Origin of the sequence: Demequina pilifera (assembly GCF_048814985.1) — a bacterium.
GTDB lineage: Bacteria > Actinomycetota > Actinomycetes > Actinomycetales > Demequinaceae > Demequina.
Window position 1 is genome coordinate 525269 of the sequence record NZ_JBMDTW010000001.1, and the last position, 57671, is coordinate 582939.

The 57671-nt window shown below is 66.7% G+C and carries 46 protein-coding genes, 1 tRNA gene and 1 riboswitch (1 of these 48 cut by a window edge); of the genes, 17 read left to right on the forward strand and 30 right to left on the reverse strand.

The window, feature by feature from the left end:
• Positions 1-264: 264 nt before the first annotated feature.
• A complete protein-coding gene (locus tag ACNI14_RS02345; protein ID WP_420518322.1) occupies positions 265-474 on the reverse strand; it encodes a hypothetical protein in 210 nt (69 codons plus the stop codon).
• A 765-nt stretch (positions 475-1239) separates the two neighbouring features.
• Between ACNI14_RS02345 and ACNI14_RS02350 the strand changes: the two genes are divergently transcribed.
• The 4 genes from ACNI14_RS02350 (at position 1240) to ACNI14_RS02365 (ending at position 7792) form a co-directional block, all read left to right on the forward strand.
• Positions 1240-2589 carry a bifunctional o-acetylhomoserine/o-acetylserine sulfhydrylase gene (locus tag ACNI14_RS02350; RefSeq protein ID WP_420518323.1) on the forward strand — a complete coding sequence of 450 codons (1350 nt, stop codon included), beginning with the start codon at positions 1240-1242 and terminating at the stop codon, positions 2587-2589.
• A gap of 3 nt (positions 2590-2592) precedes the next feature.
• Positions 2593-3768 (forward strand): homoserine O-acetyltransferase MetX, encoded by a 1176-nt coding sequence (metX, locus tag ACNI14_RS02355; protein ID WP_420518324.1) that lies wholly within the window; start codon positions 2593-2595, stop codon positions 3766-3768.
• 1993 nt (positions 3769-5761) lie between these two features.
• Positions 5762-7135, forward strand: coding sequence for a hypothetical protein (locus ACNI14_RS02360; RefSeq protein WP_420518325.1), 1374 nt, complete (start codon positions 5762-5764; stop codon positions 7133-7135).
• 225 nt (positions 7136-7360) lie between these two features.
• Complete coding sequence (locus ACNI14_RS02365) at positions 7361-7792, forward strand: hypothetical protein (RefSeq protein WP_420518326.1); 432 nt, start codon at positions 7361-7363, stop codon at positions 7790-7792.
• Between the two features lie 739 nt (positions 7793-8531).
• On the opposite strand, the gene ACNI14_RS02370 is transcribed toward ACNI14_RS02365, so the two are convergent.
• The 4 genes from ACNI14_RS02370 to ACNI14_RS02385 all read right to left on the reverse strand — a co-directional run bounded on the left by ACNI14_RS02370 (position 8532) and on the right by ACNI14_RS02385 (position 13485).
• Complete coding sequence (locus ACNI14_RS02370) at positions 8532-9794, reverse strand: glycosyltransferase (protein ID WP_420518327.1); 1263 nt, start codon at positions 9792-9794, stop codon at positions 8532-8534.
• A gap of 385 nt (positions 9795-10179) precedes the next feature.
• Positions 10180-11295: a polysaccharide pyruvyl transferase family protein gene (locus tag ACNI14_RS02375; RefSeq protein WP_420518328.1), complete on the reverse strand. Its 1116-nt coding sequence runs from the start codon at positions 11293-11295 to the stop codon at positions 10180-10182.
• A gap of 12 nt (positions 11296-11307) precedes the next feature.
• Positions 11308-12513 (reverse strand): lipopolysaccharide biosynthesis protein, encoded by a 1206-nt coding sequence (locus ACNI14_RS02380; protein WP_420518330.1) that lies wholly within the window; start codon positions 12511-12513, stop codon positions 11308-11310.
• Between the two features lie 99 nt (positions 12514-12612).
• Positions 12613-13485: a nitroreductase family protein gene (locus ACNI14_RS02385; protein ID WP_420518331.1), complete on the reverse strand. Its 873-nt coding sequence runs from the start codon at positions 13483-13485 to the stop codon at positions 12613-12615.
• Positions 13486-15064: 1579 nt separating this feature from the next.
• On the opposite strand from ACNI14_RS02385, the gene ACNI14_RS02390 reads away from it, so the two are divergent.
• From ACNI14_RS02390 to ACNI14_RS02400, 3 genes are read left to right on the forward strand one after another with little or no spacing between them, the layout of a single operon-like run.
• Complete coding sequence (locus tag ACNI14_RS02390) at positions 15065-16276, forward strand: glycosyltransferase family 4 protein (RefSeq protein ID WP_420518332.1); 1212 nt, start codon at positions 15065-15067, stop codon at positions 16274-16276.
• Positions 16277-16328: 52 nt separating this feature from the next.
• Positions 16329-17360: a GDP-mannose 4,6-dehydratase gene (gene gmd, locus ACNI14_RS02395; RefSeq protein ID WP_420518333.1), complete on the forward strand. Its 1032-nt coding sequence runs from the start codon at positions 16329-16331 to the stop codon at positions 17358-17360.
• Positions 17357-18340 carry a GDP-L-fucose synthase family protein gene (locus tag ACNI14_RS02400; protein WP_420518334.1) on the forward strand — a complete coding sequence of 328 codons (984 nt, stop codon included), beginning with the start codon at positions 17357-17359 and terminating at the stop codon, positions 18338-18340. The genes gmd and ACNI14_RS02400 overlap by 4 nt, the downstream gene beginning before the upstream one ends.
• Here the strand turns inward: ACNI14_RS02400 and ACNI14_RS02405 are convergent.
• Positions 18337-19815: a sugar transferase gene (locus tag ACNI14_RS02405; RefSeq protein ID WP_420518335.1), complete on the reverse strand. Its 1479-nt coding sequence runs from the start codon at positions 19813-19815 to the stop codon at positions 18337-18339. The two genes, ACNI14_RS02400 and ACNI14_RS02405, sit on opposite strands and share 4 nt — an antisense overlap.
• A 103-nt stretch (positions 19816-19918) precedes the next feature.
• Between ACNI14_RS02405 and ACNI14_RS02410 the strand changes: the two genes are divergently transcribed.
• The gene (locus ACNI14_RS02410; protein WP_420518337.1) at positions 19919-21295 is read left to right on the forward strand and encodes a tyrosine-protein kinase domain-containing protein; all 1377 of its coding nucleotides are present in this window, start codon (positions 19919-19921) and stop codon (positions 21293-21295) included.
• A 60-nt stretch (positions 21296-21355) separates the two neighbouring features.
• On the opposite strand, the gene ACNI14_RS02415 is transcribed toward ACNI14_RS02410, so the two are convergent.
• A complete protein-coding gene (locus tag ACNI14_RS02415; protein ID WP_420518338.1) occupies positions 21356-21880 on the reverse strand; it encodes a hypothetical protein in 525 nt (174 codons plus the stop codon).
• Positions 21881-22097: 217 nt separating this feature from the next.
• Here ACNI14_RS02415 and ACNI14_RS02420 point away from each other — a divergent pair, with 217 nt between their 5' ends.
• Complete coding sequence (locus tag ACNI14_RS02420; RefSeq protein ID WP_420518339.1) at positions 22098-22649, forward strand: arsenate reductase/protein-tyrosine-phosphatase family protein; 552 nt, start codon at positions 22098-22100, stop codon at positions 22647-22649.
• 56 nt (positions 22650-22705) lie between these two features.
• On the opposite strand, the gene ACNI14_RS02425 is transcribed toward ACNI14_RS02420, so the two are convergent.
• From ACNI14_RS02425 to ACNI14_RS02440, 4 genes are all read right to left on the reverse strand, one after another.
• The gene (locus tag ACNI14_RS02425; RefSeq protein ID WP_420518340.1) at positions 22706-23281 is read right to left on the reverse strand and encodes a hypothetical protein; all 576 of its coding nucleotides are present in this window, start codon (positions 23279-23281) and stop codon (positions 22706-22708) included.
• 53 nt (positions 23282-23334) lie between these two features.
• Positions 23335-25104: a DUF4012 domain-containing protein gene (locus ACNI14_RS02430; RefSeq protein ID WP_420518341.1), complete on the reverse strand. Its 1770-nt coding sequence runs from the start codon at positions 25102-25104 to the stop codon at positions 23335-23337.
• 131 nt (positions 25105-25235) lie between these two features.
• Complete coding sequence (locus tag ACNI14_RS02435; RefSeq protein WP_420518342.1) at positions 25236-25739, reverse strand: CAP domain-containing protein; 504 nt, start codon at positions 25737-25739, stop codon at positions 25236-25238.
• Positions 25736-26167, reverse strand: coding sequence for a CAP domain-containing protein (locus tag ACNI14_RS02440; RefSeq protein ID WP_420518343.1), 432 nt, complete (start codon positions 26165-26167; stop codon positions 25736-25738). The genes ACNI14_RS02435 and ACNI14_RS02440 overlap by 4 nt, the downstream gene beginning before the upstream one ends.
• A 253-nt stretch (positions 26168-26420) precedes the next feature.
• On the opposite strand from ACNI14_RS02440, the gene ACNI14_RS02445 reads away from it, so the two are divergent.
• A complete protein-coding gene (locus ACNI14_RS02445) occupies positions 26421-27959 on the forward strand; it encodes an HNH endonuclease (protein ID WP_420518344.1) in 1539 nt (512 codons plus the stop codon).
• Between the two features lie 25 nt (positions 27960-27984).
• Here ACNI14_RS02445 and ACNI14_RS02450 read toward each other — a convergent pair whose 3' ends face one another.
• Genes ACNI14_RS02450 through ACNI14_RS02465 form a run of 4 tightly spaced genes read right to left on the reverse strand, consistent with a single transcriptional unit; the run spans position 27985 to position 33346 of the window.
• Positions 27985-28572 (reverse strand): YdcF family protein, encoded by a 588-nt coding sequence (locus tag ACNI14_RS02450; RefSeq protein ID WP_420518345.1) that lies wholly within the window; start codon positions 28570-28572, stop codon positions 27985-27987.
• A gap of 6 nt (positions 28573-28578) precedes the next feature.
• On the reverse strand, positions 28579-31887 hold the full coding sequence (locus tag ACNI14_RS02455; RefSeq protein ID WP_420518346.1) for an FAD-linked oxidase C-terminal domain-containing protein: 3309 nt from the start codon (positions 31885-31887) through the stop codon (positions 28579-28581).
• Positions 31888-31931: 44 nt separating this feature from the next.
• Complete coding sequence (locus tag ACNI14_RS02460) at positions 31932-32618, reverse strand: arsenate reductase ArsC (RefSeq protein ID WP_420518347.1); 687 nt, start codon at positions 32616-32618, stop codon at positions 31932-31934.
• Positions 32615-33346 (reverse strand): arsenate reductase/protein-tyrosine-phosphatase family protein, encoded by a 732-nt coding sequence (locus tag ACNI14_RS02465; protein WP_420518348.1) that lies wholly within the window; start codon positions 33344-33346, stop codon positions 32615-32617. Before ACNI14_RS02465 ends, ACNI14_RS02460 begins: the two co-directional genes overlap by 4 nt.
• 351 nt (positions 33347-33697) lie before the next feature.
• On the opposite strand from ACNI14_RS02465, the gene ACNI14_RS02470 reads away from it, so the two are divergent.
• Positions 33698-35899, forward strand: a complete 2202-nt coding sequence (locus tag ACNI14_RS02470; RefSeq protein WP_420518349.1) for a hypothetical protein — start codon at positions 33698-33700, stop codon at positions 35897-35899.
• 121 nt (positions 35900-36020) lie between these two features.
• Here ACNI14_RS02470 and ACNI14_RS02475 read toward each other — a convergent pair whose 3' ends face one another.
• Together ACNI14_RS02475 and ACNI14_RS02480 are read right to left on the reverse strand one after the other, a co-directional pair.
• A complete protein-coding gene (locus ACNI14_RS02475) occupies positions 36021-36194 on the reverse strand; it encodes a hypothetical protein (RefSeq protein WP_420518350.1) in 174 nt (57 codons plus the stop codon).
• Between the two features lie 185 nt (positions 36195-36379).
• Positions 36380-37198 (reverse strand): L,D-transpeptidase, encoded by an 819-nt coding sequence (locus tag ACNI14_RS02480; protein ID WP_420518351.1) that lies wholly within the window; start codon positions 37196-37198, stop codon positions 36380-36382.
• A 319-nt stretch (positions 37199-37517) separates the two neighbouring features.
• On the opposite strand from ACNI14_RS02480, the gene ACNI14_RS02485 reads away from it, so the two are divergent.
• The gene (locus ACNI14_RS02485) at positions 37518-38987 is read left to right on the forward strand and encodes an NAD-dependent succinate-semialdehyde dehydrogenase (protein ID WP_420518352.1); all 1470 of its coding nucleotides are present in this window, start codon (positions 37518-37520) and stop codon (positions 38985-38987) included.
• Between the two features lie 109 nt (positions 38988-39096).
• Here ACNI14_RS02485 and ACNI14_RS02490 read toward each other — a convergent pair whose 3' ends face one another.
• Complete coding sequence (locus tag ACNI14_RS02490) at positions 39097-40086, reverse strand: hypothetical protein (RefSeq protein ID WP_420518353.1); 990 nt, start codon at positions 40084-40086, stop codon at positions 39097-39099.
• Between the two features lie 26 nt (positions 40087-40112).
• The gene (locus tag ACNI14_RS02495) at positions 40113-40643 is read right to left on the reverse strand and encodes a hypothetical protein (RefSeq protein ID WP_420518354.1); all 531 of its coding nucleotides are present in this window, start codon (positions 40641-40643) and stop codon (positions 40113-40115) included.
• 14 nt (positions 40644-40657) lie between these two features.
• A riboswitch (cyclic di-GMP riboswitch) is annotated at positions 40658-40733 on the reverse strand.
• Between the two features lie 534 nt (positions 40734-41267).
• Here ACNI14_RS02495 and ACNI14_RS02500 point away from each other — a divergent pair.
• A complete protein-coding gene (locus tag ACNI14_RS02500) occupies positions 41268-42170 on the forward strand; it encodes a hypothetical protein (protein WP_420518355.1) in 903 nt (300 codons plus the stop codon).
• 113 nt (positions 42171-42283) lie between these two features.
• Here ACNI14_RS02500 and ACNI14_RS02505 read toward each other — a convergent pair.
• The 4 genes from ACNI14_RS02505 to tmk form a co-directional block, all read right to left on the reverse strand.
• Positions 42284-42356, reverse strand: a tRNA-Thr gene (locus ACNI14_RS02505).
• Positions 42357-42391: 35 nt separating this feature from the next.
• On the reverse strand, positions 42392-43945 hold the full coding sequence (locus tag ACNI14_RS02510; RefSeq protein WP_420518356.1) for an alpha/beta hydrolase: 1554 nt from the start codon (positions 43943-43945) through the stop codon (positions 42392-42394).
• A 123-nt stretch (positions 43946-44068) separates the two neighbouring features.
• Entirely contained in the window at positions 44069-45211 is a 1143-nt protein-coding gene (locus ACNI14_RS02515; protein WP_420518357.1) for a DNA polymerase III subunit delta', read from the reverse strand.
• Positions 45212-45221: 10 nt separating this feature from the next.
• A complete protein-coding gene (tmk, locus tag ACNI14_RS02520; RefSeq protein WP_420518358.1) occupies positions 45222-45911 on the reverse strand; it encodes a dTMP kinase in 690 nt (229 codons plus the stop codon).
• Positions 45912-46085: 174 nt separating this feature from the next.
• On the opposite strand from tmk, the gene ACNI14_RS02525 reads away from it, so the two are divergent.
• Together ACNI14_RS02525 and ACNI14_RS02530 are read left to right on the forward strand one after the other, a co-directional pair.
• The gene (locus ACNI14_RS02525; RefSeq protein WP_420518359.1) at positions 46086-47234 is read left to right on the forward strand and encodes an S-layer homology domain-containing protein; all 1149 of its coding nucleotides are present in this window, start codon (positions 46086-46088) and stop codon (positions 47232-47234) included.
• A 229-nt stretch (positions 47235-47463) separates the two neighbouring features.
• On the forward strand, positions 47464-48636 hold the full coding sequence (locus tag ACNI14_RS02530; protein WP_420518360.1) for an S-layer homology domain-containing protein: 1173 nt from the start codon (positions 47464-47466) through the stop codon (positions 48634-48636).
• 120 nt (positions 48637-48756) lie between these two features.
• On the opposite strand, the gene ACNI14_RS02535 is transcribed toward ACNI14_RS02530, so the two are convergent.
• Positions 48757-49797 carry a Gfo/Idh/MocA family protein gene (locus tag ACNI14_RS02535; protein ID WP_420518361.1) on the reverse strand — a complete coding sequence of 347 codons (1041 nt, stop codon included), beginning with the start codon at positions 49795-49797 and terminating at the stop codon, positions 48757-48759.
• 176 nt (positions 49798-49973) lie between these two features.
• Here ACNI14_RS02535 and ACNI14_RS02540 point away from each other — a divergent pair, with 176 nt between their 5' ends.
• Positions 49974-50660: a DUF998 domain-containing protein gene (locus tag ACNI14_RS02540; RefSeq protein WP_420518362.1), complete on the forward strand. Its 687-nt coding sequence runs from the start codon at positions 49974-49976 to the stop codon at positions 50658-50660.
• 187 nt (positions 50661-50847) lie between these two features.
• The gene (locus tag ACNI14_RS02545; protein WP_420518363.1) at positions 50848-51546 is read left to right on the forward strand and encodes a DUF998 domain-containing protein; all 699 of its coding nucleotides are present in this window, start codon (positions 50848-50850) and stop codon (positions 51544-51546) included.
• 98 nt (positions 51547-51644) lie between these two features.
• On the opposite strand, the gene ACNI14_RS02550 is transcribed toward ACNI14_RS02545, so the two are convergent.
• From ACNI14_RS02550 to topA, 6 genes are all read right to left on the reverse strand, one after another.
• The gene (locus ACNI14_RS02550; RefSeq protein ID WP_420518365.1) at positions 51645-53099 is read right to left on the reverse strand and encodes a hypothetical protein; all 1455 of its coding nucleotides are present in this window, start codon (positions 53097-53099) and stop codon (positions 51645-51647) included.
• On the reverse strand, positions 53096-53632 hold the full coding sequence (locus ACNI14_RS02555) for an RNA polymerase sigma factor (protein WP_420518366.1): 537 nt from the start codon (positions 53630-53632) through the stop codon (positions 53096-53098). Before ACNI14_RS02555 ends, ACNI14_RS02550 begins: the two co-directional genes overlap by 4 nt.
• 112 nt (positions 53633-53744) lie before the next feature.
• Positions 53745-53915 carry a hypothetical protein gene (locus ACNI14_RS02560; RefSeq protein ID WP_420518368.1) on the reverse strand — a complete coding sequence of 57 codons (171 nt, stop codon included), beginning with the start codon at positions 53913-53915 and terminating at the stop codon, positions 53745-53747.
• Between the two features lie 132 nt (positions 53916-54047).
• The gene (locus ACNI14_RS02565) at positions 54048-55439 is read right to left on the reverse strand and encodes a hypothetical protein (protein ID WP_420518369.1); all 1392 of its coding nucleotides are present in this window, start codon (positions 55437-55439) and stop codon (positions 54048-54050) included.
• Entirely contained in the window at positions 55436-55975 is a 540-nt protein-coding gene (locus ACNI14_RS02570) for a sigma-70 family RNA polymerase sigma factor (RefSeq protein ID WP_420518370.1), read from the reverse strand. The genes ACNI14_RS02565 and ACNI14_RS02570 overlap by 4 nt, the downstream gene beginning before the upstream one ends.
• A 163-nt stretch (positions 55976-56138) precedes the next feature.
• Positions 56139-57671 carry the 3' portion of a type I DNA topoisomerase gene (gene topA / locus ACNI14_RS02575; RefSeq protein ID WP_420518371.1) on the reverse strand. The gene runs 1128 nt beyond the window's last position, so the window shows 1533 of its 2661 coding nt (coding positions 1129-2661); its start codon lies off the right edge, out of view; its stop codon occupies positions 56139-56141.

Sequence of the window (57671 nt, forward strand, 5' to 3'; positions counted from 1 at the left end):
CCACAGGCCGCCGTAGTCGACATCGTGGCTCGTAGCTTGGTAACTGAAGGTGCACTCGCCCACAAGTCCCGGAGAAATAACCGTCGGCAACGCAAGGGTCCACAAGCCGACGGCGCGGTTGATCTCAAAATCCCACAGGACGTCGGGTTCGAAGTTGCAGGCGCGCCTTGCCGGGTGAGCCGAGTACTCAGAGTCGAAGGCGAAAAGAATGTCGACGAACGCGCCGGGATCGACGGTCAGCGGCGCACCGGTGTCGTTGCGGACCTAGTAAGTGAATTCGTACCACTCGCCCGCGACCACCTCGCGGTCGTCGTCGGGAGACGAGGTCGTGATCGTCAGGAACCCCTGCTCGTCGTCGGCCGCGGCCGGCGCGGCGGGAATCAGCATCACCGCCAGCAGCGCCGCCGTCGCAGCAAGGGCCGCTACGAACTTCGAACGGTGAGAGTCAGTCGAGCCCAGAACGCTGGAGCGCATGCAATTCCCCTCAGAATCGTGGCGCCCATCCGCGATGCGCGCGCGACCATGGTTTCGGCGGCGTCACCCCATGTCAACAACCATGACTCGCAATGGGACCGGGTCGGCGTCCGCGTCGCCCGGCCTCGCTCGCGCCTCCCTGCGGGAGGACGGAGGGCCTTGGCACTACGGCCGATGCGCGTGCCCGGCTTCACGCCGGCCGCGCGGGACGGGGAGGGTGGGGTTTCGCTACAGCCACTTGATCATGTGCGCCTACTCTGCATCGTCGCTGGCGGCGAGGCCCGGTGGCTGCGGAACTGGTTCCGCCGCATACCCGGCGCCCCCTGATTCGTCACGTCTCGTGTGAGGTACGTCACTATCGTGTCGGCCGCCTGGGCCGCGGGTCAATCCCCCAGTTATGGGGGTAGCCAAAGGCCTCGAACCGCGATAACGGGCGCATATCACCTCGTATCGCCCACGATGGCGAGCACTCGTTTGGTCGCTCGCGCAACTCTGTCCTAGACTCACCAGCATGTTCCGTCGAATGTGTCGCTGACCAGCGCACGTTCGGCGTGCGCCCGCTCGGGCGCGCCTTTCCAAGGCGAACCGCGACCGGCCCCATCAGGGCCGGCTGCCGCCCCTCGGGCACACGCCACGTGACACCAGGCCCGTTCATGGGCCGTGGGCCGGCGGCGATCCCGTGACGGTCGACGGGTGATGACGGGCCAGCCCGATCCATCACCACTGAGTAACCGACCACGCAACCGAGAACCCGAGGAGCACACCATGACCCGCGACAGCTGGGCCTTCGAAACCAAGCAGATCCATGCCGGCCAGGTCCCGGACCCCGCGACCGGCGCCCGCGCGCTGCCGATCCACCAGACCACGTCCTATGTCTTCGAGGACACGGAGCAGGCCGCCGCCCGCTTCGCTCTCGCGGAGCTCGGCCCCATCTACACGCGCATCGGCAACCCCACGCAGCAGGCCGTCGAGGACCGCATCGCGGCGCTCGAGGGCGGCGTGGGCGCGCTGCTGCTCGCGTCGGGATCCGCGGCGAACACCATCGCGATCCAGAACCTGGCCGAGGCCGGCGACCACATCGTCTCCTCCCCCTCGCTCTACGGCGGCACGTACAACCTGTTCCACTACACGCTGCCCAAGTTCGGCATCGAGGTCTCGTTCGTCGAGAACCCGGATGACCCGGAGTCGTGGCGCGCGGCCGCCAAGCCCAACACCAAGGCGTTCTTTGGCGAGTCGATCTCCAACCCCAAACAGGACGTGCTCGACATCGAGGCCGTCGCCGGCGTCGCCCACGAGATCGGCGTGCCGCTCATCATCGACAACACGGTCGCGACGCCGTACCTGGTCGAGCCCCTCAAGTGGGGCGCGGACATCGTCACGCACTCCGCCACCAAGTACTTGGGCGGCCACGGCACCACCATCGGCGGCGCGATCGTCGACGGCGGCTCCTTCGACTACGCCCAGTACCCGGAGCGGTTCCCCAACTACAACACCCCGGACCCGAGCTACCACGGCCTGGTCTACGCCCGTGACCTGGGAGTCGGCTCGGCGTTCGGCGCCAACCTGTCCTACATCCTCAAGGCACGCGTGCAGCTGCTGCGTGACACCGGACCGGCTATCTCGCCGTTCAACGCGTTCCTGATCGCCCAGGGCATCGAGACGCTGTCGCTGCGCCTTGAGCGCCACGTCGAGAACGCCGGCAAGGTCGCGCACTACCTCGAGGCTCGCGACGACGTTCACTCGGTCGCCTACTCGGGCCTCAAGTCCTCGCCGTGGCACGCGCTGCAGCAGAAGTACGCCCCGCGCGGCGGTGGCGCCGTGCTGGCCTTTGAGATCGCGGGCGGCAAGGACGCGGGCCAGGCCTTCGTCGACGCCCTCGACCTGCACTCGCTGGTCGCCAACATCGGCGACGTGCGGTCGCTGGTGATCCACCCCGCGACCACCACGCACTCGCAGCTCACCGAGGAGGAGCAGGCAGCCGCCGGCGTCACGCCAGGTCTGGTGCGCCTGGCCGTGGGCCTCGAGCACATCGATGACATCCTCGCGGACCTCGAGCTGGGCTTCGCGGCGGCCAAGGCCGTGCGCGAGGGCGCCGGACAGGCAGCGACGGTCTGACCCATGACTGAAACCGGAGCGTCGGTGGCGCCAGGCAGCATCAACCGTGGTGAGAAGCCGCGCGCGACCGCGGCCTGGCGCCCCGGCGACCCGGTGGGTCACCGCCGGTTCCTCGAGATCGAGGCACTCCCCCTCGAGGCCGATCCTCTCGGCAGCATTGATGTCTCCCTCGCCTACGAGACGTGGGGCGAGCTGAACGAGGCCAAGGACAACGCCGTCTACGTGGCCCACGCCTTCACGGGCGACAGCCACGTCATGGGCGATGCCGAACCGGGCCACCCCAGCCCCGGCTGGTGGCCCGGCATCGTGGGCCCCGGCAAGGCCATCGACCCCGATCGCCACTTCATCGTCTGCGCCAACGTGGTGGGCGGGTGCCAGGGCACCACCGGCCCGGCACACCCCCACCCCGAGGACGGCAAACCGTGGGGATCTCGCTTCCCCTGGGTGACCGTGCGCGACATGGTCGCAGCAGAGGTCCGGCTAGCCGATGCGCTCGGCATCGATCGCTGGCGCATGGTCCTTGGTCCATCGCTGGGAGGGCTGCGCGCACTTGAGTGGGCGGCCTCGTACCCCGAGCGCGTGCAGAGCATAGGGGTGATCGGCGCCACGGCCGCCACCACCGCCGACCAGATCGCGTGGGGCTCCGCCCAGGCACAGGCCATCCGCCTGGACCCAGACTTCAACGACGGCGACTACTACGACACCGAGCGAGGGCCGCACAGAGGCCTCGCCCTGGCGCGGGAGATCGCGCACACGACCTATCGAACGTCAGCGGAGCTCGAGGCAAGGTTCGGCCGCGACGTCCAGCACGGCGACCCGCTGACCCCGGACGGCCAGTTCGCGGTGCAAAGCTACTTGGCTCATCACGGCAACAAGCTCGTCGACCGCTTTGACGCGAACTCTTACCTGCGCATGATTCACGCCGTGGACACTCACGACGTGGGTAGAGAACGGGGTGGAGCAAAACAGGCGCTCTCACATTTTGAGGGCCAAGCGCTCGTGGTGGCAGTTGACTCAGATCGGCTTTACACGGTCGAGGACGCCCACCTCACCGCGGCCGCGCTGCCCCGCAACCCCGAAGCAACCGTGCTGCACGCAACAAGCGGTCACGATAGCTTCTTGGCGAACTGGCCTGCGCTCGACGATGAGGTACGGCGAGCGGAACACATACTGGTCTAGGCGTTCCGAGTATGAGCGCGCGCACTGCCCATGGGTCGGAGCACGAGCTTGGTGACAGGGTCGGCACCTAGCATTAGGGTGGCATCGACCCGCTGCGCAAAGACGGGGTGGTCGCGGCGCAGAACTACCTGCAGCACCGCATGCACAGGATCGCACAACGGTTTGACGCGAGCACGTGTGCACGTCGCACCCAAGCGATCCAGACCCACGACAGCGGCCGCGTCGAAACCGCCGTAGCCCGCCACACCAAACCGCGGACTGATGATCGCAATCGATTCCAACGGTCTATACCCGCTCCAGAACTCATAGCGGCTAGACCAGGCGATGTCAGGCTCTGAAGGCGTCAACTCAGTCCACCACCCCGTGGGACACGACGGATTCCTGGTGGAATCGGACCGGTTTAGGGCGTTCATGCAGGAGAACGAACGCCTGCTCTAACAGCGATTAAGCGACCGATGCGCGAGGTCGGCCCAGTGCTAAGTTACAGGGGCAAGTGCATCCCGTTAGCAGCCAAGGAGTGCAGCTTAGGAATCCTGTTGACGGGCGCATCGAACGGTTCAGCCTCGACCCACGGGACCGTGGCGAGTCCGTCTCGGTGTTCTGCGGCATGCCAGTTGAAGGCCAAAGGATGGTCGGCATGGCAGGGATTCAACGGGCAACGCCACTACTGCAATCCCGACCAAGTACGAGTCCGTGGATCTCTGGTTCCAGAGCCTCACCGTCTCCGATCCAGCGATGTGCATCGCGGCTCGCACGGCAGTCCTGGCAAGCCCTTGCTCGCTTGGCGCTTGATTCGCCTTACACGAATGCGGCAAGCGTGGAGACGTTGCGGACAAGTTTAAACCAATGGTTAGGTTAACAGGTAGACTCAACCGCCGACCCGGTAGATGTGCGGACGACCGAAGTCTCGACGACCGAAAGCAATTGGGAAACCGACGGCTCGGCAGTGGTTCACACCGCCAACAAATCGTCGCGCGAGTTGGCGCTCCCAACCGCCGCTCGCAGCGAAGTCACCGTCGCCCGACAATGCGCTGGGGCACTCCCGCAGCAACCAATGATCGCCCCTGACCTAGTCGCCTAAGTTGGCGCATCGAACTACCTGTGGCTAAGCATCGCCACGGCGACGAACAACGGCTCGTGCGGTCGCCGAACCGACGAATCGAAGGTGCCGAAACGACACCGGCTACCGGAGCATTAAGCGACCTGAACACCCATTGAGCCCGCGAAATCCGACCCTGGAGGCCCCATTCCACGTCGACACAAGTGCATTCTCGGGCACCCTAGGGACACCAACAGTCAGCGAACCCCTCGCAGCGACAGATCTCGCCGCCATGCAAGGCGCAACCAGCATCGGAGTCTTCGACTCATCCCCCTGCACGGGCGAGAGAATCGAGTCACCCGTATGGTACATAACGAAGGCCTCAGCCAACTGGGTGCTTTGCGCTCAAAGCGGCTCAATCTCAAGTTCGCGAATCGCGGCGCCAATGCCGATCAATGCAGACCTGTACCCGCATACGCGTGACTCACATATCGTAAACTCAACGGACAACTACATCGCACGATATCTAGATAATAGCTACGGGGCACCCCCTCTCCCGATGCCTTTGCGCGAAAATTGTGCCGACGCGGGCATTGTGGAGACGTCGCAAAAACGGCGAGCCCCTCCGTGTTTGGAATTTCGGGTCCGGCTACACGTTGAACAATGCACGGCCATACTGGTCTCTGACGGCACGTACGGTGTCGCTTGCGTGCCAGCAACCAAAGCATTCATGGCCGAGCCACACTACAATATTCCTTCAGCGCAGCAGGTGGTGCCCATGCCTGCCCCGGCGAGGAAGTCGGCGGTGCCTAAGAGCAGATCGTCGGTCCACACAAACGCGCTCGAGGCCTACCTCACCTCGCTCTGGCCTGCCCTGAACCCCCGCACAACGGCACGGGTATGATCGTACCCGTGCGGACTGGAGCGATAAACATAGCGGCTGTCGCACTTGTCGTGGTTGCCGTTGTCTTTGCGGTCGGACACCACGCCTACGCCGCGCTCGCGGCAGCGGGCATTTTTGGCCTCACCCTCATGCGTTTTCCCGTAGGGCGTCTGGCGGTATTTATCCTCGGGGGCTTGGCGCTAATGGGGGGCACTTCCGGCCTTGGGCCGACAAAGATCCTATACGCAGGGATCGTTGTGACTTGCTTCGTGATCTCCTGGTGGCGAGTATCGCGCAGCAGTGATGAGGACTACCGGCGCCCCGCGAAGTTGGCCCAACGCGCATCGGGTGCAATGTTCTTGGCGATGGCCCTCGCGGTGGCGGTCGGCTACTCCAGCGGCCACGACCTCTCTCTAATCGGGCAGGACGCGTTCACCTATTTTCTGATCGCCGTCTCGCCTGTAATCGGCCTCGACGCGGGCATGAAGGGCAGCATGCGCGCGGTGCGTACGCTGACAGTGGCGGCCGGTTCGGTCGCTGCGATCAGTTGGGCTGTGTGGTGGCTCGCACGTCGAGGAAGCTCGATCGCCGGGCTCGAGCGGCTCACGATGGTGACGTCTTTCCTCGGGTTCGCCGTGTTTGCGATCGCGCTTACTCTCGCGGTCAATGCGTCCTCGCGCATGGGTAGTGCAGCCTGGATTGCCTTCGCCGCTGCAATCCCGATCATTTACATTGCCGCAGGCAGTCGGAGCATGGTGGTATTCGCCGCGGGTCTTCTAGGAGTAGTCGGCGCATCCCGCTACGGACGCCTGGCTCCCGGGCGCTTCGCGCTACTAGCGGCGGCAATCGGTAGCGCTGCAGTCGCGGTGCTACCCATCGTGATCCTTGCTGTTCCGGATGGCGATCGCATCCTCCAACGCTTCACAAGGACACTTGAGTTACTGGAGAATGACAGTATCGGGCGAGACGGCAGCGTGATCGAGCGCAGCAGAGCATACGAGTTCACCGCCGCTCTGTTCCAACAGTCGCCAGGTGTCGGGCAGGGCTTTGGCCACGTGTATCCATCAGTCAGCGGCGAGGCGTCCGGCGACCTAAAGGTCGACAGTCCCTTGCTGATCTTCTCGAAGTTCGGCATCCTTGGAGCCGTCGCCGTGATCGGCTTTCTCGCCCTTGTCTGGCTAGTCGTCCGCGCACTCGATGGCCCGGGCGAGCTTCGCATGGGTCAGACCGTGCTGCGCGTGTTTGTGTGGATCACCGTCTTCCGCATGGCGTTCGTCGCCCCAACTGAGGACAAGGGTTTCGCCTATGCAATCGCGCTGATGATCTGCTTCGCGGCTACCGCCTCGAGGTTTCCTGACCAATTTCTGAGATCCAAGCCCCGTGGCGCACGGGCGGGAACAACTACCAGTGCCACACGGCAACGGTTGCTAGCGCGAACACGCTAGCTGGGTCCGGCCACTTGGCAATGTGCATGTCGACACCACTTCCGCCGAAGAGATGGCAGGCCGCACCCAACGCAATAGAGCCAGCGACATAGCCGCGGTCCACCCGCCGTCCGAGTCATGGAAAAGTGTGAGCTGTACCCCGGCTTGAGGCCGCTTCCTTCCGAGTCCGGAAGGGAGATAGACACCCTGCCAAATAGGATCCTGGGGGACACCAAGCAGCGTATCGTGCGGTTCGCCCTCGACCACCTTGCTGAGTCTCCAAATCTCACCGTCGCGTGGAAACTGGCCGCTGGTCGGGTCGGGTTCGGGGCCGACTCCTTGCGCCGTTGGGTCCGCCAGGCGCAGGTCCACGCGGGCAACCGGCTTGGCGTCAGCCTGAGTGGGTCGGAGCGGATCCGTGCCCTCCACCGCAAGAAGCGCTCAATGTGTGAAGCCAACGCGATCCTGAAGGACGCCGGGGTACAATCGAGTCAATGGGACTCGACCCCCGACAAGGCCGGAAAAGCCGCGTTCATCGACGAGCAGCGGGCCACGGGTCGTGCGGTCGATCCGATCTGCAACGTTGCGAGTCAGCAGGCGCGCGTCGCGAGCCACGAGCATACCGAGTCATCACGAGCCGCCCGACGTCGCTGCGCGATCGCGGCGGCGCGGTCGTGATCGACGCGCTGCTCGAAGTCACTGGAACCCCTGAAGGCACGTACGGGCGGCGCGAGTTTCTCTCCCACGTGAGCCAATGCGGGCTCGACGTCAGTGCACGGCAAATCGATCGACTCATGCGTGATCTCGGCATGAACGGTCGGGCCGAGGACGCGGTTGGTTGCGGACGTCACCGATGCTAGGACCTGAGCAAGATTCGCGTATATGCCGTGCGTGATCGACTGCTACCCGCGTAACATTGTCGGCTGGCATGCGTCGATGACGGAGACGACGGCGTTGGTGACGACGGCGCTGCGGATGAACATCTGGCGACGCGACCAAACGGGCCGCCCCTCGGGCGAAGCCCTCGTGCGCCGCTATGATACGTGCAGACATTTTGGGTTGGTGTCCCTCACCGAGACCCCTGCTCTCGAGCGCATCGCGGCATCCATTGGGCCAATTGGCGCCGCTACGAAAACGCACTGGCAAAGCCCACCGCCGGGGGCTGTTTGAGAACAAGGCCGTCCCCGACTACTCACCGCCCAAAGACGGTCTGCTAAAGCGTCGCCTTCAGGACTTTGAGCGGATCACGATGGCCGGGGTCAATTTGTAAAACCAGCACCGCCTACAGGCCCACGTCGGACACGTCCAACCAGACGAGTTCGAAGGCATCCCTACATCAACACTCCGACACGACCGGTGCTGGCACACGCATAGGACCGGTAAGAACCCCGAGACGGTTCACTGCAATCCAATTCAGCTAGTCCTTCCCAAATCTTCGAGCAAGGGCCGCCAAATGCGTTCGAGCGCTCTCGCCTTCAAACCTCATCGCCAGTTGCCGCGCGGGATTTCCAGCCACCACGGCGAAATCCGGCACATCTCTAGTAACTACGCTACCTGCCGCGACAACAGCACCGTCACCAATCCGAATACCCGTCAGGACGACGGCGCCATAACCGAGCCAAACATCCGAACCAATTACAGTATTGTCTCTGGGGGTAACCTCGCGATCGCCAATCCACGACGCATCCAGTATCGGTACGCCAACCTCACTAATCGAGTGATCATCACGACCAACGATGGCAACATTAGCGGCCATAAGAACGTGGTGCCCAATGGACCCGCTAGCCTCGATCGTACAATTTCTTCCAACATGCGTCGATTCTCCGATACTTAGACCATGGATCGAACGCACAACGCTGCCCTGCCCAATAAACACATTTCTCTCAAGAGTGACACGACCGTGCAAAGCAGTACGTCTCTGAATCGCCTGATGGAAAGCGCGCAGATAGCGGCCGCCGGGAATTGTTGAAGAACGGCCTCGTTCCGGGGGCGATGCCATCGTCTGAGAGGCTATTGCTTCCACGAAGCCTGTGGCCATCGAGTCCGCCGAATATCGCTCTGCGACAAGGGAAACAAGCATCTCCCGCCGTCCCTCCCATATGTGAACTTCCTTGAGGAACTTCTGCATGGTGTCACACAGCTCTGCTGCAGAGTCACTCTCAAAACTCGCACCAGTGTTTTCATCAAAGAGCTCGTACTCGGGAGCGTGTGGCTCCCGATCCGCAACAATCATCGGCACCCCGAAGCCGAGAGACTGAGTGAGACTAAGTCCCACATAACCTGGCGATACTGCTGCGATCGCCTTTGAGTACAGGGTCCGCAGACGCTCGAAGTCCGCCACGTGACCCAGGAATGACACTCGATCCGACACACCCAACTGATCTGCCAAACGGACCAAGTGATCGCGCTCAGGCCCTGTTCCTGCGATCACGAGACGAGCCTGCGGTGAGAGTTCGACAAGCTGCGCGAAAGCCGAGATGAGAAGGGCGGGCTTCTTTTCCCTGACTAGACGCCCAACATACAGAAATGAGTCGCGAACCGATTCCGAACTGTACCCAAGCAAATTCGCGGGATAGAGCCCATTTGCGGCCACCCACACCGGCGTTCTTGGGTCCTCGCGCGCCACAATATCTTTGTCGCCCCAGGTGTAACAAACAACGCCGTCTGCAAGCCTCCTCATGAAGCGACGCAGTGGAACCGTCTTCGAGTTGGCGCCCGCTCGGGGAAGCACGTGGCCCCAAACCAGGGTCCGCCTGCGAGGGCTGACGCGCCTTGAAAGTAAGAGCGCCCATGCAGACAATGACCGGGGGTTGAGATCAGTTACGACTACCTGTTGTCTGCGGGCGACGGCCAGGGCTCCGCTTTGCCAGAGAAGTCTCGCCCCAAGAAGGGAACGGTTCTTTAGTTGCCTTCGGTCAAAATCGCTAATGTCGGCGGACTGCACAGTAGAGACTAAATGAGCATCACCAGACGCGAATATGACTCCGTCGCCCAGTTGACGTCGTACTCCCTCTATGAAATGGCTTCGATACTGAGGGAGCACTGCTACGATGACGGCCGCGGTCCTAGACATTTCGCGATTTCCCGTTGTCACCGACAGTGACCCTAAGCCGAGTTGCCTGGCTAGATAGCTCCATATTCGCCCTCCTGATAGCGTCAAGCAATTCTGGACGGCTAGAGAGCAGGCTGTGCGCCTTCGCCTGCAAGTTCGAACTCGTGGCAGTCGCGTCGACAGAGACCCCTTCCACCCCAATATTCGAAAAGGTCACGCGTACTTTTGGTTTCGGAGAGTCCACATACTCTATCGGCACAGCGCCCTCCATCGCGGCAAGGATCAGGACATGAAGCCGGTCACTCAGCACGAAGCGGGCGCGGCCATACAGAGCGCGCAAAGCAGTCTCATGTCGTATGTCATCGCCGACCACCCAGTCGAGATGAGTGGCGCCCATCTCTGCTAGCTCGGTGGCTAGTGCCGCGTTCCTATCGCGATCGGAAGACACTTGACTCACACAAACCAACTTCAGGTCGTGCAGTTGCGCTAATCCACGGATGGCATCCAGGACTGCGCGGCGGGGGTACGGACGGGCACCCCTGTAACTAATGACGAGCACATCGCGCTCTTCAGGCGATTGCCCCGCTTTCCATTCTCCTGAGAAGGCCGCATCAGGTGCCTTCTCACCGAATCGGATGAGGGCGAGACTATCGGAGTTGCGCCACATGGATACCGTAGAGAGCTTAACGGCGAGCCTGTGAATCCAGACCCCCGCGGACGATGTCCTACCGACTCCCCGTGGTGGTCGAATAACAACGGACTTGCGAATGCGAAGGCATGCAGTGAGAGCGAGTAGCACAATCTCACTAGGGACATCCCGGTGAGCCAGGGGCACCTCGCCAGGGTCCAGCGCCAAGAATCGCGGTCCACGGCCAAGAGCCGCCTTGCGTAGCCACCGCCACTTGCTGTCACTGCGATAGATACGTGTGCTGTCCGGAAGCCTCAACTGTCGAATCCACTCATCGGGCGCGGATCCGACATATACGTGAGCACCTGCCCGGGACTCTTCAGAAAACCACTCGAGAACTTGCCGTCTAATCACGGCGTCGCCAATATTTCCATAGGCCCCGGTCGCCACAGCGAACATTGTGGGAATCTGCATATTCATCGCTCCTAGCTCGATATTCATTTTGGCCGCAAGTTAGGTGATACTTTTCCGACCACCGAATGCGTAACCGATAGCCATCATCAGAGTCTGTATGAAGAATGCCGATACAAGTCCAACTGCGGCCCCAATCGCTCCATGGATACTCGCTAGAGCTGCAATAGCGATAACGCAATAGACTGAAGTCACCGTGGATGAGATGCCGACAAGGCGTTGGCGGCCCTGAGCCTGGAGTACCCCTGCCAGTATGGAGGCTGTGACGCCAAAGATGAGGCCTACACAGACAATTTGGACGGGCACCACCGAGGGCAAGTACTCCGGGCCGAGTGCCCAAGGAATGGCAGTGGGTGCAACGTAGGCCAGCGCGAGGTAAATGGTCGCCATCGCAAGTAGCATCGCCACGAGCAGTGCCCTAGTAGTTCGTGCTATCAGACCCTGATCCCGGACGATTTGCGGAATCAGAACGGCCACCAAAGAAGACGGGAGTATACGCAAAGGGTTCGTTAGGCGGCTCGCGACTGCATATAGTCCCGCTTGGTATGGACCGACAACGAATGCTGTAATCGCAGTGTCTAGGCTGCGAACCTGTGTAGCGACCGTGTGGAGCCAGTACGCTCTCGTAAGCCCTAGTAGTCCGCCAAGTCCGATGTTCTCTAACTTGGGAAGCCTGGGTGCCAACAGCCGGCGAACTACCAACAGCGCTCCCAGGGAAGTCACTGCCTGAGAGACGGTGAATGCCCAGATCGGATCGGTGCCGAGTAGTAGTAGGGGAACCAAGGCGACGAAGGCCGCTGCTCGTCTGCCCAGAAGCACTGACGCATTAAGTCTGGCGTCCCTATCCGCGACCGCTACTGCCATCGAGACCTCACAACTCTTCTCCCCTGCGAGCCAAACGGCCAACGGCAGGAGCGCGAGAAGTGACCAATCTACGAAAAGGGCGAAGACAAGCACGCCCGCTGAGTACAGAGCGGCGCCGATACTAGTGGCCACCGCGTTCACGTGGATTGCATATGTGATTCGACCGTCTTCGCGGCGGTCTGGACGCGTCCTCAAGATGAAGGTCGTTAGGCCCAAGTCCGAAAGCGTTTGTGGCACCACCGTGAGCGCAATGGCAGCAGTCAGTACGCCAAAATTGGACGGGCCCAGCCTCTCTGCCATGAGCAAAAGCACGGCCGCCTGCAGTAGCGCTGCTGCGACTCTTCCGCCTGAGACCCAGGAGAACTGGCGTGTCAGGCTACTCATCGGGCCACTTCACTAGCGGACTCCCCAATCCTGCCTCAAGTCGCTCGGCCCATCACTGATGATTGCTAGCGGTGATCGTGCGTAGACACGGGTGTCGTGTCAGTTCCTGGTCGTCGCTGATGTCGAACCAATGGTGTTTCGATGCCTGGTAGCACCATGCACCTCGAGCACCTCTGTCTCGTCTCGTCTGGTGGACCTAGCAACTCGGTAGCCGTTTCGCGGACGCCCGACGGCAATAAGCACGATGATGTCCTCTTCTTCAGGGATGTCCGCCGCCGCACGCAACTTGTTAGAAGAAGAATTGTCACGAGACCAGTTCAGAAAGCAGTTAGCTGCTCCTCGCGAATGCAAGGCCCAGACAACACTCATAGCGAACATGCCGCCATCGATCCACCGCTGGTTGCGTTCTCCTGTGCCGCTGAACAAGCCGGTACGGGAAGTGACAACAAGGACCGCTGGGATTTGACTAGCGAAAGCGGCGCTGCCGCTATGGTGTCGGAGTACCTCCTGCGCGAACTCTCCCTCGTAGTAATGGGTTCGCCAAGGCTGTCGATTACAGACTGATGGAGTGTTTTGTGCGTCTGCGATAGCGGCCCTGATTGTTTCCAACGGAATCGCGGAACGAGGCTCAAAATCACGAACGCTGCGCCTCGTGGAAAATAGCGCTCCGTACGATTCTTGATCGCTTTGGCTTGGTTGCCAAGCGCGAACCCGCGGTGCAACGAGGTCGGTAATATCACCAGTCTCGTTCCAAACCTCCAACGCAGCCAATGCGTCAGTTGCGTAATCAATGTACGGTGCCTTGCCGCCACCAGCATCCCAGGCCCGAGGAATCAGCGAGGCCAACCTCATCGCTGGCTCAGAGCCAAACGGCCGACGCGGGTTGCTAAGGGAGAGACCCTTCTCGATACGATGGTACTCCTTCGTCACCTGGCACTCGAAGTTGTCATTCGAGAGCCCCACAAAGTTCATGTCGCCGGTCGGAGCACTGATGCGTTGATATCGGAACGAGTCTCTTATGGACTCCCGAGTGCTACGAACACGCGCGGCAAAATTGCGTGTAGCACGCCACACCCTCACCTGCACTCCGATCTGTTGACGCCTGAGGTCATCCTTCGCACCGAAAGTCGTGTCAGTGAAACCCCCGCCGAAACATTATCGCACGCCCCAATCTTCGCCAAGGCAAACCGCTCCTATTGAGCTCAGCCTGGTGACCGTCCCGCGAACACGCTCGCTGCACCCGCGAGGAAGCGCTGTATGGCGGGGTTGTTCGGCTAGCGCCAGCAGCCCCGTACTGCAATCAAGGCCTCGAAGTTGACGCTCAGTCAGTTCTGGCTTGGTTGCCGGAACTCATTTGCAGAGACCAGCAGATGCCGGGCAGGGTTCCGTCCGATATGCCGAACGTGGCGTGCACTTGCTCGTTGAGCTGCGTGTCTCACAGGCGCCACCGATATCCCGTCCACGCAGCGAATCACCGCTTGGCTCACCGCCGCGCCCGAGGCACTGCGACTTCAGCTTCGGCAGGAACTGATTGACGTGACTACATCGGGCGGTCTAAGGCGACAGTACGGCCAGTGACTATTGGCTTCATCGGCGACTATTCGGCGACCCGGGCCGAGAGTGGCAGGTCTGCCGCTACCTTGCAGTCGTCAACTGCACGCTTGTGCGGGGCGCCCGTGGGGTCGCTACTCGCGGATTGATCCGCAATGATGGATGATGCAGTCGCGTGACGTGCATTTCGGAGCTGTTTGTCGCACTTTGGCCGTGACGGAGTGCCAGCCCGTAGCTACCCCACACGACAGGTCACGGTGTCGAGGCAGACATCAAAGCCTGGCGGCAACTGCCCCACCACGACCCTCCGCGTCCCCGAGTTCGGACAGCCAATCTCGTTCGCTTTGGAAGCCATTTTCCGCCGAGTGCGCATACGGGCTGGGTTGCAGAGTCGCCCGCCCCCCAAAGAATCGGGCGAACCGAGCGTGAACTAGTGCAGATGGTACTGAGGCGGACCAGCTCGAAGTGGAAGCCAGCGTCCGTGCAGGACTCGCGTATCGGCTCAACTCACGCCTCCCATACAACACCTCGCCCCAAGCCTGGCGTGAAGGTAGCCATCCCAATCTTCACTGCTTCGGAAACCCAACGAGACTGCTGCCGCTCTTTGTTGACGGCGTCGGCGTGGTCACCTCCCACACTGGTCTCGTCGCCCGGGCAGCGTCGCGACATCCCCGTCTCATATCCGTCAGTTCACTATTCCGAAGTGCGTGCCACTCGACATGGCCGAACGCTCGTTCTCGCCAGGCTTGGACGTGAGCCCTTGCTGCAACTACATGGCAATGCTCCTCACGCTCAAGCTAAACACACGGGCCACTTCGATTCGGCGCCTACATATCTCAATTTCCATGGAAGTAGGACTTGAGTCGAACCCAAGACGAATTTCTACTCGAGGCTTTTCACACGCGCGACCGAGATGCGGCATGATTGTCGTACTGAGCCTGTTCGAAGACCTAGACTCAACCCCAATTTTGTCCCAATTCTGAGCACACTGAGGAGTCTTATGTCATCTGAAGCTCTAAGGGTCACGGTCGTGGGACTCAACTACGCGCCAGAACCCACGGGCATTGCGCCCTACACCGCGAGCCTCGCGAGATCGACAGTCGCCGGTGGCCACGAAGTGACGGTGATCTGCTCGCATCCCCACTACCCCCAATGGCGCCGAGACGACTCCGCACTCACCGACTTTGAAACGGCAGGCGTTCGAGTGGAGCGACGGACGCACTACATACCGTCTTCTCCCCGCGGCTTGCGCCGGCTATGGTCCGAAGTCTCGTTCGGTATGACCAGCACTCTCGCGCGCTGGCGATCCCCCGAAGTGCTCGTGATCGTCTCGCCGGCTCTCTTCGCGTCTGTGATTGCCATGGTGCGCGCGCGGCTCGTGAGTCGTGTGCGCACCATAGTCTGGGTGCAGGATCTCTACTCGCAAGGCTTGGCCGAAACTGGAGAGGGTCGCGGACCAATACTCAAGATCGCGCATGTGCTCGAGTCGTGGACGCTACGCGGAGCCGACGGCATCGTCGCCATACACCCCGCCATGGCGGACCGCATGGTTTCGGATCTCAAAGTCGACCGCGACCTCATCGACATAATCCCAAATTGGACTCACATCACCCCAGCAGACGTGTCGCGCGCCGAGGCACGCCGCAGGCTAGGTTGGGATCCGCACGGCTTCATCGCACTCCACGCGGGCAATATGGGGGCGAAGCAGGGCCTCGACAACGTCGTTGCCGCCGCGCGCGAGGCTTCAGATCAAGGCGTTGAGGTGTCCTTCGTGCTATTGGGCGACGGGAGCGACCGGGCCCGGCTCGAGGAACTAGGTCACGGAATCGAGTCGCTAACGTTCGTCGCCCCCCTTTCTGGCGACGACTTCCCGTTCGCGTTGGCCGCTGCGGATGCACTGATAGTGAACGAGGCCCCCGGGGTCAAGGAGATGGCAGCCCCTAGCAAACTCACCAGCTATTTCGCAGCTGGACGCCCCGTTGCAGCCGCTGTCGCGTCCGATGGCGTGGTGGCCTCTATCATGGCGGAGTCCCAGGCCGGGCTCGTGGTGGGTAACGAGGATCCGAAGGAATTGCTAGTCGCCCTCGATGGGCTTCGTGCAGATCTACGCCTCCAAGAGCAATACGGAGACGCAGCGCGTTCCTACTGGACCAATCGCCTCTCGGCATCAGCAGCACTCACTGCGTGGAAGACTATAATCGAGAAATGCTAAAAATCGATGCACCTTTGGATAGAGAGAACAAATTGCGTAGAGTGGAGCAAGTGTGACCAAGAAGGCATTCATCACCGGAATCACTGGTCAAGATGGCAGCTACCTGGCTGAACTGCTCTTGGGCAAGGGCTACGAGGTTCACGGGCTCATTCGAAGGGCCTCTACCTTCAACACTTCACGTATTGAGCACCTTTACATTGACCCGCATGACCCTGAAGCGAAGCTCTTTCTTCATTACGGGGATCTCAGCGACGGTTCCCGCCTCGTGTCTCTCCTAGCCCAGGTCGACCCTGACGAGGTCTACAACCTAGCCGCTCAGTCACACGTCAGGGTCAGTTTTGATGAGCCCGAGCACACGGGAGACGTGACCGGCGTGGGTTCAATGCGCATGCTGGAGGCTGTCCGCATGGCCGGCATCGACTGTCGCTTCTATCAGGCGTCCTCCTCGGAGATGTTCGGAGCCTCACCACCGCCGCAGGACGAACGCACACCTTTCTACCCCCGCAGCCCCTACGGTGCCGCGAAGGTGTACTCGTACTGGGTGACGAAGAACTACCGCGAGGCCTACGACATGTTTGCCGTAAACGGCATTCTCTTCAACCACGAGTCTCCGCGGCGCGGCGAGACCTTCGTGACACGCAAGATTACCCGGGCGGCCGCGCGCATCAAAGCTGGTCTGCAGGATGAATTGTGGCTTGGGAACCTGGACTCGGTGCGTGACTGGGGCTACGCCGCCGAGTACGTTGAGGGCATGTGGCGCATGTTGCAGGCCGACGAGCCCGACGACTTCGTACTCGCAACGGGCGGCGGCATTAGCGTCCGGGATTTCCTCGAAGAGTCATTTGCCCACGCAGGCCTCGATTGGGAAGATCACGTAAAGTTCGACGAGCGCTATCTTCGCCCCACGGAGGTCGACGCGCTCATCGGCGATGCTTCCAAGGCCGAGGAGAAGCTCAGTTGGAAGGCGACCGTGGACGGCCGGGCCCTTGCGCGGCTCATGGTTGACGCTGATCGTGAGGCACTCAATCACGACGGCACCCACTGGCACGACGAGGTCAAACTCGCCTCGTGGGGAGCGGAGTGACCACCGCAATCAACGGGGCCAAGTTCTCACCGAAAGAACTAGATCGCGATTCGAGATTCTACGTGGCTGGGCATCGGGGACTCGTGGGCTCGGCAATCTGGCGAAGGCTCGAGCGGGGAGGCTTCGTCAACTTAGTCGGTCGGTCATCCGCGGAACTGGACCTGATGGATCGCGATGCGACGTTCGCATTCTTCGCTGAGACGAAGCCGAGATACGTTGTGCTCGCCGCCGCCAAGGTCGGCGGGATTATGGCCAACAGCACACACCCCGTGGACTTCTTGAGCGATAACGTCAGGATCCAGACCAACGTTATCGACGCCGCGTTGGCGCACGGAGTGGAGCGTCTGCTCTTCTTGGGTTCGAGTTGCATCTACCCGAAGCTCGCCCCGCAGCCGATTCGGGAGGACTCGCTTCTGACGGGCCATCTGGAGCCCACCAACGATGCCTACGCCATCGCCAAGATCGCCGGCATTCTTCACATTCAGGCAGTTCGACGTCAGTACGGACTGCCGTGGATCTCGGCGATGCCAACGAATCTATACGGGCCGAACGACAACTTCTCACCGCAAGGTTCGCACGTTCTGCCGGCACTCATCCGTCGCTACGACGAAGCCGCGCAATCCGGTGCGTCCACGGTCACCAACTGGGGCACGGGCACACCGCGCCGAGAGTTCCTGCATGTCGAGGACATGGCAGATGCCTGCCTTCACCTGATGGAGCGATACGACGGCCCGCAGCAGGTCAACGTCGGCACGGGCAGCGACGTTACGATCCGTGAGATCGCCGAGACGATCGCCCGGGTCACCGGATACGAGGGCAGAACCGAGTGGGACACCACCAAACCCGACGGCACACCCCAGAAGCTACTTGACGTGTCTATGCTTAGGGCCACCGGATGGAGGCCATCCATTAGTCTCGAAGACGGCCTCGCAAGCACTGTTGAGTGGTACCGCGAGAACCGAGACGGGTTGCGAGGCTAGTACGCCCCACGCCTTGCGAACACCGCCAGGAACGTGCGCAGAAGTATGACAACATCGCCGCCGAGGCTCCAGTTTTCTGTGTAGTAGAGGTCAAGCAACACTGCCTGATCCCACGGCAGGTCAGAACGTCCACTGACCTGCCAAAGGCCGGTAATGCCAGGCTTTACCAGCTGACGGCGGCCGACACGCTCGTCCCACTCCGCTATCTCGCGCGGCAACGGCGGCCTGGGCCCCACCATCGACATGTCGCCCTTGAGGACATTGATCAGTTGCGGCAGCTCGTCGAGGGAGAACCGGCGCAAGAACCTACCCGGGCCCGTCACCCTTGGGTCGTCCCTCATCTTGAACAGCGCACCATCGCCGTCGTTTGCGTCGATCAAATCCTCAAGCCTCTGCTCCGCATCTGCGTGCATCGAGCGGAATTTGAGCATGAGAAATGGGTGCATGTTCTGGCCGATGCGCTGCTGTCGGAAAAGTACAGGCCCCGGCGAACTGAACTTGACGACGAGTCCGATTATGGCCATTGGGATGGCCGAAGCGATCAACAGCGCCGCCGCAACCGCACGATCAAACACCGCCTTCACCCAGTATTTGAATCCGGCGAATATTGGCGTCTCCACATACATAAGCGGTAGACCTTCGACGGGGCTCATTTGCACCCTGGGTCCCGCCACGTCCACCAATGACGGCGCGACGATTAGGCCGATCTCAGTGTCCTCAAGTGACCAACCAAGCCGTCTGGATTCTGCGAGGGACATCGCGTCACTACCTGCGAGCAGAATGTACTCTGCGCCAACCGCACGAGCTTGGTCCACTGCATTGTCGACTGAACCAACGTACGGCACCCCCACCACCGTCTCGGCCCCGCTGAGACTCAGACCTGGCGGTGTAGCAACCCCAACAACATGCAGTCCCGCCCGCCGGGCTCGATTGAGCCGACGCACCATCTGCTCGACGGTGCGGACCGGCCCCACCACAAGCACCTGCGCTTGCAACTCACCATTGTCACGCTGCGCATGTACCCAATGACGCCATGCCGCACGGTAGAGAACGAGAACGGCGGTACCGAGTGGAATAGCAAACAATAGGTACCCACGGCTGATCTGCCATTGTGTCAAGAAACCGACGATGGCGATAATCGCGAACGTCAACCAGGATGCATTAACGACTCGTTGAAATTCCTGCGGCCCGTGGCCCAGGATCCGCGCCTCGCGCGATCGCGTCCAGCCGAGCTGAAGGATCCACAACAGCGCTATCGCAAGAGACACCAACCAGTAGGTGGGCGCCGAGGTTCCCACGACCGGAGCGATAGGATCCCACCCAAAGCGCACTGCATGAGCGAGCACCATCGTCACTGACACGACAAATGCGTCGGTCAGGAAGAGACGGCGCTGATATTTAAGCGACCAACCGTCTTTGCCTCCCATGCGCTCTGAGGACGTCTCATCACTAATAGAAGGGCGTATGAATGTCACAGTGCACACCCTAGCGAGAGTGAGGAGGTTCACACTACTTACGCTCAAGCACGTGACAAGATAGAGGCGGCACCTGAGAGACAGGCGCGGACGGGACGCTCACGTGGAACTGCAGGACTACCTGCTCATTCTCAGGAAGAACTGGTGGCTCATTCTGCTGGCGACCATGGTGGGCGCGACGGCCGCAGTCGCATATAGCGTCACCGCCACTCCCTCCTATACGGCCTCGGCCAAGGTGTTCGTCTCTACCTCTGGTGGAGACAGCGTCTCTGAGCTCCAACAGGGCAATACCTTCACGCAGCAGCGCGTGACCACCTACGCACAATTGGTCAAGACCGCGGCGGTGTTGCAGCCCACGATTGAGGCGTTGGGCATCGACACATCTGTCGTGAGTCTCCGGGAAGCCGTATCCGCAAGCGCTCCGTTAAATACGACCGTCCTCGATATCACGGTCACTAACGCGGACCCTGTGTTCGCCGCGAGTCTGGCTACGACGACCGCAAACGCGCTCATCGACGTCGTCGAGGACATCGAGACCACCGAGGCGAACACAGAGTCACCCGTCAGCCTGTCCATAGTCCAAGAGGCCGAGGTGCCATTCGAGCCCACGAGCCCTCGGCTTCCCTTGAACGTCGCACTTGGGCTGCTGCTAGGCCTCGCGATTGGTATGGGCACTGCATTGCTGCGCCACGCACTTGATACGCGGGTCCGGGGGGAACGCGAGGTCGAGCTGATTACCGAGAAGCCCGTCATCGGCGGCATCGTGTTTGACCCCAAGGCCAAGGAACGTCCGCTCGTGCTGCACTCGGATCCGCGCAGTCCCCTTGCCGAGTCTTTCCGCACGCTCCGCACCAATCTTCAGTTCCTTGACGCCGGGAAGCGGCACAGGAGTTTTGTCGTCACCAGCTCGCTCCCGGGAGAGGGAAAGAGCACCACGGCGGCCAACCTGGCAATCGCGCTCTCCGACGCTGGGGCCCGCGTGCTGCTCGTAGGTGCCGACCTGCGCCGGCCCAAGACGGCGCAGTACATGGGTATCGAGGGTGGGGTGGGCCTCACCGATGTTCTCGTCGGCCGGGCGCCACTCGCCGACGCTACCCAGCAATGGGGCCGGACGAGCCTCTACCTGCTACCAGCCGGAACGATTCCTCCGAATCCTTCCGAACTTCTCGGCTCCACCACTATGGCGGACCTCATCGAGCGGCTGCGCGGAGAGTACGACGTGGTTCTCTACGACTCTCCCCCGCTCCTCCCGGTGACCGACGCCGCAGTACTCGCGCGCCTGGTGGGCGGGAGCCTGCTGGTGGTCGCCACCGGGCGCACTCGCCGTCCTCAGCTCGAGGCCGCGGTGGACGCGCTCGAGAACGTGGAGGCGCCCGTGTCGGGCGTGGTGCTCACCATGCTCCAGACCAAGGGCGCAGATGCATACGGATACGGGCGCTACGGGTACACCTACGAAGAGCCTTCAGCTAAGAAGAAGTAGTTCTACGCAGGAATGCCCCCGCCACGTGGCGGGGGCATTCTTGTCGGCTACTTGAGCGGTTCAGAAGTCCTGGTTCGCGCGGCGTCGCACGGCGAATGCTGCGGCGCCTCCACCGACAACTACCAGCGCACCGGCGCCGATCAGCAGCCCCGTGTTGTCGAAGCCGGTGGCAGCGAGGCCGTCTTCAGTTCCGTCCGCTGCGCCGGTGCCAGAGTCGCCGTCCTCGGCGACCACCACGGTGGCGGTATCAGTGGCCACGCCGTTGACGATGAGCGAGAGGCCTACCGTGCCCTGGTCGTTGGGCGGGGTCACGGTCCACGAGACCGAGCCGCTGTCGACGACCTTGACGTCGGACGTCACGGTGCCGGCAATCGAGGCGTCTTCACCTGACGTCGTTGCCTGCAGTTGGTGCTCGTCGCCATCGGCACCCGTGCTGGTGCAGGCGAACGCGTCACCGGGAGCGGTTTGGCTAGTCGCGCACGTGAGCTCGGACTCGGGTGCGGGGTAGGTGGCCATCGCGGCCGTGGGTGCGGCCAGCGAGAGTCCGGCAATTGCGCCGATCGCGAGCGTACGTCGAATGATCATGTGTGCCTCCAAGGAAGTGGCTACCCTCAATAGGCTCCAACATGCATGGTAACCCGCCAAATGGTAGGCATCGACCCCAATGCGTAGATTGTGATCTTCTCCACTCGACTCGTGAACCGGTTGGCTGACCCAGTGTCACGACCGCACGGGTACGGTGGCGCCATGGGAGCCTTCGGGCTCGCCCCACTCTCCACCAACGCGACTGCAAGGAACACTCATGGCGAACGTCCTCACCGTGTGCACGGGAAACATCTGCAGGTCGCCCGCCGCCGAGGCGCTGCTGAGGCACCATTTGGGAGACCTCGCCGAGGTCTCGAGCGCGGGCACCTACGCCATGACAGACACCGGGATCCCGGCTCAGATGCTGATGGGTCTGGACGCGTCCGGTATCGACGCTCGTTCACACCGGTCTCGTCAGCTCACGGGACCGATGGCCCGCGAGGCGGACCTCATCATCGCCATGACCGCAGAGCACCGCACCCGCATAGTCCAAGAGGCGCCCGCGGTGCTGCGCCGCACGTTCCTGCTGGACGAGCTCGCGAAGGCCGCGCGGGCGCAGGCCCCGCTGGAGGGCGCGACGGCCGCTGAGAGGCTGAGCAATGTCCCCGACGCTATCCAGGGCTTCCGGCCGGAGCTCGTGGGGCTGGGGGTGGAGGATGTGCCTGACCCCTACGGCCGCAGCCAAGAGAGCTACGACCGCGCCTACTCGATGATCGAGGCCGCGGTGCGCGACATCAGCGCATGGGTCCGGGGCGAACCCGTCACCTGAGACACAAAGAAGGCCACGCGGTGAACCGCGTGGCCTTCTTCTCGTGAAGTGGTGAGTTAGACGGAGACCGTCTCGCGCGACTGCGCGTTGTTCGATCCAGCCTTACGGCGGGCACCGATGGCGAGCACCGCTGCACCGCCGATCAGGAGTCCGCCTGCGGCGATCGCGAGTCCGGTGCTCTCGAAGCCAGTAGCGGCCAGATTGTCGTCAGTGCCAGCTCCCGCATTCGCGCCGTCGGTGGCGCCGTCGCCGCCCGAGCTGCCGTCCTCAGACACAGCCACGGCTGCGGCGTCGACGGGCACGCCGTCGATCGCGGCAGCGATCGCAAGTGCACCGTCAGCGTCGGCAGGAAGAGTGATGGTGAACACGGCAGTGTTGTTGGTGATCGTCTTGGTCAGCGACACCGTGCCCGCAATGGAGACGTCGTAGCCCTCGGTCGTGACGGACAGGGTGGCGTCCGAACCGTTGGGGCCGGAGATGGTGCAATCGAAGACGGCACCGGGCTCGACGACTGCGTCCTCGCACGAGAGGGAGTCCTCGGGAGCCGGATAGGTGGCATTGGCGCCGGTTGCGGTGCCGAGCGCCAGGACGGCGGCGGTGGCCGCTCCGGCCAGAAGTGCGCGAACTCTCATGAAGATCCCCAGACATACTCAGTAATGCGAAAAATACGGATTCAGATGACAGGCTAGCAACGTTCCGATGATTCGTGAACCCGGGCGGCGTTAACAACAGGTTTCGCGCTAGGCGTGAGGCTGGCGGATGACCATTGTGCGGTCGCGTCGTAGATCTCCAGGTCCCACGTCAGATTCTGTGTCTGCCCTGGCACAAGCTCCACTCGTACGGTTGCTGCGGGCCTGCCGTGGTGAATCACGGGCCTCATCATGGCTCGTTCGCCGTCGAGTGACAGGTTTGTCACTGATGTGCCTGACGGCGGGTAGATCACTACATTTGCGTGAAACTCGCCCGCGGGAACGAAGTTATCCGCTCCCGAGACATAGCCAGGAAGGTCATTCACATCGCCTTCGAATGTGTGAGTGAGTGCCAGATTCGCACTGCCACCTATCGATCCATCGGCTGCCTCACACATCGACGACTCGGCCTCCAGGGTCGCGTCCACGTAGTAGCCGATCTTCGACCCGGAGCCGTCGTTGATGAAGACGCCTAACGTCTCGTCCTGCTCCAGGATGTTGCCGCCGGCCACGGTGGTCTCGAGGACGGCCTGCTCGGATTCGCTGGCGGACCACACCAGCAGGCGCTCCTCGTCGAGGGCCCGCTGCGCTCCGTCCATCACGCCGGCGCCGCCACTCACGAGCTCACCGAACAGTTCGCGGGCCGCGAGGGCGAAGAACGCGTCCTGCATGGAGGGGTCCTCATAGCGCAGGTAGATCTCGTTGAGCAGCACCTGTGCAAGGTTGTCACCGCTGATGGTGAGCCCGTCCACCTCGCGTTCGGCGGAGCCGGCCATCATGTACTGGAGCGCCACCGGGTCCACGGCGATGACACCGTCGGGCGCGCTGCCACGCTCGCGCTCCCAGAAAGCCGAGGCGACCTGGGCGGCGCGCGGGAACTCGGGGGTGAAGGTGACGTTCTGCAGGTACAGCGACATGCGGCGGGTGAAGATCTGGTACTCGTCGTCGGTCAGCTCGGTGACTTCTTCACCATTGTTGAGATCTCCGGCGGTGTAGTACTCGCCGAGTTCGAACCGGCCGTCGTCGATGGTGACCTCGAGGGCGGCGCCCACGATGCCGCCCAGCGCGCGGGGCTCCGCGTTGTTCTGCATCAACACCATGTACTCGCGCGGTCCCTCGCCGCCGAGCATGCCCGGCAGCACCTGTGCGGTCGCGTAGGCGTCGGCCACGACCACGCTGAGCTGCTCGATCTCCCCGCGCAACCGCTCGAAGGGCTCGCGCACCTGCGCGATGGCCGCGTCCGCATCGGCCGCCTGCAATGCCGTGTTCTGGCTGGCGAGCGCGGCGTCCGCGCTGGCCAGCGCGGGGACAAACGGCTCGAGGAAGAACGGGTCGATTCTCCCGTCCTCGAACGGGGGCGCCTCAAGAGCGCTGAGGTCGTCGAGCTCCGCGAGCGGGCCCAGGGCGTCCTCGGCGAGCACGCCCATCGCGGTGCCGGCTGCCTGCAGCGGCCGCACCTGGTCACCCACCCACGGCATGCGGGCGGCCAGCCACCAGTGCGGGCCGTCGCTATGGGCGGTGAAGCTCTGGGCGGATGCTGCGAGCTCGTCGACGGTGGCGGAGAGCGCCGCGGCGTCGCGGTCGGTCAGCGCCTGCTGCGCGCGGCTGGCGCCGGCGTCGAGGGCCTCGGCGTCCTCCATGAGCTGCATGCCGTCCCACGCGAGCCACCCGGCCCAGCCGATGACGGCGAGCACGGGCACCAGCACCCACGGCCACACGCGGCGCTTGCGCGTGCGCGGCGCCGCGTGAGTGGGCTGCTGAGCCATGGACGACCTCGCTGAAGAAACTGGGATGGGGGCGGGGTCGGGTGCCCGTCGCCCTGCTGGGCAACCCTACCTAAGGCGCGCTGGCGGACTGCGCCGCCCGCGCATCGGCCGTCGTGGGGTGTGTGGGGCGTCTAGCTGATGGCGCCGCCGCCACTGCTGTCGGGCTCGCCGTGGGCCAGCCACGAGCACGTCATGAGGCCGTCGTCCGCGACGCACCCGACCGCGCCCACCACGAAGCCCTCGTTGACGATGTTCGCCCGGTGCCCCGCCGAATCCATCCAGCGGTTCACGATCTCCTGCGCCTCGACGTCCGCGCGCGACAGGTTCTCGCCGGCGATCGCGCCCTCGGCGCAGTCGAGCGACAGGACCTGGTGCTCGAGGGAGTCGTTGTCCGCGGCCACCTGCGCGCGCTCGGTGGCGGGCTCGACCAGGCAGTCGCTCCACTCGAGAGGGGTGAGACCTTGGGCGGTGCGCTCCTCGTTGGCGCCTTCGAAGAGCTGCTGGGCGTATTCGTCCGGGCCGGGGAGGTCCGCGAGGCCTGGCTCGTCCTGGCCGGCGCAGCCCGCGAGCGCGAGGGTGGCCGCTACGAAGGCGAGCGCGCGCGCTGTGGTGCGAGCGCATCGGCCGGTGGTCATTCGGTGTACCCCTGGAAGATGACCGAGCACGCCATTCCCGCGATCTCCTCGCCCGGCTCCGCGGCGAAGTTGGTGTTGTCGAACGAGACGCCCACGCAGCCCACGCCCGCGCGCTCGAACAGCGGGTCGATGAGGTTGGGCAGCTGCATGTCGTCCGCGGCCCAGGTGTCGACCACCTCCGCGGCGCTCTGGTCCGATCGCGACACGTTCTCGCCCGCGTAGTCGAAGTCGCCGCAATCGGCCGGGAGGTCCTCGCGCGGGGCTTGCTCGGCGCCTGGGAGGGCGGCGGCGCGGGCGCGGGCGTGGTCGGTCATGCAGTCGCTGGTGGCGAGCCTTCCCGCTCCCCGCTCGATGCGCAGGGCGTTGATCTGGTCGAGTAGCTGCGCTTCGAAGTCCGCCGGGGCGGGCATGTCGACGGGCTGGCGCATGGCGCAGCCTCCCAGCGCCGATGCGGTTGCGGCTATGGCGAGGGCGGCGGCTATTGCTTTGGTTCTGGTTTTGCGGGGTCGCTGCTTCACGGGTTCAGGGTAGTCAGCCGATGCGGGGGTGGGGTCCGGGTTCGCTGTCTCGCTCCTGCGTCGGCTGTCCTGGCCGCCGTCCCCAGGGTGCGCCGGACTTGTCCTATCCACAGATATCTGCCAGGCCCGATGCAATGTCAGAGGCGAGTGCTTGACTGGTTTCATGACCACGACCACCGAGTCTGCGCCGCCGGTCCAGGACGACTGGGCGGATCTCGTCGGCGCGCTCCGCGAGGCGCACTCGCTGATGGACAGGGCGCGCGGGCCGCTCACCAGCTCCAGCCTGCGCGACGTCGACGAGGGCGTGGTCATGGAGCTCCACGGACTGCTCGCGGACGTGAAGAGGTCGTGGGACCTGTGCATGGCGTCCACGAGCGCGGAGATCGGGCGGCGGTCCGCGCCGGACCTGGGCTCGACCGGGCTCGCGCGCAAGCGTGGGTTCACGGACCCGGCGACCATGCTCGCCAATGAGACGGGCAGCTCGCGACGGGAGGCGCGCACGCTCATCGAGGCGGGGCGGGCGATCGCCGAGGCCGAAGCCCATGAGCGCAAGGAGCTCGAGGCTCTGGCCACGGGTGCGCCGCCCCCGGAGCCCGAGGAGCCGGTATACCCGGAGGTCGCGCGGGCCCTGGCGGAGCGGCGCATCGGCGTGGATGCCGCGAGCGCCATCACCGGGATGCTCGACTCCGTGCGGGCGCTGGTGACGCGAGAGGTGGTCGCGGAGACCGAGCGGCAGCTGGTGCGCAAGGCGCCGGGGCTGTCCGCGGAGAAGTTCCGGGTGATCGTGCGCCGGCACCTCGCGTGGCTGCGGGCCGATGCCGCCGAGGAACGCCAGAAGACCATGGCCGCCGACCGCTACCTCGTGCTCAAGGAGGACAGCGACGGGATGGTGGAGATCCGCGGCCGGCTCGATCCCGTGAGCGCAGCACCGCTGCGTGCCGCGATCGACGGCATGGTCAAGCGGGCGTTCCGGATGCGCCGTGACGATCCCGACCCGTTGGCGCCCGACAACCGCACTGCGGGACAGATTCGGGCCGATGCGCTCAGCACCTTCGCACGCCACATGCTCGGGTGCAAGAAGGCTCCGATTTCGAAAGCGTCCACCACGGTGGTCGTGTGGACCGGGCTCGAGGACTTGAAGCGTGGCGTGGGTGCGGCCGAGGTCGAGGGCGGCGACGGCGTGATCCCCGTCTCGGAGCTGCGGAAGTTGGCCGTCGACGCCCAGTACATCCCGGTGGTGCTCGGCGGCAAGGGTCAGGTGCTGGACGTCGGCCGAAAGTGGCGGATGTTCTCCCGGGCACAGCGCGTGGCGCTGCTCGAGAGGGACGGCGGGTGCGCGATGTGCGGGGCGCCGCCCAGTCACTGCGAGGCCCACCACATCGAGTGGTGGAGCTGGGGCGGCAAGTCGGACCTGTCGAACGGCGTGATGTTGTGCGTCGCGTGTCATCACACGGTGCACAACAACGGATGGGGCATTCAGGCGTCGCATGACGAGGTGTGGTTCATCCCTCCCGCGGAGGTGGATCCAACGCGGACTCGAAGACTCGGGGGACGAGCGCGGTTCGGGCTCACGCGAAAGGAACGAGAACGGCTGATGGCCGCGGGGTCGCCACGGAGTTCGGGTGGAGACCGTGGTCCTGACGACGGCGGCGGACCGAGCGGTGAACTGACACTGAATCTTGACTCTGCCGATGCTGGGTGAACTCTGCCCAATTCCGGGAGGGCGATCAGCAGCCTTGGAGGATCGCCGCCTTGGTGAAGCCGGCGGCCTGGTAGGCGTACATGTAGGCCCAGTACCAAGCAGCGAGGGATTCGCCCGGGTCGACCATGGCGATGTCGCCGGTCTCGCAGCGCTCCATGATCATGCGGGCCCGGGAGATGTGGGGCGTGAGGGTGATGACCGCGGCCGAATCCCAGCCGTGCTCGGCCATCTCGTCCTCGAGCCAGCGGGCCTCCCCGCGGGTGGTGAATGGCTCGGGCTTGTGGCAGAGGACCTCGACGTCAGAAAGCGCGGTGTCGTCCGCCAGGCGCCCATCGCGCAGGCCCCCGTTCTGGCAAGCGGCCGCGGCCTCGGTCCAGCGGTCGCCCTCCTCGGGGTCGAGGGAGACCATGAGCGCCTCGGCGCGGCCGTCCGCGATGAGCTCGTGGGCCGCGTCCATGCGGGCCTCCGTGGGCGGGCCGATCACGTAGGCGACGTCAACGTCGATCGTCTGGGCGTCGTCGGTGGCGGGCGTGACAAGGACAGGGATACCGATGAGGACCACGGCGATCGCCAGACCCGCGGCGCCGATCGCCGCCTTGCCCCGCCGGCGCATCGCCGTCTAGAGCCGCTCGGCGAGCAGTTGGGCGAGGTGGCGGCCGCGGATGCCGGCGAGGTCGTCGGCCTGGGTGCGGCAGCTGACGCCGTCGGCGAGGTAGATGCTCCCCTCCGGCGCGTTGCGCAGCGCAGGGAGCAGGGAGTTCTCGGCGACCTTGACCGAGGTCTCGTAGTGGCCCTTCTCGGTGCCCCAGTTGCCGGCGAGCCCGCAGCAGCCCGAGGCCTCCATAGTGGTCGCGCCCAGGTCGCGCATGAGCTCCCGGTCCGCCCCAAAGCCCACCACCGAGTACTGGTGGCAGTGCGGCTGCACCACGGCCGTGACGTCGGCGAGGCTCGGGGCCTCCCAGTCGTCGGCGGGCTTGACGGGCGCGTGGCCGGTGAGCACCTCGGCGAGCGTGAAGGTGTGGGCCGCGACCGCGATGGCTCGCGGGTCGTCGGGCAGCAGCTCGACCAGGTCGGAGCGCAGCGTCGCGATGCAGCTCGGCTCGACGCCGATGATCGGGATGCCGTTGATCGCGAACGGCCCCAGCACCTTGAGGAGGTCGCTCATCCGGCGACGGGCGCCGTCGAGCTGACCCGTGCTGATCCAGGTGACGCCGCAGCAGGCCTGCTGGCGGGGCACGATGACGTCCAGGCCGGCCGCCTCGAGCACACGGATGATGGCGGTGGGCACGTCGGGGTCGAGCCCGTCGGTGAAGCTGTCGGCCCACAGCACTACGCGCTGCCGAGCGGGAGCCTTGCCGGCGCCGCTCGCGCCCGAGTCGGCCGGCGCGACCGACGATCCGCCCCCGCCCTCCTGGGCCGGGTCGAATGCCTCGTCGCCGGAATGCTCTGCGCTATCGACCTGGGCAGTGTCGAAGGCGGGCGAGCCGGGCCGCACCCCACTGAGTGCCTCAGCCTCGGTGCCGGCCGATGCCCCGGGGACATCCCTCGCCGACGAAGCCGAGCCTTCCGCGCCCAGCTCAACCCCGCGCCCACCGTCCGGAGCCGCAGTGTTCCCAGCCGAACCGGACTGAACCGCCCCGCCTCGCTGCGTGCCCGAGCCGAGACCAACTGCGCGCTGGGCACCCGACCCCGCTCCGCTGCCACCGTCCGGAGCCGTGGTGCTCCCCGCCGAACTGGATTGCGCAGCGCTCGGTGAACCCGGGTACTCGCCGCCGGCCGGGCCAGCCTCGTAGCCAGCCCCCGCCGCCGAAGCCCCTGGCCCCACCGGCCGCCGGGACTTCGCCGCCTCGCTCCGCCGGAAGGGCGTCGCCGCGAACTCCGGAAGACGCCGCCGCGTGTCCATGCCCGCCGCGCCCACCGCGAACTTCTGAATCCAAGCCGGACGCAGCAGCGCATTGACGAGCCGCGGCGCGACTCCCACCACCTTCAGCCAGCGGGGCAGCCAGCCGATGCTGTAGTGAGTCATCGGCCTCACTTTGTTCTTGTACGACCGGTGCAGCACCTCGGCCTTGTAGGCCGCCATGTCCACGCCCGAAGGGCAGTCCGAGCTGCACGCCTTGCAGCTGAGGCACAGGTCCAGGCTCTCCCGCACCTCCGGCGCCGTGAGGCCGCCAATCAAAGTCCCGTTGATCGCGTCCTGCAGCACCCTGGCCCGCCCGCGCGTGACGTCCTTCTCGTCCCCCGTCGCCGCGTAGCTGGGGCACATGAAACCGGACCCGGAGCCGATCGCATCGGCCCGGCACTTGCCCACCCCCGTGCAGCGGTGAACCGCCTCGGTCAGGTCGCCGTGATCATGAGCGAAGGCCAGGCCACCGCTGCTCGGCTTGGTGCGCGGCGCCGCCGGCCGGCGCAGGTCCTGATCCAGCGGCGCCGGGTCGACGATGATGCCCGGATTGAGGTGTCCGCGCGGGTCGAACAGCGCCTTGACCTGGCCGAAGAGAGCGATGGCCTCGGGCGAGTACATGGCCTTGAGTAGTTCGCCCCGGGCCCGCCCGTCGCCGTGCTCCCCCGACAGCGAGCCGCCGTGGCTGGCCACCAGAGCTGCGGCGTCCTCCATGAACACGCGCAGCGGCCGGCCGTCGTCCTGCAACGGAATGTCGAGCCGCACGTGAATGCAGCCGTCCCCAAAATGCCCGAACGGCTGACCCGTGACCCCGTGGCTCTCCATCAGCGAATCGAACTCGCGCAGGTACGTCCCCAGGTGCTCCGGCGGGACCGCGGCGTCCTCCCAGCCCGGCCAGCACTCCTTGTTGTCGGCGCTTCGACCCGCCAGGCCCGCGCCATCCGCGCGGATCGCCCACAGCCGGGCCGCCTCGCGCGGGTCCTCGATCACGCGCACCGAGTCGGTGCCGCAGTCGGCGGTCAGCCCCGCAAGGATCGACCGCGCCGCGGCCTCGGTGTCGGCGCCCACCTCGATGAACAGCCATCCGCCGCCCGGCGGAAGGTCGGGGATCGCCTGCGCGCCCTTCGCGAGCCGGATCCGGTCCACGAGCCGCGCGTCGAGGCCCTCGACCGCGTGGGGTCCGTGCTTCATGATCGGCACCACCGCGTCGGCAGCCGACGGCATGTCCGGGTAGCCCAGCGCCGCCGTCAGCCGCACCGGCGCGATCGGCACCAGCCGGACGGTCGCCTCGAGGGTCGTCGCGAGTGTGCCCTCCGTGCCCACCAGGAACCTGGCCAGGTCGGCGCCGTTCTCCGTCAGCAGGTGCTCGAGGCTGTAGCCGCTCACCTGGCGGTCGAACCGCCCGAACTCCGTGCGGATCAAAGCCATGTTCGCGCGAACGAGGTCTGCCAAGCCCGCGACCGCATCGGCCGTCCGCGGGCCGGCGTTGAGCACGCGCCCGTCGCCCGTGATCGCGCTGAGCCCCAGGACGTTCTGCGCCGTCTTGCCGTGCGCGACCGCGTGAGGACCGCACGCGTTGTTGCCGATCATCCCGCCCAGCGTGGCGCGGTTGGTGGTCGACGGGTCCGGGCCGAACCGCAGCCCGTGCGGCGCCGCGACCTTCTGCAGCTCGGAGAGCACCACGCCCGGCTGGACCCGCGCCGAGCCAGCCTCAGCGTCGACCTCAAGAATCTTGTTCAGGTGGCGGCTGACGTCGATGACCACGCCCGGACCAATGCTGTTGCCCGCGACCGAGGTGCCGCCCCCGCGCATGGTGACGGGCGCATCGGCCGTACGGGCGGCGTCGAGCGCCGCAGCCAGGTCGTCCCCGTCCCGCGGGAACACCACCACGGCCGGAGGCACGCGGTAGTTGGAGGCGTCGGACGAGAACTCGGCGCGGCGGCGGGTGGAGTCGTCCACCTCGCCGTCGATGGATGCGCGCAGGTGAGCCGCCAGATCGATGGTCGCGGGCGCTGGGGCAGTCACGCCGTCATTGTTCCACGCAGGTCAGGCGTCCCAGAGCCGCGCGGTCAGGAGGTCGCGACCTTGTCCTCGACCCCCGCGTCATTGACCTCCACGCCGAGCTCGGCGAGCAGCCCCCGCACCCGCTGCTCGATCTCGTCGCGCACCGGCCGCACGTTCTCGATGCTCGTGCCCGGCAGCGCGTCGATGGACCAGTCCAGGTACCGCTTGCCCGGGTAGACGAGGCAGGCGTCGCCGCAGCCCATGGTGACCACCACATCGGCGGCCTTGAGGGTCTCCTCGGTCCACGGCTTGGGGAACTCGCCCGAGATGTCGATGCCGACCTCCCGCATCGCCGCCACCGAGTGCTCGTTCAGACCGGTGCCCGGCTCGGAGCCGCCCGACCACCCGATCGCACGGTCGCCCGCGAGCTTCTTCATGAACCCCAGCGCCATCTGCGACTTGCCCGCGTTGTGGACGCACAGGAACAGGATCACCGGCTTGCCGTCGCGGGGCTCGGTCTCGATGCGGCTCAGGGCGTGCAGGCGCTGGCGCGCGAACCGCTCGGCGAGCAGCGGCAGGTAGTTGACGACCTTCGCGTGGTCCGCGAACTGGTCGTAGGAGCTGGCGAGGAACTTCTCGATGGTCTCGCGACCGAAGACGCCCACGAACTCGGATTCGAGCTGGCCGGCGGCGGCCTCGAGGGCGTAGGTCTGGTCGATCGAGAGGGTGTCGAGTCGCTTGAGGTGACTCATGAGGGGCTTCCGTTCGTGACGGCGGCAGCGAGGCGCTGCACGCGGGGTTGGATCTGGGAGAAGGCGGCGGCGAAGGCCTCGGCGCTGGCGCCTTCTGCTTGGTCTCCAGCCCGGCCTTCTCCGCGGTCGGCGGCCGATGCGCGGGCCGGGTCCGGCACAGACCAGTGCAGGGCGGCGTCGTCCGCGAGGCTTTCGCGAGCGTTGTCGCACACCGTGATGACGAGGTCGCCCTCTCGGCGATCACTGGCGAGGGCGGTGGGAACGTAGGACAGCGGCTGGAGGCCGTGGCGCGCGAGCTCGGCGACGGCGAACGGGTTGACGAACGGCGCCGGCGCGGTGCCGGCCGATGCGACCGGGACGTCCGACTGGCGGGCGAACAGGCTCGCGGCGAACTGCGAGCGCGCCGAGTTGGCGGTGCAGACGAACACCACCCGGGATGCGCCGAGCGACTGGCCGTGGGCCACCGCGGCCGCGACCAGCGGCTGCTCCCAGGCGAGCGCGAGGTAGGAGCGGCGGCCGTCGCCCTCGGAGCGCCTGCGCACGATCGCCCCCGCATCCGTGAGCACTCCCACGTGGTGTGCGAGGAGATTGCTCGGCAGGTCGAGGTCGCGTGACAGCTCGGATGGTGAGAGGTCGGACAGGGCGAGGGCGTCGACGATCCGCAGCCGCTGAGGGTCGGCGAGCGCGGACAGGAGGGTGCGCCGGTCGACCGTCGGGGGCGTGCTCATGGGGCGACTATACCTCAATGTTGGTTGAGGCATCTTGTGAGGCGAGGCCTCGCGAGCGCGCGCAGCCGCGCGCGAATGCGCACCATCGCCACGCCGTGGTGACGGGAGTGATGGCGTTCACACCCGCATCGGCGCTAGCATGACAAACGTCCCGGCGCGCTCAATGGCGAGCGCCGTACTCTCGGTTCACGCGTGATTACTTCTGTCACTTGCGCCCCAGAGGTTTACTGGTGTCACATGCGTCACACTCCCCCGTTGACAGTGTGAGAAATGTCACTAATCTCGAATTGGGCGAGGGAGTTGAGGGGAACGCGCACATCGTGGTCCATCCCTCGCGCTGGGGAGGATGTCATGAAACTTGGAACCAAAATTCTCGTGACGCTGAGCGCCGCTGCGCTCGCGCTCGTGGGATGGGCTGTTCCGGCCGCTGTCGCGACCGGAGGCTCATCCGATAACAAGAACACCGCCGACTACTGGCTGAACCAGTACGACAACGCGGTCGCCTGCTACTACAGCGAGGGCAACTCCGGTCACGGTGAAGTGACCGACGACGCCGAAGGCAACGAGGGCGTCAAGCTCAAGGAGTTCAACCAGTCCTGGCCCGGCGACCGCTGGGAGGTGCTCATCGTCAAGGGCGGCAACGGCCGCGAGGTCTACGAGCTGCCCAACGCGAACGAGGTCTACCACGCACCGGTCAACTCGAGCGGAAAGCCGGCGGACGTCTCGCACTGGATCGTCTGTAAGGGCTCGCAGGAGCAGCAGACCTTCCAGCCCGACTGTGCGTCGATGACGTTCGAGTACGCGGGCTCCACCGCGAACCAGCACATCAACGTCAAGATCTCCCCGCGCGGCGTCGACGCCGGCGAGGGCGACATCACGCTGAACTTCCACAACGACGACGACTCGTGGGGCAACCCCTACACCGCCGTCTACGCCGACCACCCGAACTGGCCGGGATGGGCCGAGTACGCGGTCGTGTGGGTCCAGGTCTCCGGGCAGAACTACCACTGGTCCGGCGAGCTCGCCTGTGGCGAGCCCGACCCCGAGTACTTCATCTGCGAGTGGAACGCCGAGACCGACGAGGCCACGAAGACCAAGGTCCAGTCCATCGGCAACGATGACATCGAGTGGGTCGACGGCTCCGAGTGCACCCCCGCCGAGGCGACGTACTGCTTCGCGGACGGCGACGGCGGATTCGTGGAGCAGACGGTTCGCGACGACGGCGACTTCCCGCTGGGACAGCCCGTTGACGCAGAGAACTGCGTGATCGACGAGGTCGAGTACTTCATCTGCGAGTGGAACGCCGAGACCGACGAGGCCACGAAGACCAAGGTCCAGTCCATCGGCAACGATGACATCGAGTGGGTCGACGGCTCCGAGTGCACCCCCGCCGAGGCGACGTACTGCTTCGCGGACGGCGACGGCGGCTTCACCGAGGCCACCGTGCGTGACGACGGCGACTTCCCGCTGGGTCAGCCCGTTGACGCAGAGAACTGCGTGATCGACGAGGTCGAGTACTTCATCTGCGAGTGGGATGCCCAGAACGACGTCTCGGTGAAGACCGAGGTCGAGTCGATCGGCGAAGGCGACATCGAGTGGGTCGACGGCATCGACTGCGGCCCCGGCGAGAACACCTACTGCTTCGCGGACGGCGACGGCGGATTCGTGGAGCAGACGGTTCGCGATGACGGCGACTTCCCGCTGGGCGAGCCGGTTGACGCAGAGAACTGCGTGATCGACGAGGTCGAGTACTTCATCTGCGAGTGGGACAGCCAGGACGGCGTCGCAGTCAAGACTGAGGTCGACGAGATCGGCGAGGGCGACATCCTCTGGATCGACGGTTCCGAGTGCACGCCCGACGAGGTGACGATCTGCGCCCAGGACGGCGACGTCTGGTACGGACTGACCCTCTTCGAGGACCAGCTCCCCGCCGAGTACACCGAGTGGACCGGCAACGCCGAGGACTGCTACGACGAGCCCGAGTACATCTGCGTGTGGGACAGCGAGCAGGACACCCCGGTCCAGACCGAGGTCGACAGCGTCAGCCCCACTCAGGTCCCGTGGTTCGACGGTTCCGAGTGCACCCCCGACGAGGCGACCTACTGCTTCGCCGACGGTGACGGAGGCTTCGTCTCCGAGACCGTGCGTGACGACGGCGTGTTCCCGCTCGGGGACCCGGTCCCCAACGAGGAGTGCGTCGAGTCCGTCAACGAGGTCACCATCTGCGCCCAGGACGGCGACACCTGGTACGGCCTGACGGTCCCCGAGGACGAGCTCCCCGCGGAGTACACGCTCTGGACGGGCGAGGCTGCGGACTGCTTCGAGGAAGAAGAAGTGGTCGAGTACGTGGAGATCTGCGTCGAGGGTGAGCAGGAAGGCACCTTCGAGGCCGGCACCATTCCGGAATCCGAGCTCACCGAGGACATGCTCCTCTGGGACGCGGAGCTGGAAGACGGCGGCTGCACCGACGACTTCACGATCGTGCTCGGCGCCCCGCCGGTCGAGGCACCGGCCGCGACGCCCGTCGTCGCGGTTGCGACCTACGCCGGCTGATACACCCGCACTAGACACTGACGCCCGCTATCGCGCCTCACGGCGCGGTGGCGGGCGTTGTGTTTTGTGTGGGGCGCGCGGGCCTGATCGCTGAGGTGTGGCGGGGTGCGCCCGGCAAGGCTCAGCAATGCTCCCGACGCCCGCGTCGAGCGAGCGCGACTCCGTAGCCAGCGGCCCCTGCTGGCCGGGTGATGGCGTGGTCGTTGGCGACGTGGTCGTTGGCGACGTGGTCGTTGGCGACGTGGTCGTTGGCGACGTGGTCGTTGGCGACGTGGTCGTTGGCGACGTGGCCCATTGGCCCGAGTGGGCCGCCGAACAGGTGGGGCGAGCCTGCCCCAGGGCCGCGGTGAGCCGAAGTACTGGGTGGCCGGGCGGGCCGCTGGGTGGCTTGGTGGCCTGGGCGGAACCCATGGCCCAAGTCGGCGCCGAGTGCGCGCCATCCGCGCAAAACCCAGCCCGCGCATCGGCTGGGCTCGTGGCTTAGGCGTCCTCGCCGTCGACCGGGGCCGCCTCGTCGCTGATCAGCACGGGCGTTCCCAGCGGCAGCCCCACATCCATGACGAGTTCCGTGATGGTGTCGTTGTCGAGCCGAATGCAGCCGCTCGACACGTACTCCCCGATCATCTCGGGCTCGTTGGTGCCGTGCACGCCGATGATCGCCTCACCGCCATTGAACTCGTCCAGCACAGGTGAGTAGCCCGAGAGCCCATACGCGTACGGACCGTAGACGCCCGTGGGGTCCGGCGGCTGCAGCAGCTCGCGGATGAAGTACACGCCACCCGGGGTGGGACGCTCCTCGCGGCCGACCCCGATCGGCGCCGTCATCACCTCGGACGAGCCCTTCATCACCGTGAGCTCGAAATCCACGAGTGACACCTCGATCGAGAAGTCCGTGCTGGCGACCGTGACCTGGTCCTCGCGCACCCAGCCGGTCGAGCCGTTGGGCCGCACCGGCAGGTATACCTCGAGCCAGCCCTCGCCCTGCTCCTTGACCAGGAACACCAGCGGAGTCGCCTCGGGTGCCGTCAGCACGTCCTCGGCGGCGATGGTCTGGGCGATGTCGCCGTCCGGGCCGTCGTAGACCTCGATCGACGGCTCGACCGAGGTGGCGATGGCAGAGGTGTTGTCCTCGGCGGCGCTCTCGCTCGGGCTCGCCGAGGGCTCGGGCGCCGCGGCAGTGGGCGTGGCGGCCGCGGTCGGGCTGGTCGGGCTGGCCGATGGCTCCGGATCGGAGCTGCACGCGCTCATCAGGAGCACGGCCGCGCCCGCAAGCGCGAGCGCACGGATTGACAGTCTCATGTGTGGCCCCTCAGTCGACGTGGCCGCGGCCGGCGACCCCTGCCATTCTAAGCGGCCCCCTGCCGCCCCAACCCGCCCGATTTCCCGCCCCCTTCCCCGCCTTAGCGTCCCAGTGGGCGCCCAGTGTCGGATCTGGCGCGCCCGCGAATCCTGGCGGACCGTCAGTGTCGTTGGAGGACGCGGTGTCGTTGGGTGGCGCGGTGTCGTTGGGTGGCGCGGTGTCGTTGGGTGGCGCGGCGTCGTTGGGTGGCGCGGCGTCGTTGGATGACTTCGCACCATCCCGTCGTTGACCAGTCGTACGCCCAACGAAGGAGCCGTGATGACCGACCGCGAGACCGCCCTGCTGGCCAGCGTTCCCCACCAACTGTTCATCGGCGGCACGTGGCGCGACGCCTCCAACGCCTCCACCCTGGACGTGCAAGACCCGGCGACGGGCGAGGTGATCCGGACGGTCGCATCGGCCGGTGCCGAGGACGGACGCGCCGCCCTGGACGCCGCCGTCGACGCCTTCCCCGCCTGGAAGTCGACCCCCGCGCGCGAGCGCGGCGAGATCCTGCGCCGCTCCTTCGACCTGCTCACCGAGCGGGCCGAGGACTTCGCGCTGCTGATGACCCTCGAGATGGGCAAGCCGCTCGCGGAATCGCGCGGCGAGGTCACCTATGGCGCCGAGTTCCTGCGGTGGTTCTCCGAGGAGGCGGTGCGGGTGCAGGGCCGGTATGGCCCCACCCCCGAGGGCACCGGGCGCGCCATCGTCTCGCAGCACCCCGTGGGGCCGAGCTACCTCATCACGCCGTGGAATTTCCCCCTCGCGATGGCCACCCGCAAGATCGCGCCCGCCCTCGCCGCCGGCTGCACCGTGGTGATCAAGCCCGCGAGCCTGACGCCGCTGACGACGCTGGCGTTCGCGGCGCTGATGGAGGAGGCGGGGCTCCCGGCCGGCGTGCTGAACGTGGTGACCACGTCCGAATCGAGCGCCGTGTCCGAGCCGATTATCAGCGACCCGCGCCTGCGCAAGCTGTCATTCACGGGGTCGACGCAGGTGGGCCGGGCGCTGCTCAAGCAGGCGGCCGACGGGGTGCTGCGGACCTCCATGGAGCTGGGCGGCAACGCCCCGTTCGTGGTGTTCGAGGACGCGGACCTCGACAAGGCCGTCGACGGCGCACTCAAGGCCAAGTTCCGCAACATCGGCCAGGCATGCACGGCGGCCAATCGGTTCATCGTGCACCGCTCGGTCGCGGACGAGTTCGCGCGCCGCGTCACCGAGCGCGTGGCCGGCATGCGGGTGGGCCGCGGGACCGAGGACGGCGTCGAGATCGGCCCGCTCATCAACGAGGACGCCGTGGAGAAGGCCGGGTCGCTCGTGGCCGATGCGGTCGAGCGCGGCGCCTCGCTCCTCGCCGGCGGCTCGGCTATCGAGGGGCCTGGCACGTACCTGGCGCCGACGGTCCTGGCGAACGTGCAGCCCGGATCCGAGCTGCTCCGCGAGGAGATCTTTGGCCCCGTGCTCGCGATCGCGCCGTTCGACTCGGAGGACGAGGCTGTGGCGCTCGCGAACGACACCGAGTTCGGGCTGGTCTCGTACGTCTACACGGAGTCGCTGGCTCGCGGGCAGCGCATGATCGACTCGCTCGAGACCGGGATGATGGGGCTGAACGTGGGCGTGGTGTCGAACGCCGCGGCGCCGTTCGGCGGCTGGAAGGCCTCCGGGCTGGGCCGCGAGGGAGGCGCCGAGGGCATCCACGAGTACCTCGAGACCAAGTACACGCTGACCCCGGACCCGGCGGCCTGACCCACTCCCCCTGTCCGGCACTGGTTGACGCCTACCGCCGGTCTCGACCTCCTGTCCGGCACTGGTTGTCGCCTATGCCCAGAGTCCGACCGGTGGTGCACGCGCGCGATCAGGCCTGCAAGGATGCCTGCGAGCGCTTTCGAGCGAACACGATCGCACCGATCACGGCTGCCAGCGCCGCGAGGACCACGATGGCGATGACGACCACGAGCGGCACACCGTCGTCGACGGTCGCCTCAGCGGTGGCCCCCGCTTCCGGGAACGTGAGTTCCGCTTCGATCGACCGCTCCTCCAGCCCGCTCGTCACCGTGACGTCGGCGCGCCATGGGCCATTCGGCAGCAGGGGATCGAGGTCCACTCGCATCGGCGCGCTCTCCCCGATCCCCAGAGTTGTCACAGGTTCGGTGCTGAAGGGGCCGGCCGATACGCCGCCCGGGCCGTCCGAGAGACTGACCTGCGCGGTCAGGTCGAGGGCCCTCTCACCGGAGTTCGTCACGGTGGCCTCGACGGAAGGCGAGCCATCGTCAGTGCGCGATGCCGTCAGCCCACCGATGGTGAAGTCCGATACAGGAGCGGTTCCCTCGCCGACCGAAAGGTAGATGCGTATCCCCACGCGAGTGACCGCGGTGACGCCGCCACTCTCGGGCGCATCGGTGACCTCGGCCCAGATGACGCCGTAGTGCTCGCCCACTGTCGCATCGGCGGGCACGTCGATCTCCACGTCGACCTCGGCCTGTTCCCCAGACGCCAGCTCAGGCGCCGAGGGAGAGACCGCAATCCAGCTGGAAAGTTCATTCTGCGTGGCCTCGGGCTCGCCCACAAAGTTGCCGTCGGCAATCTGAGCGGCTGCGGGGTAGACCGTCACAATCGTGGACTCGCCCGTGCTGTTGGACACCTCGACACGACGCTCGATGACCGTGCCCGGAGCGACGTGGTCGATGATGTAGACGTTCGCCCTCGGGTTCTCTGCCGTGGCCACCGGGGCATCCACGAGGCGGATTCCGACGCCTCCGGACGGCTCGTCCTGCGACTCGGCGGCAACGCCCCACGCACCGGCGGCCGGGACAAGAGCCCCGGCCGCCAGTGCGAGCGCGATCAATGCTTGACGCAAAGCGGTCCTCTGCCTCAGAGCACGGAGGTCGTGACGGTACCGCTGTAGGTTCCGTGAGTGCTGCTCGCAGGCAGCACGACGGTGAGGGTCGGGTTCCAAGTGGCCGTGTTGTTGCCCTTGACCCCCGTGGCCGTGACGACGTCGCCGGCGGTCGCGGTGATGACCATGGGCTCGAGGGTTCCAGCAGCCGTGACCTCTCCGGTCTTGCTCACGGTGCCGGTCGCATACTTCACTTCGGTGGACTCCGTGGCCATAGCAGGGTCGACGTCATTGTTGGAGAACACGGTCGTGGCTGCGGCGGCGGCCCAGCCAGTGACGCCTCCGCGGTCATCCGTGACGACGACGTTGCCCAGGGCACCGCTCACTTCCGTGGCGCCGGACTGTCCCACCGTCAGGGTTGCGCTCCCTTCCGCGGCGACAGAGAGCGTGCCTCCCTCGAGCGAGAAAGTTGTCGTGGTGTCCCCGGCAGATGCGGAAACAGCAGTGGCTCCGACAAGTGCGGCGGTGGCGATGCCAACACCAATGGTGCGAGTGATTTTTTGCATGGTAATGCTCCCTCTGTGGTAGCCCGGCCGACCGCGTGGGTCCCGTCTGCTTTGCGTCCCCGCCTCGCGACGGGTTTGCCTTTTTCACTACCCCGATCGGTTGACCGGGTGGGTAGGCCGTGCTGGCCATGCGAGCGACTGTAGGTGACTTCGGACGCGAAGCAGACACGAGCACGTGCATTCTTAGATCTCGCCCGCTTAGTGGCTTTTGCCGCCTCGTCGGTTGCGGCTCCGTGTCGACCACCGACGTCATGGTCCACATACCTCGTTGGTCCTGGTCAAGTAGTGGATGGCTCACGGTGGCGCAGTCGCGGCGCGAGGACCACGTGGAGGCTGGCCCACCGCGGTTTTGCGCAGAAGGTTCGGAGTGTCGCTTTCGTCACTGCGATAGATGCGGCGCCGGAATCCGGGCCATCCCTCGCACCCACTCCCAGCTTCGCACCGCGATATCGGCGGAGCGTCGGATCTGGCGCGCTCGGGAATCCCGGAGGACCGTGAGTGCCGGACAGCGCGACGAAACCTGCCACAGGCGACAATGAGTGCCGGACGGGGAGGTTGGGGGCGGCGGCGGACCTTGTGAGGGGCCGAGTGCGCTGTGCCATACTCCCCAGCAAGGGAGACACCATGACCGCGACACCGCTCACCACCGGGCCCGATGCCGCGCGCCGCTCACGGCGCCTGCGCACCACGGCGACCCTGGCCGGCGTGGTCCTTGCCGCATCGGCCCTCACCGCCTGCGCGACCGCAGCCCAGGAACCCGCGAGCACACCCACCTCCCAGTCCTCGACCACGGCGTCCCCGACCACGGCGTCCTCGACCACGGCGTCCCCGACCACGGCGTCCTCGCCCACGGCCCAGGCCCCGTTCGACGCCGCGGAGACCTTCCTCTGCCAACACCTGACCCTGGATGGCGAGGTGCTCGCCGAGGCCACTCCCGTGGCGGACCTCACCGGTGACGCGGCGGCCATGCTCGACGCGGCCGTGCGCGACGACGGCACGCCGCTGGAGCTCGAGGACCCGGACGCCTGGTATCTCGGTCAGCTCAGGGAGGACGGCATCGTCATCATGAGGCCGCCGTCTGCGGAGTTGGCCGCGCAGGAGGACCTGGGCAGCACCTACCGCGAGTTCCTCGAGGTGCGTCGCGTCGAGGGCGCATCCAACATCCCCGACGGCTGGTACGTGATGGCCGGGGGCGGCTGCAGCCTCACGATCGACCTGGGCGACCTCACCGTCCCCAGGGTGGAGCTTGACCCGGCGAACCCTCCCACCGCGGACACCACCGAGCTGCACCTCCTCGTCACGGAGGTCGGCTGCAACTCAGGCCGGCCCGCGGACGGACGCATCGAGCTGGTCTCTCACACGGAGACCGCGGCGGCGGTCACGGTGACCCTCGGCGTCGAGCCCGAGTCCGGCGACCAGACCTGCCAGGGCAACCCGCCCACGCCGTTCGTGGTCACGCTCGAGGAGCCGCTGGGCGACCGCGAGGTCATCGACGGCACGCGCGGTGAGCCGGTCACCGCTCCCTAGCGCAACCGCCCCTAGCGCAACCGCCCCTACCGCAACGGGGCTGGCGCACATGGCAAAGGCCCGGCCCAGCCCGAGAATACGAAAGGCCCCGGTCGCAGGACCGGGGCCAGACGAGCCGCCTAAGGGAATCGAACCCTTGACCTATTCATTACGAGTGAATCGCTCTGCCGACTGAGCTAAGGCGGCGTGCACCAAGCGGTGCGGTTTGCCATCTTAGCGGCTCAGCACCGAGTTCCCGAATCCGGCATCTCGCCGTCCACCAAGAAGGCGTCGACCTCGTTGATGATGCACTGGTTCGAGCGCCCATACGCCGTGTGACCCTCGCCGTCGTACGTCAGCAGCGTCGCGCCCAAGCGGTCCGCCAGGGACTCCGACCACCAGTACGGCGTCGCCGGGTCGTTGGTGGTGCCGATCACCAGCATCTGCTCCGCGGTCGCGGCCTCGTCGAGCGACGTGATGTGCCGATCCGCCGTCCACGGCCACGCGTCGCAGCCCGCCCCGCTCGCGAACCACCAGCCGAACGTGGGCGACGCCTCGAGCATCTGAGCGCGGAAGTCCTCGACGTCGTCGATGGTCCACTCGTCGCCGGGGACGTCGTCCAGGCAGCCGATCGCCGTGAACGCCCACGTCGAGTTGTTCGCGTACTCCCCCGTCGTCCCGTCGCGGTCCAGGTAGAAGTTCGCCAGCTCGTACATGATCGACGCGTCACCCGAGCCGGCCACCTCCGCGAGCGCCTGCTCGAGGAACGGCCACGACGCCTCGTCGTACAGCGTCACGACCACTCCGTACACGAACAGGTTCCCGTTCACGCCCCACTCGGTGCCCGACGGATACGGCTCCTCGAGCGAGCGCTCCATCATCGTGCTCAGCTGGGACTTCATGGCGTCGACCCCGCCCGCCAGCGGGCACGAGTTGCGCTGTCCGCACCAGCGCAGGAAGTTGGTGAGGGCGTTCTCGAAGCCCTCGGCCTGCCCGCTGGCCTGCTCCGCGGACGGCAGCAGGAAGTCCACAGCGCCGTCGAGCACCAGCCGGCCCACGTTCTCGGGGTACAGCTCGGCGTAGGTCGCGCCCAGCTGCGTGCCGTACGAGAATCCGAGGAAGTTCAGCTGCTCGTCGCCCACGGCCGCGCGGATCACGTCCATGTCGCGCGCCGCGCTGACCGTGTCCACGTTCTCGACGACGGCGCCCGACTCGACGCGGCACAGGGCGGCGAAGTCGGCGGCCGCGGCGTTGGCCTGGTCGAGGTCGTCCTGCGTCTCGATCACCCGGTCCGGGATGTAGTACTCGTCGACCTGCTGATCGGTGCCGCACTGCACCGGAGTCGACGCGCCCACCCCGCGCGGGTCGAAGCCGATGACGTCGTACGAGTCCAGCAGCGCGTCTCCCGCCGAGACGACGAACGGCTCCGTGAGCCCCAGCCCCGAGCCGCCCGGGCCACCCGGGTTGATGAGCAGCGACCCCAGGCGCGCATCCTCGTCCAGCGCCCGATGCCGGTTCAGGGCGACCTCGATGGTGTCGCCTTCGCTCTCGCTCCAGTCGAGCGGCACCTGGATGGTCGCGCACTCGAGGTCCCCGCACTCGCTCCACTCGAGCTCCTGGTCGTAGACGTCCGATGCGCCAGTCGCCCCAGGCGCGGGCGTCTCCGTGGACGTGGGGTCGGGTGCGGCATCGTCCGGGGAGACCTGCGTCTTGTCCGGCGTGCACGCCGCGAGGGCGAGCACGGCGACGGCCGATGCGGCGACGAGGCGGGCAAGGGCGGGCACGCGACGAATCATGCGCCTAGCCTAGGCGGCGGCGGTGACTGCCCGTCTCGAGACTGCGCTGACGCGGCGGCGTTGGCATCCCGCGGGGCCTCCTGCCGGCGCCCCTCCCGCGTCGCGCCCCGGCTGGCCGTGACCCTAGGCGCTGGCCCGGGGCCGCAGCGCGAGCGCCATCGCCTCGAGGGCGAGCACCGGCGCGACGTTGCCCGCCAGCCGCTCGCGGGTCTGGCCCAGCGCGTCCAGGCAGCGCATGGTCTCCGCGAGGGTGGTGCGCCCCGCGAGGCCCTCCACGTGGCCGCGGTGGGACTCGTTGACCAGCGGCACCGAGGCGCCCACCTGCACGCACGCGACGTCCCGGTACAGAGACATCAGGTCCACGATGGCGCGGTCGAGCACGTCGCGCTTGAGGCGTGTGGCCCGGCGCTTCTGGTCCTCCTCGAGCTGCTTGACCTGGGAGCGGAGCGCGGGCGGGAGCCGGCCGCCGTCGTCGGCGCCCAGGGTGCGCAGCAGCTCGTTGCGCTCCTCGACGTCGCGCTCCTCGGTCGAGGCCTTGGCATCGGCCTCCGCAACCGCGGCAAGGTCGGCGGCGGCCAGCACCGCGTCGCCGACTCCCCGGATCTCGGTCGCGAGCGCGAGCACCTGGTCGCGACGGCCCCGTGCCGCGGGGTCGCGCGCGAGGCGCCGCGCGATGCCGATGTGGCTCTGCGACGCGTACGCGCACTGGCGGGCGAGATCCGGGTCCACGCCGTCGCGCTCGACCAACAGCTGCGCGACCACCTCGGGGTCGGGCACCCGCAGCCGCACGTGCCGCGAGCGCGAGCGGATGGTGACCGCGACGTCCTCGGCCGACGGGGCGCACAGCAGCCACACCGTGCGCGGCGGCGGCTCCTCGATGGACTTCAACAAGACGTTGGAGGTGCGTTCGGTCATGCGGTCCGCGTCCTCGATCACCATGACGCGCCACCGCCCCTCGCTGGGGGACGACTGCGCGGTCGCGATGAGGTCGCGCACCTCGTCGATGCTGATGGTGACCTTCTCGGTGGCGAGCAGCGTCACGTCCGCGTGGGCGCCGCTGAGCGACGTGGTGCACGCGCGGCACGTGCCGCAGCCGCCCTCGTGGCACTGCAGCGCGGCGGCGAAGGCGCGGGCCGCGTACGACCGCCCCGACCCGGGCGGGCCGGTGATGATCCACGCGTGAGTCATCGCGGCGGGGTCGGCGACCGCCGCGCGCAATGGCGCGATCGCGACCTCCTGGCCCACCACCTCGTCCCAGACACTCATGGCGCGACGCTCACGGCGTTCCCCAAGGTTCGAGCCCCTCCGCCTGGTTGGGCGAAGACCCGGCCCGCGCATCGGCCGTCCAGAGGCCTGAGCGAGCCATCGCATCGGCCACTGCCCGCGAGACGTCGCTCGCGACGTCCTCGATGGCGCGCGAGGCGTCGATCACGGCGTACCGCGCGGGCTCGCGCGCGGCGAGGTCGAGGAAGGCCTGACGGATCAGCGCCGCGTGCTCCCCCGTCTCGCGCTCCACGCGGTCGAGCTCCCGCGCCATGCGCCCGGCGGCGGGCTCCATGTCGAGCACGATGGTCAGGTCCGGCAGCAGATTCTCGGTGGCCCAGCGCGAGATGCGCTCGACCTCGTCTCCGAGCCCGCGAGCGCCGCCCTGGTAGACGATCGACGAGTCGACGTAGCGGTCCTGCACCACCACGGCGCCGCGCTCGATCGCGGGGCGCACCTTGGTGGCGATGTGGTGGGCGCGGTCGGCGGCGTACAGCAGCGCCTCCGCCCGGGGGGCGACGTGGTCGCCGTGCATCACCGCCTGGCGGAGCTCCTTGCCCAGCGTGGTGCCGCCCGGCTCGCGCGTGGTGACCACCTCGAAGCCGCCGCCCGCGGGGGCGCGCAGGTGCCCGGCCAGCAAGTCGATCTGGGTGGACTTGCCCACACCGTCGCCGCCCTCGAACACCACGAAGAATCCGGTCATGCGACCAACCTACCGGCGGGCGCGGACACTGACGGAGCATCGGGCGTCTGCAGCGGCAACCGGGTAGCAAACTCCTTCCCATAGCCGTCGTCGTACCCCGTTGCTAGCGTCGTTTGGACGCGGGCCGCCGAGCCGCGGTCCGCACCCAGGACACCACTGTTGAGGGGAACCCACATGCGCAACGCAGTTACCAGGACGGCCTCCGCCGTCGCCACGATGGCCTTGGGAGCGGCCGCCGTCGCGGGCGGCGCCACCGCCGCCACGGCCGCTCCCGACGAGGAGACGCTCGCCTCCATCTACGTCCATCTCTACGGGCCCGAAGGCGAGAAGGCGTTCGAGGTCGTGGACGTCCCCGTCGGCGGAGACAGCGAGCTCACGTCCGCAGACGTGGTGTACGACCCGGAGAACCTCGATGGCGGGGTCGAGGTCGACGTCGATCTGGACGGCTACCCGGGCGGCATCGCCATCGGCGGCATCGCCGACGAGTTCGTCGCCGCCGACCTGACCGTGGAGCTCTCCGGCGGCTTCACGCTCGGCGGAGCGTACCTGGTCCAGGACGGACTCTACGGTGACGACGTGGACGTCGAGGCAGGCGTCGGCGAGGAGACGTTCCACGCGTACTGGAACGGCGACGCGACCGGCACCACCCTCAACGGCACGACCTACTTCTGGATCTTCGACGCCGACGATTTCCCCTTCATCGACTCGCACGGAGATCAGGCGCTCCCCACCTACACCGAGCACTGGATGCCGATCTACTACCTGGGCACCGAGGGCATCTCGGAAGGCTGGGAGACCCCTCAAGGCTCCTTCGAGTACCGGCCGTACAACCGCACCACTCGCGACGCCCTCGCGGCGTTCTTCTACCGCCTCTACGGCGGGGAGGCCGCCGTCTCTCCCGACGCCGAGCCGTTCATCGACGTCTCCTCGGACCCCGACTCGCCGCACTACAGCGAGCACTGGGAGGCCATCTACTGGATGGCCGAGGAGGGGCTGTCCACCGGCTGGCCCACCGCCGAGGGCGACGAGTACCGCCCCACGGCTCAGATCACGCGCGACGCGGTCGCCGCGTTCTTCTTCCGGCTGAGCGAGGCGACGGGCACTCCCGACAGCGACCCGTTCGTCGACGTCTCGAGCGACCCCGCATCCGAGCACTACTCGGAGCACGCGACGGCCATCGCCTGGATGCACGCCTTCGGGCTCTCGGAAGGCTGGGACACGCCCGCCGGGGCCGAGTACCGGCCCACCGCGAAGGTCACCCGCGACGCGATCGCGGCGTTCATCTTCCGCGCCGAGGTCATGGTGGTCCCGGACATCGTGTGATCGCGTCGCGCATCCCGCCGCACACGACGAAGGCGCCGGTCCCCTCCGCGGGGGCCGGCGCCTTCGGTCGTCTCGGCGTCGTCCTCACCGCCCGCTCACATCTGGCTCACAGACGGAGCCCGCTGCTCCCAATCGCCTGCGCGACCCCTCGGCCGGTTGTTAGTTTCGAAAGCGTGGCCGCGCGCATGTGGGCGGCCGCGATTCGCCATCGAAGCTGAGGGGAATGAACATGAGATCCATCGCCACCAGGACAGCCGCAGCTGTCGCCACCATCGCCACCGGGATCGCCGTATCCGCAGGCGGGGCCACGGCCGCCACCGCGGCCGAGGCGGAGGAAGGCTCCGTATCCATCACGGTCGAGCTGGGCAACCCGAATCTCCTCACCGACCAGGGGCCCATGGTGTTCTCCGTCGAGGACGTGCCCATCACCGAAGACCCGGAGCTCACGGCAGTCAACCGGGTCTCGAACCCCACCGGGTACTGCGGCGACATCGAGGTCGACGTCGAGCCGGTCAGCAAGGCCGTCACCATCACCAGCGGGGACGGCTCCTGCGACTTCGAGACCGCAAGCATGTCGCTGGAGATCACTGGCGACTCCGTCGTCGGCGGCGCGATCGTGGGGTCGGACACCCTGTTCGCGGAGGAGACCACCCTCACGCACTACGTCTACGACCGCGTGCTCTACGCCGAGTGGCAGGTCGACGGACCCGCCGGTGGGCTCAACTGGGCCAGTCTCGACGGTGCCGCCGACTTCTCATACGCCCACTCGGATGAGCACCCGTTCATCGACGTCCACGGCGACATGGCGAACCCGGCCTACAGCGAGCACTGGGCCCCCATCGGGGTCCTGGGCGTGATCGGCATCGTGCAGGGCTGGGGCACGCCCGACGGCCAGGAGTACCGGCCGTTCGAGCGGGCCACGCGTGACGCGCTGGCGGCGTTCCTCTACCGCGCCTTCGGCGGCGAGGCCGTGGTCTCGCCCACGGCCGAGCCGTTCGTCGACGTCTCCTCCGACCCCGACTCCCCGGACTACAGCGAGCACTGGGAGGCCATCTACTGGATGGCCGAGGAGGGGCTCGCCGAGGGCTGGGCCGTCGACGGCGGCCACGAGTACCGTCCCACCGAGCAGATCACCCGCGACGCGGTGGCGGCGTTCCTGTTCCGGTGGAGTGACGCAGCCGCGGCTCCCGCCGACGATCCGTTCGTCGACGTGTCTCGCGACACCACCTCCGGCGACTACTCCGAGCACGCGGAGGCGATCGCCTGGATGAGCGACAGCGGCCTGTCCACCGGCTGGGACACCCCCGACGGGCCCGAGTACCGACCCTTCGAAGAGATCACCCGCGACGCGATCGCGGCGTTCCTCTTCCGCGCAGAGTCGGTCATGCCGGTGGTGCGTTGACCGCACCCTGCACGCAACGAAGGCGCCGGTCCCCTTGCGGGGCCGGCGCCTTCGTCGTGCTACGTGCCCATCAACCTGCCTAGGTGCGGCCGATGCGCGGGCTGGGCGAGCGCATCGGCGCTACTTCTCGCCTGGGTAGACCACGCCGATCTGGGCGCGGACCTCGTCCTGAATGCGCATGATCTCGAGCGAGTCGTCGAGGGTGTGCAGCGGGCTCTCGGTCTTGCCCGCGGCTACCAGGCGCGCGACCTCGGCGGCCTGGTACTGGAAGCCGTTGTCGAACACTCCGTCGTAGGTCCACGAGGTGCCGTCGAGGCGGAACAGCGTGAACGTGGTGGGCGTGTAGAACAGGCCGTCGATCTCGATCGCGCCCTCCGTGCCGCCGATGTGCGCGGTGCCCGGCGTGCGCGCCTCCATCGTGGTGGTGAGGCTGGCCTGCGCGCCGTCGTACTCGAACACCATCGACACCTGGCCGTCGACGCCGGTGTCGCGCAGGCGGCCGACCGCCGTGATCGTGTCCGGCACGCCCAGGATGTCGTGAGCGAAGGCGATCGGGTAGACGCCCAGGTCCAGCAGCGCGCCGCCCGCGAGCTCGGGGCGCACCATGCGCTCGACGTGGGTGAGCATCTGGCCGTGGTCGGCACCGACGGAGACGACCTGGCCGATCTCGCCGCGCGCGATCGCCGCGCGCACCGCGTACATGTGCGGCAGGTGGCGGGCCCACATGGCCTCCATGACGAACACGCCCTTGGCGCGGGCCGCGTCCACGATCAACTGCGCCTGCGCCTCGTTCTGCGTGAAGGACTTCTCGACGAGCACGTGCTTGCCGGCCTCAATGGCCAGGAGCGCGGGCTCGTGGTGGTTGTTGTGGGTGGTCGCGACGTAGACGATGTCGATGCTGTCATCGGCGAGCATGTCCTGGTAACTGCCGTAGGCGGCAGGGATGCCCTTCTCGTCGGCGAAGGCCTGCGCGCGCTCCAGGCTGGAGGCCGATGCGACCGCCACCACCTCGGACTGCGTGTACTGGGTCACGGCGTCCGCGAGCTTGCGGGCGATGCCGCCGGCGCCCATGATCCCCCAGCGGTAGGCCGGGGCCGCCATCGGGTCCGGGCAGATCGCCGTCTGGTCGTAGGTGGGCGTGGAGTGGGTGTCTGAACTCATGCCGCCAGCCTAGCGATCCCTCTCTCCGTGCCTCCCACCACTTCTGCACACACCTGATGAGCCTGTGACTCGTGGGGCCCGTGTGGCTGCACACCCGCCGCTGCTCTCCCACCCGTCACAGCCGTGTGCAGAAGTGGACGACCCAACCGCCGGGCGTCGACGTGCGAACCTGTCGCATGAGCACTATGTCCCCCTCCACGCGCGTGCTGGGCGTGGTCGCGATCGTCGGCGCCGTCGTGTGGATCGGCACCGTCGCGGCGTTTCACCTGATCCGCCCCGACCTCGCGCCCGGCGACGCGTACATCAGCAACTACGCGCGCGGCGACTGGGCGTGGGTGATGCAGGCGGCGTTCCTGATCAACGCGGCGGGCTGGGCGGCGGCCGGGTTCGGGCTGCGGCGGGTGCTGGCTCCTGCTTCTGGAGCCACCGCGCTGGCGGTGCTCGGGGCGCTCGCCGCCACCGGGATGGTGCTCGCCGGTGTCTTTCGAGCCGATCCGCTGGGCACCACCGATCCCTCTCTCGAGGGCCTCATCCACTCCCGCACCGCTGGCCTGGCGTTCCTGTGCTTCATCGCGATCGGCTTCGTGGGGTGGTGGGCAGCCCGCCGCGCCGATGCGTGGCGCGACTGGGCTGTCCCGTCACTGGCATTCGGCTTCACCACGCTCGTGCTGTTCGTGACCTTCAACGCCTGGCCCGCCGTCGCGGGAGGCGGGTTCGGGTGGTGGCAACGCCTGCTCGCGGCGGTGGTGATCCCGGGAGCGCTCGCAGCCGTTGGGTGGCGCCTGACCCGCGACGCACCCCAGGAGGAGTTCGCGACCCAGCCGCACGCGCATCTGCCGGCCGAAGTCCGCCCCGCGCCCTGAAGCGTTCCTCACGCACATGTGGACCGAGTGACCCGTGGGGCGCCTGCGCATGCCCCACCAGACCCGCTCGTCCCATCCGTCACAGCCGTGTGAGGAACGCGACGTAGTGTCGGCGGCTGGCGGCGGGCGGACCGCGCGAGGAGTAACGTCAGAGGTATCAGGCACGACCTCGAGAGAGGGGGCCCAGATGACCGGCACCGACGCAGGTCCACGCAGGTCGCAGCGCGTGCCGCTGTCGGCATCGGCCTTGGGGCTGGGCGCGATCTACGCGACGCTCTTCTGGCTGCTCGTGTCGCTGGCCTTCCACTGGATCCGTCCCGAGCTCGAGCCGTGCTGCAGCTACATCAGCCACTACGGGCACGGCGACTACGAGTGGCTCATGCAGGCGGCGTTCGTGGTGTTCGGCTTCGGGTGGATGGCGGCCGCGATCTCGTTGCGGCGCGCCCTGCGCGAGACGCGCGCCGGCGCCGTGCTGCGGACGCTGTTGCTCGTCGTGGGATTCGGGCTGCTCGTCGCCGGAATGTGGCGCACGGACGAGTTCGGCTTCACCGGCGACCCGACCCCCGAGGACGTGTTCCACAAGATCGGCGGCCTGGTGGCGTTCAGCGCGCTGATCGTGTTCGGACTCCTCGCGGCGTGGCTCTTCCGCGGCACACGGCTGCAGGGCCTCACGGTCGCGCACCTGGTGCTGGCGCTGGTGACTCTGGGGCTGCTGATCGCCTTCACGATCGCGCCCACGGCCGACGCCGACGGGTTCGGCTGGTGGCAGCGGGCGCTGACCATGGGGGTGATGCCCGGCTGGCTGATCTGGCTGGGCTGGCGGCTGGCGCTGACGGCAAGGGCCGACGCACGCCGCGCCTCAACCTCCTCCACCAGGCCGTCCTGAACATCCTCAACCCCGACACCCCGGTCCATCCGGCCGATGCGCGGGCTGGGCCAGGCGAGTCCGCTCGCCAGATGTTCGGGAGGGTCCGCACAGGGCAGTCAGTCGGCCTCGCCCAGGTAGACCCAGGTCTGGTGGGCATCGGCGTTGTCCAGATCGCTGACCGCACTCGTATCCACGCCGTCGATCACCAGGAACACGGCACCGCCGATCTCCGGAATGGGCTCGACGTAGGCGCAATCATCGCCGCGCAGCGGGTCGGTCCCGCCCGAGCGAAGTTCGTAGTCGCCGACCCACTCCAGGTACGGGTCTTGAATGCCCGCACTGACCTCGTCGGCCACGAGCCAAGCGCCGTGACTCAAATACCAAGTCCCGACATCGGTCGACTTCGTCAACACCGGCTCAGCTCCCCAGAGCTCTCCGGTGAGATCCTCGGCGACAACCGGGAGCTCCACCGTGTACTGGGGGTCGCTCGCGCTGGGGCGACCCGCAGCACGCAAGTCCGCGAGCGGCGAGCATCCCGGCTGTGGACGCTCGACCACGAAGGCCTGGTACTCGTCGTCTTCGGGCGCCTGCAGCTCCGCCGAATCCACCACACCCGGCGTCGGCTCGGGACCCGCAGAGGCACCGCCCGTGGGCTCCGGTGACGACGTGAATTCGTCGCGGCTGGGCGCCTCCGTGGTGTTGGCCGGCTCGTTCGGGTCGAAGACGATGGTCGCAAGCAGCACACGCTCGCCGAGCGCCACCCTCTCGCCGCGTTCGGACCCTCCCCAGAACTGTGTCACCAGCAGCGTGTCCATGGGATCGCCGTGCTCGAGTTCCAAGAGCTCCTCGATGGTGAACTCCGAGCCTTCACACAGGCCCTCACGCGGGATCGACCCGCCACCTGATCCTTCCATGAGGCCGTCCCAGGAGGCGCTCAAACTCGAGCCGAACGCGTGCCCCACGACGGTGTCGCCGTCCATGAGCAGAGATACGGTCTCGGTGCCCACGAGCTGGCCCCCGATCGCGCCGTCCCAGGTTGCTTGGTTGGGATCCCAGCCCGTCATGATTCCGTCCGGGTCGTCCGAGTTCAGCGGCCGCGGCTCGGCGGTAGGCGTGCCGACGGTTTCGCCCAATGTCGTCAGCTCCGCCTCCTGGTAGATCTGCCGGCCAAAGGCGTCCGGGTCGTGCACCGTGACGCCAGGCTCGAGCGACAACTCGTCCCCGCACATCACCTCGTCCCCACCGTTCAGCATCACGGACGGCTCCTCGATGGGATAGGCCTCGGGGTCTGCACCCACCTCGTAGCGCCACGGCCCCGCGTTCACCGCGTCGTCGGGCCCAGCAGGCTCCGACTCCCCCGGTCCCGCCAGCGGCAGCACGAGCCACCCCGCCACGCCGATCGCCGCCACGCCCAGCGCGCCGACCCCTGCCTGAGTTGCTGCCCGGCGCCGCCGACCGCGTGAGATGCCGTGGACGCTCGAGGCGACGACCGCATCGGCCGAAAGGCCAGGCGCCACTGCCTCGCCGTGCCGCCGTGCCGCGCTGCGAAGCGCGTCGTGGAAGTCGCTCATGGCTTGCTCCTCTCGACGACGGGCATCCGCTCGGGATCCTCGTCGCTCACCCCCAGCACGGGCGCAAGCCGCTGCCTGCCCTCTGCCAGGTACTTCTTGACCGTGCCGTCGCTCAGATGCATCGCGATGGCGATGTCCGCGACCGTGAGGTCGTCGTAGAACCGCAGCGCGACGGCGGTGCGCACGCGCGGCGGGAGGGCCGCGAGCGCGCGGCTGATCTCGTCGTGGTCCTCGACGTCGTCGGCATGCTCGTGGGGATCGCTCGAGGCGACCTTGGGGATCAGCCGCCGCCACGTGGCGTCGCGGCGGATCCCGTCGATGTGGAGGGTGCGCATGGTCGCGCGGACGTAGCCCTCGATGGCGCGGTGGTCATCGAGCCGGCGCCGCTTGACCAGGGTCTTCACGACCGCGGCCTGGACCAGCTCCTCCGCGCCGTGATGCGAGCCGGTCAGCACGTAGCCATAGGCGGCCAGGCGCGAACCGGCCTCGCGGTACACGTCCGCGACCACCTGGGCGATGTCTGCCTGTCTCATGTCCCTCACACCATAGAGACGATTGGGAGGGCCTCAGGGGTGGGGTGCGACTTGGCGCGCTCGGTCGCGGCTCGGGGCACGCCTCTATGCCGGCCCCACCATCACTCTGGCGTCAGAGCGACAGCGCCCACACTGCGACAAAGATGAGAACGATGGCCACGACGACTCCGACGAGCGCCGTCGTGCGCCGGGTTCCGCGCTGGGCACGTTCGCCGCGCGCAGCGGCCCGCGCGTCGTCAGCCGAACGACCTGTCTGGTTCGGATCCTCCTGTGGTTCCGTCATCGGTCTCTCCCTTCGACGATGCCGGCGCTTCTTCGCTCCGGCACTTTCCACCCTATGCGAGGGGGCAACGCGCGTCTCGGTGCAGCGGGGCGGGAAGAGGCGCCTGGCGGCCGATGCGCGGGCTGGGTCCGCTCAGCCCTGCGCGTCGATCTCAGGCAGGGACGGCACCCCGTTGACGATGGTGATCGGCTTCAGCACCGCGGTGAAGGGCGGTTCCTCACCGGAGCCCTCGTAGAGCAGGCGCGCCTCGTACTCGCCGGACTCGATGAGGTCAGGGCTCCCGCAGTCCCACACCTGGCCCAGCTCGACAAACCAGCCCGGCTCATCGTGAGGCAAGTCATCCCGCTCAGACCAACGAGCATCGAACACCCAGGTGTCACCGGCGTCTCCAGTCAGGATCAGCCGCGCTTCCCCGGCAACGATCGCGTCGGCGGGGCCTACGGCGTCCGGTCCCAGCGGGATCGGATAGCCGCCCACGAGGGCATCGTCCCCATAGCCGTAGAGCCGCCCTGTCTCAATCCAGCTCGGGATCGGCACGGGAAGAGAGCCCGATCCCTCTCCACTGGCATAGGGGTCCCCGACGTCCTTGGCCTGGAGAGTGCCGGTGCACGAGAAGTCTCCGAGCTGCACCGCCATATTGTGGTTCGCCAGGTAGCCATCGGTCCCGAGCCCAGCGCGGCCGTCGACATCAGGTGAACTCTCGACCTCCGGCTCGCCCAGGCCGGTGTACTCGATGTCGCCAGCGCTGAAGACGAACGTCGCCGCTGGCGTCCCATCCGGGAGCCGAGCTTCCACGACTACGAGCGGCGTGTAGCGGCCATCCGCATAGCCCACGGTGGCGGCATCCGTCTCACCTTGGCCCGCTCCGCACTCCCCTGGCAATGGCACGTAAACCCGCTCGAAGTCAACCGGCACATCGCTCATCGAAGCGGCGTCTCCCACCCCTACAACTTCTCCATCGTGAAGCACGAATGGATGGGCCGTCATCGTAATGTCCGTGTTCTCGCCCCACACCACCGTGGTGTTGAGGAATGGCAGCTCATAGCCCGCCCACACCGAGTCAATGCCCTCAACCACGGTTCCGTCATCTGACCGCATCCCGGGCTCCGACTTCACAGACAGTCCGAATGCGCCCTCGTCGTACACCAGCATGCCCGAGCGCAGCGCCGCGGTGTCGCCGCAGCCAAGACCGGCCATGTCGCGGGGCACGGCATCGGAGATCGGGGCCTCTTCATCGATGACGTACTCGACGGCGCCGTCGATGGCTTCAGGCGAGGCCGTACCGGACGGAGTCTCCGCGGGCTCGGCATCATCCGCGCCGAGTCCCGGCAGCACGCTCCACGCTCCGACCGCCACGAGCGCGATCCCGGCGACCGCCCCAACCCCGCCGCCGACCGCGCGCCGGCGCCTCCCCCGTCGCACCCGCGCCCCCAGCGACGAACGCACGTCGCTCGAACTCAAGCGCCGCGCGGACTCCGCGACCGCATCGGCCCCATGCCTTCCCAGCTCATCGTGAAGATTCATGACCGGCCCTCCGTCTCGACCACAGCGACGCGTTCGACATCGAACGTCGCGTCATCTCCCACCTCGACCGCGAGCCGGTCGAGGGCATCCGCGAGGTACCTCTTGACGGTCCCAACAGCGAGGCCCATCTCGTGCGCGACGTCCGCGACCGTGAGGTCGTCATAGAAGCGCAGCACCACCGCGGTGCGCTGACGCGGACTGAGCGCGCCGAGCGCCCTGCCCACCGCATCGGCCGCATGAATGCGCTCCGTGTCGTCGGGCTGCGCGTCACGGACGGCCTGCCCGGGCATGAGCCGACGCCACAACTTGTCGCGGCGCAGACCGTCGAGGTGCAGGGTCCGCATCGCGGCGCGCACGTAGCCCTCGGCCGCGGCGGCGTTCGGGATGCGGCGCCGGCGCACGAACACCTTGACGATCGCGTCCTGCACCAGGTCCTCGCCAGAGTGCTGCGAGCCCGTCAGCAGGTAGCCGTAGGCCGCGAGCCGCTTGGACGCGCGCTCGAGCATCTCGCCCAGCAGCTCGTCATCCGCGGTCACGTGTGCCCCTCTCGTCGGCATACAAACGGCCGATGCGCGGAAAGGGTTGTGGGGTGCAGCGATCCTCACACAGTTGTGAAGCGCGTGACGCATGGTGCAGATGCGTCGACCTCAGCGGACCCATGCACCCCAACCGTCACATCCGTGTGAGGAATGCTGCAGATTACTTCTTCTTGGGCGCGGCCTTCTTCGCGGCCGGCTTCTTCTTCGCCGGGGCGCGCTTCTTCTTGGCCGGTCCCTTGGCGCGCTTCTCCTGCAGGAGCTCGATCGCGCGCTCGGAGGTCATCCCCTCGACGGTGTCGCCTCGCGGGATCGTCACGTTGGTCTCGCCGTCGGTGATGTACTCGCCGAACCGGCCGTCCTTGATGACGATGGGCTTCTTGCTGATCGGGTCCTCGCCCAGCTCCTTGAGCGGCGGCTTGGCGGCGGGACGGCCGCGGCCGCGCTTGGGCTCGGCGTAGATCTTCAGCGCCTCCTCGAGAGTGACCGTGAAGATCTGGTCCTCGGTCTCGAGCGAGCGCGAGTCCGTGCCCTTCTTGAGGTACGGGCCGTAGCGGCCGTTCTGCGCCGTGATGACGTCGCCCGACTCGGGATCGGTGCCGACCTCGCGCGGCAGGCTCATCAGCTGCACGGCGTCCTCAAGCTTGACCGTGTCGAGTGACATCGACTTGAGCAGGCTCGCCGTGGCGGGCTTGCCCTTCGCATCCTCGGGCAGCACCTCGGTCACGTAGGGCCCGTAGCGACCGCCCTTCGCGACGATCTCGTGCCCGGTCTCGGGGTGCTTGCCCAGCGACCGCTCGTCTCCGCCCTGGTTCTCGAAGAGTTCCAGTGCCTTGGCGACCGTGAGCTCGTCGGGTGCCAGGTCCTCGGGGATGGACGCCGTCTCGCGCTCGCCGTCCACGGTGCGCTCGATGTACGGGCCGTAGCGTCCCGGACGCGCGGCGATGCCCTCGCCGATCTCGAACGTGTTGATGGCCTTGGCGTCGATGTCGCCCAGCGACTCGACCAGGTTCTTCAGCCCCTCGGGGCCGTCGCCATCCTTACCGAAGTAGAACTCGTGCAGCCAGGTCCCCTGGTCGCGCTCGCCCGTGGCGATGCGGTCCAGGCCGGCCTCCATCTCCGCGGTGAACGCGTAGTCCACGAGCGTGGGGAAGTGTTGCTCGAGCAGGCGCACGATCGCGAAGGCGATCCACGTGGGCACCAGGGTCTGCTTGTCGATCCGCACGTACTCGCGAGCCACCAGCACGTCCACCGTCGAGGCGTACGTGGACGGGCGACCGAGCTTGCGGTCCTCGAGCTCCTGGATCATGCCGCCCTGCGTGAAGCGCGGCGGCGGCGTGGTCGAGTGGGTGATCGGCTCGAGGTCCTCGGCGTCCACCTTCTGGCCCTCGGCGAGCTGCGGCAGGCGCTTGTCCTTGTCCTGCGTCGCCTCTTTGTTCTCATCCTCGTAGCGCGAGCGCTCCTTGGACTCCTCGTAGGCCGCCAGGAATCCCGGCGCCGTGATGATGGTGCCGGACGCGGAGAACTCGACCGCGTGCCCACCCGAGGTCTTCGCCCCGATGCGCACGGTCGAGGTGCTGCCGATCGCATCGGCCATCTGCGAGGCGACGGTGCGCTTCCAGATCATCTCGTACATGCGCAGCTCGTCGCCCGACAGCTCCCCGCGCACCGAGGCCGGCGTGCGGAACTTGTCGCC

Bases quoted from the DNA above. Each gene is read 5' to 3' on its own strand.
- ACNI14_RS02370 (WP_420518327.1), bottom strand. From the start codon at position 9,794: ATGAGGAGGCTTGCAGACGGCGTTGTTTGTTACACCTGGGGCGACAAA.
- ACNI14_RS02425 (WP_420518340.1), bottom strand. From the start codon at position 23,281: ATGAGAGTTCGCGCACTTCTGGCCGGAGCGGCCACCGCCGCCGTCCTG.
- tmk (WP_420518358.1), bottom strand. From the start codon at position 45,911: ATGACCGGATTCTTCGTGGTGTTCGAGGGCGGCGACGGTGTGGGCAAG.
- ACNI14_RS02350 (WP_420518323.1), top strand. From the start codon at position 1,240: ATGACCCGCGACAGCTGGGCCTTCGAAACCAAGCAGATCCATGCCGGC.
- metX (WP_420518324.1), top strand. From the start codon at position 2,593: ATGACTGAAACCGGAGCGTCGGTGGCGCCAGGCAGCATCAACCGTGGT.
- ACNI14_RS02525 (WP_420518359.1), top strand. From the start codon at position 46,086: ATGCGCAACGCAGTTACCAGGACGGCCTCCGCCGTCGCCACGATGGCC.
- ACNI14_RS02435 (WP_420518342.1), bottom strand. From the start codon at position 25,739: ATGACCACCGGCCGATGCGCTCGCACCACAGCGCGCGCGCTCGCCTTC.
- ACNI14_RS02555 (WP_420518366.1), bottom strand. From the start codon at position 53,632: ATGAGACAGGCAGACATCGCCCAGGTGGTCGCGGACGTGTACCGCGAG.
- ACNI14_RS02450 (WP_420518345.1), bottom strand. From the start codon at position 28,572: ATGCGCCGGCGGGGCAAGGCGGCGATCGGCGCCGCGGGTCTGGCGATC.
- ACNI14_RS02385 (WP_420518331.1), bottom strand. From the start codon at position 13,485: ATGAACTTTGTGGGGCTCTCGAATGACAACTTCGAGTGCCAGGTGACG.
- ACNI14_RS02565 (WP_420518369.1), bottom strand. From the start codon at position 55,439: ATGAATCTTCACGATGAGCTGGGAAGGCATGGGGCCGATGCGGTCGCG.
- ACNI14_RS02345 (WP_420518322.1), bottom strand. From the start codon at position 474: ATGCGCTCCAGCGTTCTGGGCTCGACTGACTCTCACCGTTCGAAGTTC.
- ACNI14_RS02430 (WP_420518341.1), bottom strand. From the start codon at position 25,104: ATGGCTCAGCAGCCCACTCACGCGGCGCCGCGCACGCGCAAGCGCCGC.
- ACNI14_RS02375 (WP_420518328.1), bottom strand. From the start codon at position 11,295: ATGAATATCGAGCTAGGAGCGATGAATATGCAGATTCCCACAATGTTC.
- ACNI14_RS02460 (WP_420518347.1), bottom strand. From the start codon at position 32,618: ATGAGTCACCTCAAGCGACTCGACACCCTCTCGATCGACCAGACCTAC.
- ACNI14_RS02545 (WP_420518363.1), top strand. From the start codon at position 50,848: ATGACCGGCACCGACGCAGGTCCACGCAGGTCGCAGCGCGTGCCGCTG.
- ACNI14_RS02535 (WP_420518361.1), bottom strand. From the start codon at position 49,797: ATGAGTTCAGACACCCACTCCACGCCCACCTACGACCAGACGGCGATC.
- ACNI14_RS02440 (WP_420518343.1), bottom strand. From the start codon at position 26,167: ATGCGCCAGCCCGTCGACATGCCCGCCCCGGCGGACTTCGAAGCGCAG.
- ACNI14_RS02560 (WP_420518368.1), bottom strand. From the start codon at position 53,915: ATGACGGAACCACAGGAGGATCCGAACCAGACAGGTCGTTCGGCTGAC.
- ACNI14_RS02390 (WP_420518332.1), top strand. From the start codon at position 15,065: ATGTCATCTGAAGCTCTAAGGGTCACGGTCGTGGGACTCAACTACGCG.
- ACNI14_RS02500 (WP_420518355.1), top strand. From the start codon at position 41,268: ATGACCGCGACACCGCTCACCACCGGGCCCGATGCCGCGCGCCGCTCA.
- ACNI14_RS02380 (WP_420518330.1), bottom strand. From the start codon at position 12,513: ATGAGTAGCCTGACACGCCAGTTCTCCTGGGTCTCAGGCGGAAGAGTC.
- ACNI14_RS02445 (WP_420518344.1), top strand. From the start codon at position 26,421: ATGACCACGACCACCGAGTCTGCGCCGCCGGTCCAGGACGACTGGGCG.
- ACNI14_RS02540 (WP_420518362.1), top strand. From the start codon at position 49,974: ATGAGCACTATGTCCCCCTCCACGCGCGTGCTGGGCGTGGTCGCGATC.
- ACNI14_RS02420 (WP_420518339.1), top strand. From the start codon at position 22,098: ATGGCGAACGTCCTCACCGTGTGCACGGGAAACATCTGCAGGTCGCCC.
- ACNI14_RS02480 (WP_420518351.1), bottom strand. From the start codon at position 37,198: ATGAGACTGTCAATCCGTGCGCTCGCGCTTGCGGGCGCGGCCGTGCTC.
- ACNI14_RS02550 (WP_420518365.1), bottom strand. From the start codon at position 53,099: ATGAGCGACTTCCACGACGCGCTTCGCAGCGCGGCACGGCGGCACGGC.
- ACNI14_RS02470 (WP_420518349.1), top strand. From the start codon at position 33,698: ATGAAACTTGGAACCAAAATTCTCGTGACGCTGAGCGCCGCTGCGCTC.
- ACNI14_RS02475 (WP_420518350.1), bottom strand. From the start codon at position 36,194: ATGGGCCACGTCGCCAACGACCACGTCGCCAACGACCACGTCGCCAAC.
- ACNI14_RS02510 (WP_420518356.1), bottom strand. From the start codon at position 43,945: ATGATTCGTCGCGTGCCCGCCCTTGCCCGCCTCGTCGCCGCATCGGCC.
- ACNI14_RS02485 (WP_420518352.1), top strand. From the start codon at position 37,518: ATGACCGACCGCGAGACCGCCCTGCTGGCCAGCGTTCCCCACCAACTG.
- ACNI14_RS02515 (WP_420518357.1), bottom strand. From the start codon at position 45,211: ATGAGTGTCTGGGACGAGGTGGTGGGCCAGGAGGTCGCGATCGCGCCA.
- ACNI14_RS02465 (WP_420518348.1), bottom strand. From the start codon at position 33,346: ATGAGCACGCCCCCGACGGTCGACCGGCGCACCCTCCTGTCCGCGCTC.
- ACNI14_RS02415 (WP_420518338.1), bottom strand. From the start codon at position 21,880: ATGATCATTCGACGTACGCTCGCGATCGGCGCAATTGCCGGACTCTCG.
- ACNI14_RS02495 (WP_420518354.1), bottom strand. From the start codon at position 40,643: ATGCAAAAAATCACTCGCACCATTGGTGTTGGCATCGCCACCGCCGCA.
- ACNI14_RS02530 (WP_420518360.1), top strand. From the start codon at position 47,464: ATGAGATCCATCGCCACCAGGACAGCCGCAGCTGTCGCCACCATCGCC.